The sequence below is a fragment of the Blautia coccoides genome, from assembly GCF_034355335.1.
Lineage (GTDB): Bacteria > Bacillota > Clostridia > Lachnospirales > Lachnospiraceae > Blautia > Blautia producta.
This window is the reverse complement of record NZ_CP136422.1, coordinates 2452501-2509579: the sequence shown is the minus strand read 5'-3', so window position 1 is coordinate 2509579 and position 57079 is coordinate 2452501. Positions and strand designations below refer to the sequence as shown.

The 57079-nt window shown below is 46.4% G+C and carries 59 protein-coding genes, 1 tRNA gene, 1 rRNA gene, 2 pseudogenes and 1 CRISPR repeat array (2 of these 64 running past the window's edge); of the genes and pseudogenes, 21 read left to right on the top strand and 42 right to left on the bottom strand.

Annotated features, from left to right (window positions below; genetic code table 11):
* From BLCOC_RS11155 to BLCOC_RS11140, 4 genes are all read right to left on the bottom strand, one after another.
* Positions 1-509, bottom strand: partial view of an ABC transporter permease gene (locus BLCOC_RS11155; protein WP_115625314.1) — the beginning only. Its footprint begins 1750 nt before the window's first position; the window shows 509 of its 2259 coding nt (coding positions 1-509); it begins with the start codon at positions 507-509; its stop codon lies off the left edge, out of view.
* Positions 503-1204 carry an ABC transporter ATP-binding protein gene (locus BLCOC_RS11150; protein WP_115625313.1) on the bottom strand — a complete coding sequence of 234 codons (702 nt, stop codon included), beginning with the start codon at positions 1202-1204 and terminating at the stop codon, positions 503-505. Before BLCOC_RS11150 ends, BLCOC_RS11155 begins: the two co-directional genes overlap by 7 nt.
* A complete protein-coding gene (locus tag BLCOC_RS11145; protein ID WP_018596050.1) occupies positions 1201-1794 on the bottom strand; it encodes a TetR/AcrR family transcriptional regulator in 594 nt (197 codons plus the stop codon). Before BLCOC_RS11145 ends, BLCOC_RS11150 begins: the two co-directional genes overlap by 4 nt.
* Positions 1795-2107: 313 nt before the next feature.
* Positions 2108-3097 carry a uroporphyrinogen decarboxylase family protein gene (locus BLCOC_RS11140; RefSeq protein ID WP_115625312.1) on the bottom strand — a complete coding sequence of 330 codons (990 nt, stop codon included), beginning with the start codon at positions 3095-3097 and terminating at the stop codon, positions 2108-2110.
* A gap of 226 nt (positions 3098-3323) precedes the next feature.
* Between BLCOC_RS11140 and BLCOC_RS11135 the strand changes: the two genes are divergently transcribed.
* Positions 3324-4883, top strand: a complete 1560-nt coding sequence (locus BLCOC_RS11135) for a PucR family transcriptional regulator (RefSeq protein WP_165907332.1) — start codon at positions 3324-3326, stop codon at positions 4881-4883.
* Here BLCOC_RS11135 and BLCOC_RS11130 read toward each other — a convergent pair.
* Positions 4838-5434 carry a GNAT family N-acetyltransferase gene (locus tag BLCOC_RS11130; protein WP_115625310.1) on the bottom strand — a complete coding sequence of 199 codons (597 nt, stop codon included), beginning with the start codon at positions 5432-5434 and terminating at the stop codon, positions 4838-4840. The genes BLCOC_RS11135 and BLCOC_RS11130 overlap by 46 nt on opposite strands.
* Positions 5435-5535: 101 nt before the next feature.
* Positions 5536-6093: a CRISPR direct-repeat array (repeat unit 32 nt; unit sequence ATTTCAATTCACTCCGGCACAAAGCCAGAGAC).
* Between the two features lie 376 nt (positions 6094-6469).
* On the opposite strand from BLCOC_RS11130, the gene BLCOC_RS11125 reads away from it, so the two are divergent.
* Positions 6470-8245, top strand: coding sequence for an IS1634 family transposase (locus tag BLCOC_RS11125; RefSeq protein ID WP_115623156.1), 1776 nt, complete (start codon positions 6470-6472; stop codon positions 8243-8245).
* Positions 8246-8461: 216 nt separating this feature from the next.
* Positions 8462-8554, top strand: a pseudogene (locus tag BLCOC_RS27570) (DUF6783 domain-containing protein); the annotation flags it as partial.
* On the opposite strand, the pseudogene BLCOC_RS27565 reads toward BLCOC_RS27570, so the two are convergent.
* The 8 genes and pseudogenes from BLCOC_RS27565 to BLCOC_RS11080 all read right to left on the bottom strand — a co-directional run.
* Positions 8531-8614, bottom strand: a pseudogene (locus BLCOC_RS27565) (DUF6783 domain-containing protein); the annotation flags it as partial. The pseudogenes BLCOC_RS27570 and BLCOC_RS27565 overlap by 24 nt on opposite strands.
* Before the next feature lie 29 nt (positions 8615-8643).
* Positions 8644-9054 carry a hypothetical protein gene (locus BLCOC_RS11110; protein ID WP_322255276.1) on the bottom strand — a complete coding sequence of 137 codons (411 nt, stop codon included), beginning with the start codon at positions 9052-9054 and terminating at the stop codon, positions 8644-8646.
* Positions 9055-9067: 13 nt separating this feature from the next.
* Positions 9068-9820 carry a GNAT family N-acetyltransferase gene (locus BLCOC_RS11105; RefSeq protein WP_018596046.1) on the bottom strand — a complete coding sequence of 251 codons (753 nt, stop codon included), beginning with the start codon at positions 9818-9820 and terminating at the stop codon, positions 9068-9070.
* A 15-nt stretch (positions 9821-9835) separates the two neighbouring features.
* Positions 9836-10387 carry a GNAT family N-acetyltransferase gene (locus BLCOC_RS11100; protein ID WP_115625309.1) on the bottom strand — a complete coding sequence of 184 codons (552 nt, stop codon included), beginning with the start codon at positions 10385-10387 and terminating at the stop codon, positions 9836-9838.
* Position 10388: 1 nt separating this feature from the next.
* Complete coding sequence (locus tag BLCOC_RS11095) at positions 10389-10787, bottom strand: SRPBCC family protein (protein WP_018596044.1); 399 nt, start codon at positions 10785-10787, stop codon at positions 10389-10391.
* Between the two features lie 136 nt (positions 10788-10923).
* The gene (locus BLCOC_RS11090) at positions 10924-12354 is read right to left on the bottom strand and encodes a Na+/H+ antiporter NhaC family protein (RefSeq protein ID WP_018596043.1); all 1431 of its coding nucleotides are present in this window, start codon (positions 12352-12354) and stop codon (positions 10924-10926) included.
* A gap of 21 nt (positions 12355-12375) precedes the next feature.
* Positions 12376-13341 (bottom strand): 1-aminocyclopropane-1-carboxylate deaminase/D-cysteine desulfhydrase, encoded by a 966-nt coding sequence (locus BLCOC_RS11085; protein WP_162149839.1) that lies wholly within the window; start codon positions 13339-13341, stop codon positions 12376-12378.
* 37 nt (positions 13342-13378) lie between these two features.
* On the bottom strand, positions 13379-13750 hold the full coding sequence (locus BLCOC_RS11080; protein ID WP_018596041.1) for a RidA family protein: 372 nt from the start codon (positions 13748-13750) through the stop codon (positions 13379-13381).
* 174 nt (positions 13751-13924) lie between these two features.
* On the opposite strand from BLCOC_RS11080, the gene BLCOC_RS11075 reads away from it, so the two are divergent.
* Positions 13925-14587, top strand: a complete 663-nt coding sequence (locus BLCOC_RS11075; RefSeq protein WP_018596040.1) for a helix-turn-helix transcriptional regulator — start codon at positions 13925-13927, stop codon at positions 14585-14587.
* Positions 14588-14699: 112 nt separating this feature from the next.
* On the opposite strand, the gene BLCOC_RS11070 is transcribed toward BLCOC_RS11075, so the two are convergent.
* The 10 genes from BLCOC_RS11070 to BLCOC_RS11025 all read right to left on the bottom strand — a co-directional run bounded on the left by BLCOC_RS11070 (position 14700) and on the right by BLCOC_RS11025 (position 25647).
* Positions 14700-15410 carry a hypothetical protein gene (locus tag BLCOC_RS11070; protein ID WP_018596039.1) on the bottom strand — a complete coding sequence of 237 codons (711 nt, stop codon included), beginning with the start codon at positions 15408-15410 and terminating at the stop codon, positions 14700-14702.
* A gap of 13 nt (positions 15411-15423) precedes the next feature.
* Complete coding sequence (locus tag BLCOC_RS11065; RefSeq protein ID WP_018596038.1) at positions 15424-16140, bottom strand: DUF5058 family protein; 717 nt, start codon at positions 16138-16140, stop codon at positions 15424-15426.
* A gap of 16 nt (positions 16141-16156) precedes the next feature.
* Complete coding sequence (locus BLCOC_RS11060; protein ID WP_115625308.1) at positions 16157-17569, bottom strand: M20 family metallopeptidase; 1413 nt, start codon at positions 17567-17569, stop codon at positions 16157-16159.
* Entirely contained in the window at positions 17559-18935 is a 1377-nt protein-coding gene (locus BLCOC_RS11055) for a CapA family protein (RefSeq protein ID WP_115625307.1), read from the bottom strand. Before BLCOC_RS11055 ends, BLCOC_RS11060 begins: the two co-directional genes overlap by 11 nt.
* A 161-nt stretch (positions 18936-19096) precedes the next feature.
* Complete coding sequence (locus tag BLCOC_RS11050) at positions 19097-21382, bottom strand: helix-turn-helix domain-containing protein (RefSeq protein ID WP_115625306.1); 2286 nt, start codon at positions 21380-21382, stop codon at positions 19097-19099.
* A gap of 37 nt (positions 21383-21419) precedes the next feature.
* Positions 21420-22319: a DUF445 domain-containing protein gene (locus tag BLCOC_RS11045; protein ID WP_115625305.1), complete on the bottom strand. Its 900-nt coding sequence runs from the start codon at positions 22317-22319 to the stop codon at positions 21420-21422.
* An 11-nt stretch (positions 22320-22330) separates the two neighbouring features.
* Positions 22331-23611 carry an L-cysteine desulfidase family protein gene (locus tag BLCOC_RS11040; protein WP_115625304.1) on the bottom strand — a complete coding sequence of 427 codons (1281 nt, stop codon included), beginning with the start codon at positions 23609-23611 and terminating at the stop codon, positions 22331-22333.
* 2 nt (positions 23612-23613) lie between these two features.
* The gene (locus tag BLCOC_RS11035; RefSeq protein WP_115625303.1) at positions 23614-24153 is read right to left on the bottom strand and encodes a hypothetical protein; all 540 of its coding nucleotides are present in this window, start codon (positions 24151-24153) and stop codon (positions 23614-23616) included.
* Positions 24144-24797 (bottom strand): J domain-containing protein, encoded by a 654-nt coding sequence (locus tag BLCOC_RS11030; protein ID WP_115625302.1) that lies wholly within the window; start codon positions 24795-24797, stop codon positions 24144-24146. The genes BLCOC_RS11035 and BLCOC_RS11030 overlap by 10 nt, the downstream gene beginning before the upstream one ends.
* Positions 24778-25647 carry a DUF5685 family protein gene (locus BLCOC_RS11025; RefSeq protein WP_115625301.1) on the bottom strand — a complete coding sequence of 290 codons (870 nt, stop codon included), beginning with the start codon at positions 25645-25647 and terminating at the stop codon, positions 24778-24780. The genes BLCOC_RS11030 and BLCOC_RS11025 overlap by 20 nt, the downstream gene beginning before the upstream one ends.
* Positions 25648-25902: 255 nt before the next feature.
* Here BLCOC_RS11025 and BLCOC_RS11020 point away from each other — a divergent pair, with 255 nt between their 5' ends.
* Complete coding sequence (locus BLCOC_RS11020) at positions 25903-26583, top strand: GTP pyrophosphokinase (protein WP_029469564.1); 681 nt, start codon at positions 25903-25905, stop codon at positions 26581-26583.
* Positions 26584-26642: 59 nt separating this feature from the next.
* Here the strand turns inward: BLCOC_RS11020 and BLCOC_RS11015 are convergent, their stop codons facing one another.
* A complete protein-coding gene (locus tag BLCOC_RS11015; protein ID WP_018596027.1) occupies positions 26643-27266 on the bottom strand; it encodes a hypothetical protein in 624 nt (207 codons plus the stop codon).
* Between the two features lie 205 nt (positions 27267-27471).
* Here BLCOC_RS11015 and BLCOC_RS11010 point away from each other — a divergent pair, with 205 nt between their 5' ends.
* Positions 27472-28809 (top strand): MATE family efflux transporter, encoded by a 1338-nt coding sequence (locus tag BLCOC_RS11010; RefSeq protein ID WP_018596026.1) that lies wholly within the window; start codon positions 27472-27474, stop codon positions 28807-28809.
* A gap of 30 nt (positions 28810-28839) precedes the next feature.
* Positions 28840-29616, top strand: a complete 777-nt coding sequence (locus tag BLCOC_RS11005; protein ID WP_029469566.1) for an N-acetylmuramoyl-L-alanine amidase — start codon at positions 28840-28842, stop codon at positions 29614-29616.
* A 113-nt stretch (positions 29617-29729) separates the two neighbouring features.
* Here the strand turns inward: BLCOC_RS11005 and BLCOC_RS11000 are convergent, their stop codons facing one another.
* Positions 29730-30200 carry a methylglyoxal synthase gene (locus BLCOC_RS11000; RefSeq protein ID WP_029469567.1) on the bottom strand — a complete coding sequence of 157 codons (471 nt, stop codon included), beginning with the start codon at positions 30198-30200 and terminating at the stop codon, positions 29730-29732.
* A 166-nt stretch (positions 30201-30366) separates the two neighbouring features.
* On the opposite strand from BLCOC_RS11000, the gene BLCOC_RS10995 reads away from it, so the two are divergent.
* From BLCOC_RS10995 to BLCOC_RS10985, 3 genes are all read left to right on the top strand, one after another.
* A complete protein-coding gene (locus BLCOC_RS10995) occupies positions 30367-31290 on the top strand; it encodes a diacylglycerol/lipid kinase family protein (protein WP_115625300.1) in 924 nt (307 codons plus the stop codon).
* 19 nt (positions 31291-31309) lie between these two features.
* Positions 31310-32143, top strand: a complete 834-nt coding sequence (locus BLCOC_RS10990) for a glycerophosphodiester phosphodiesterase family protein (protein WP_029469569.1) — start codon at positions 31310-31312, stop codon at positions 32141-32143.
* A gap of 137 nt (positions 32144-32280) precedes the next feature.
* Entirely contained in the window at positions 32281-32928 is a 648-nt protein-coding gene (locus BLCOC_RS10985; RefSeq protein ID WP_018595995.1) for a phosphatase PAP2 family protein, read from the top strand.
* A 113-nt stretch (positions 32929-33041) separates the two neighbouring features.
* Here the strand turns inward: BLCOC_RS10985 and BLCOC_RS10980 are convergent, their stop codons facing one another.
* The 9 genes from BLCOC_RS10980 to BLCOC_RS10940 form a co-directional block, all read right to left on the bottom strand.
* On the bottom strand, positions 33042-34058 hold the full coding sequence (locus BLCOC_RS10980) for a glycosyltransferase family 2 protein (protein ID WP_029469570.1): 1017 nt from the start codon (positions 34056-34058) through the stop codon (positions 33042-33044).
* A 4-nt stretch (positions 34059-34062) separates the two neighbouring features.
* Positions 34063-35115, bottom strand: coding sequence for an A/G-specific adenine glycosylase (gene mutY, locus BLCOC_RS10975; protein WP_029469571.1), 1053 nt, complete (start codon positions 35113-35115; stop codon positions 34063-34065).
* On the bottom strand, positions 35112-35795 hold the full coding sequence (gene sfsA / locus BLCOC_RS10970) for a DNA/RNA nuclease SfsA (RefSeq protein ID WP_115625299.1): 684 nt from the start codon (positions 35793-35795) through the stop codon (positions 35112-35114). The genes mutY and sfsA overlap by 4 nt, the downstream gene beginning before the upstream one ends.
* Positions 35792-36616 carry an HAD-IIA family hydrolase gene (locus BLCOC_RS10965; RefSeq protein ID WP_029469573.1) on the bottom strand — a complete coding sequence of 275 codons (825 nt, stop codon included), beginning with the start codon at positions 36614-36616 and terminating at the stop codon, positions 35792-35794. Before BLCOC_RS10965 ends, sfsA begins: the two co-directional genes overlap by 4 nt.
* Before the next feature lie 29 nt (positions 36617-36645).
* Positions 36646-37011 (bottom strand): DUF1667 domain-containing protein, encoded by a 366-nt coding sequence (locus BLCOC_RS10960; protein ID WP_018595990.1) that lies wholly within the window; start codon positions 37009-37011, stop codon positions 36646-36648.
* Positions 37012-37013: 2 nt separating this feature from the next.
* Complete coding sequence (locus BLCOC_RS10955) at positions 37014-38282, bottom strand: NAD(P)/FAD-dependent oxidoreductase (RefSeq protein WP_330412235.1); 1269 nt, start codon at positions 38280-38282, stop codon at positions 37014-37016.
* A 44-nt stretch (positions 38283-38326) separates the two neighbouring features.
* A complete protein-coding gene (locus tag BLCOC_RS10950) occupies positions 38327-39766 on the bottom strand; it encodes an NAD(P)/FAD-dependent oxidoreductase (protein WP_115625297.1) in 1440 nt (479 codons plus the stop codon).
* Positions 39767-39923: 157 nt separating this feature from the next.
* Positions 39924-40493 carry a glycerol-3-phosphate responsive antiterminator gene (locus tag BLCOC_RS10945; protein WP_115625296.1) on the bottom strand — a complete coding sequence of 190 codons (570 nt, stop codon included), beginning with the start codon at positions 40491-40493 and terminating at the stop codon, positions 39924-39926.
* Positions 40494-40764: 271 nt separating this feature from the next.
* Positions 40765-42441: a L,D-transpeptidase family protein gene (locus BLCOC_RS10940; RefSeq protein WP_115625295.1), complete on the bottom strand. Its 1677-nt coding sequence runs from the start codon at positions 42439-42441 to the stop codon at positions 40765-40767.
* 348 nt (positions 42442-42789) lie between these two features.
* Between BLCOC_RS10940 and BLCOC_RS10935 the strand changes: the two genes are divergently transcribed.
* The 3 genes from BLCOC_RS10935 to BLCOC_RS10925 all read left to right on the top strand — a co-directional run bounded on the left by BLCOC_RS10935 (position 42790) and on the right by BLCOC_RS10925 (position 44273).
* A complete protein-coding gene (locus tag BLCOC_RS10935; RefSeq protein WP_154659385.1) occupies positions 42790-42963 on the top strand; it encodes a hypothetical protein in 174 nt (57 codons plus the stop codon).
* 21 nt (positions 42964-42984) lie between these two features.
* Positions 42985-43164: a hypothetical protein gene (locus BLCOC_RS10930; RefSeq protein ID WP_018595983.1), complete on the top strand. Its 180-nt coding sequence runs from the start codon at positions 42985-42987 to the stop codon at positions 43162-43164.
* A gap of 158 nt (positions 43165-43322) precedes the next feature.
* Complete coding sequence (locus BLCOC_RS10925) at positions 43323-44273, top strand: phospho-N-acetylmuramoyl-pentapeptide-transferase (RefSeq protein ID WP_115625294.1); 951 nt, start codon at positions 43323-43325, stop codon at positions 44271-44273.
* 111 nt (positions 44274-44384) lie between these two features.
* On the opposite strand, the gene BLCOC_RS10920 is transcribed toward BLCOC_RS10925, so the two are convergent.
* Positions 44385-44579: a helix-turn-helix domain-containing protein gene (locus BLCOC_RS10920; protein WP_029469580.1), complete on the bottom strand. Its 195-nt coding sequence runs from the start codon at positions 44577-44579 to the stop codon at positions 44385-44387.
* A gap of 166 nt (positions 44580-44745) precedes the next feature.
* On the opposite strand from BLCOC_RS10920, the gene BLCOC_RS10915 reads away from it, so the two are divergent.
* Positions 44746-44883 (top strand): hypothetical protein, encoded by a 138-nt coding sequence (locus tag BLCOC_RS10915; RefSeq protein ID WP_018595980.1) that lies wholly within the window; start codon positions 44746-44748, stop codon positions 44881-44883.
* Here BLCOC_RS10915 and BLCOC_RS27770 read toward each other — a convergent pair.
* Entirely contained in the window at positions 44846-44947 is a 102-nt protein-coding gene (locus BLCOC_RS27770; RefSeq protein ID WP_369871151.1) for a hypothetical protein, read from the bottom strand. The two genes, BLCOC_RS10915 and BLCOC_RS27770, sit on opposite strands and share 38 nt — an antisense overlap.
* Between BLCOC_RS27770 and BLCOC_RS27765 the strand changes: the two genes are divergently transcribed.
* From BLCOC_RS27765 to BLCOC_RS10895, 4 genes are read left to right on the top strand one after another with little or no spacing between them, the layout of a single operon-like run.
* Positions 44912-45076, top strand: coding sequence for a DUF6783 domain-containing protein (locus BLCOC_RS27765; protein WP_416387589.1), 165 nt, complete (start codon positions 44912-44914; stop codon positions 45074-45076). The two genes, BLCOC_RS27770 and BLCOC_RS27765, sit on opposite strands and share 36 nt — an antisense overlap.
* Positions 45077-45121: 45 nt before the next feature.
* The gene (locus tag BLCOC_RS10905) at positions 45122-46459 is read left to right on the top strand and encodes a MurT ligase domain-containing protein (protein WP_115625293.1); all 1338 of its coding nucleotides are present in this window, start codon (positions 45122-45124) and stop codon (positions 46457-46459) included.
* Positions 46459-47181, top strand: coding sequence for a type 1 glutamine amidotransferase (locus tag BLCOC_RS10900; RefSeq protein ID WP_029469582.1), 723 nt, complete (start codon positions 46459-46461; stop codon positions 47179-47181). The genes BLCOC_RS10905 and BLCOC_RS10900 overlap by 1 nt, the downstream gene beginning before the upstream one ends.
* A 36-nt stretch (positions 47182-47217) precedes the next feature.
* A complete protein-coding gene (locus BLCOC_RS10895; RefSeq protein ID WP_029469583.1) occupies positions 47218-48555 on the top strand; it encodes a helix-turn-helix domain-containing protein in 1338 nt (445 codons plus the stop codon).
* A 105-nt stretch (positions 48556-48660) separates the two neighbouring features.
* Here the strand turns inward: BLCOC_RS10895 and BLCOC_RS10890 are convergent, their stop codons facing one another.
* Together BLCOC_RS10890 and BLCOC_RS10885 are read right to left on the bottom strand one after the other, a co-directional pair.
* Positions 48661-50088 (bottom strand): amidohydrolase, encoded by a 1428-nt coding sequence (locus tag BLCOC_RS10890; RefSeq protein ID WP_115625292.1) that lies wholly within the window; start codon positions 50086-50088, stop codon positions 48661-48663.
* Between the two features lie 13 nt (positions 50089-50101).
* Positions 50102-51499, bottom strand: coding sequence for a YfcC family protein (locus BLCOC_RS10885; RefSeq protein ID WP_018595974.1), 1398 nt, complete (start codon positions 51497-51499; stop codon positions 50102-50104).
* A 443-nt stretch (positions 51500-51942) separates the two neighbouring features.
* On the opposite strand from BLCOC_RS10885, the gene BLCOC_RS10880 reads away from it, so the two are divergent.
* Positions 51943-52164 carry a hypothetical protein gene (locus tag BLCOC_RS10880; protein ID WP_018595973.1) on the top strand — a complete coding sequence of 74 codons (222 nt, stop codon included), beginning with the start codon at positions 51943-51945 and terminating at the stop codon, positions 52162-52164.
* 68 nt (positions 52165-52232) lie between these two features.
* On the opposite strand, the gene BLCOC_RS10875 is transcribed toward BLCOC_RS10880, so the two are convergent.
* Both BLCOC_RS10875 and BLCOC_RS10870 read right to left on the bottom strand, forming a co-directional pair.
* On the bottom strand, positions 52233-52466 hold the full coding sequence (locus BLCOC_RS10875; RefSeq protein ID WP_115625291.1) for a DUF4177 domain-containing protein: 234 nt from the start codon (positions 52464-52466) through the stop codon (positions 52233-52235).
* A complete protein-coding gene (locus BLCOC_RS10870) occupies positions 52463-52777 on the bottom strand; it encodes a hypothetical protein (protein WP_115625290.1) in 315 nt (104 codons plus the stop codon). Before BLCOC_RS10870 ends, BLCOC_RS10875 begins: the two co-directional genes overlap by 4 nt.
* Before the next feature lie 540 nt (positions 52778-53317).
* Between BLCOC_RS10870 and BLCOC_RS10865 the strand changes: the two genes are divergently transcribed.
* Together BLCOC_RS10865 and BLCOC_RS10860 are read left to right on the top strand one after the other, a co-directional pair.
* Positions 53318-53953 carry a TetR/AcrR family transcriptional regulator gene (locus tag BLCOC_RS10865; RefSeq protein WP_115625289.1) on the top strand — a complete coding sequence of 212 codons (636 nt, stop codon included), beginning with the start codon at positions 53318-53320 and terminating at the stop codon, positions 53951-53953.
* A 24-nt stretch (positions 53954-53977) separates the two neighbouring features.
* Positions 53978-54664 carry a M23 family metallopeptidase gene (locus BLCOC_RS10860; RefSeq protein WP_115625288.1) on the top strand — a complete coding sequence of 229 codons (687 nt, stop codon included), beginning with the start codon at positions 53978-53980 and terminating at the stop codon, positions 54662-54664.
* Between the two features lie 80 nt (positions 54665-54744).
* Here BLCOC_RS10860 and BLCOC_RS10855 read toward each other — a convergent pair.
* Together BLCOC_RS10855 and BLCOC_RS10850 are read right to left on the bottom strand one after the other, a co-directional pair.
* Positions 54745-54815: transfer RNA gene (locus BLCOC_RS10855), tRNA-Trp, on the bottom strand.
* 146 nt (positions 54816-54961) lie between these two features.
* Positions 54962-57079 (bottom strand): 23S ribosomal RNA (locus BLCOC_RS10850) (it continues 766 nt past the right edge of the window).

The window sequence follows — 57079 nt, the reverse complement described above, 5'->3', positions numbered from 1 at the left end:
ATGTATTCCGGACTGTCTGCCAGACCTACTATCTCTCCTGTGATCTCCAAACCTTGATAGGTAAGAGTCAGTCTGTCTCCGACCTTTAGATTATTTTCTTCCGCAAATGACGCGTCCAGCCAAATACCTTTTTTACTACTGTCAAAGGGTATCCCCTCTCTTATATACAGCTTTGATATTCTGTTGTCTTTTGCAAAAATACAGTCGAGAGAGGCGTCTTCTTGTCCCTGTATTCCCATGGGAACTGCCATTCTTCCCTCCGCTTCTGTCACTCTGGTATCCTGTTCCAGCTTCTCCAGTTCTTCTTTTGTAAAAGCTGTATCATATGCCCAGACATCCGCCAGATTCTGCGACCGGATATAGTCCTCAAAATGCTTTTTAAGTCCGCCCCACTCTCCCGTAATACCCGAATACAGAAAACATCCGAAGAACATCATGAGAAAGACAGCGGCAAACTGCACTTTATTTTTTCTGATATCTCGCAGCATCTTTCTAACAAGTATCACCATTCCACCTCTTCCACACTACACGGATCATCGCAGCATTCTATGCTTTTTATCTCTCCGCTCCTGATATGTATCACTCTGTCAGCCGCCCTTGCAATATTTGCATTATGAGTGACCACAAGCACAGTTTTCCCCTCTGACCTGCACAATTTCTGCAGCTCTGAAAGAACCATGCAGCCAGTCTCTGAATCCAGTGCCCCGGTGGGTTCGTCGCAGAGAAGGATATCCGGGTTTTTTGCGATAGCTCTTGCGATAGATACCCTCTGCTGCTCTCCTCCGGAAAGCTGTTCCGGAAACTTTTTTTCATGCCCGCTAAGTCCAATTTTCCGAAGTGCCTCACCGGCTTCAAGCGCATCTTTTTTCAGTTCACGCATAAGCTCCACATTTTCCTTTACTGTCAGGGTTGGGATCAAATTATAAAACTGAAAGACAAATCCAACCCTCTTAGCCCGGTATTTTGAAAGTTCTTTTTCAGACAGCTTTGCGATATCCTCCCCGGCAACCAGTATCTCCCCCTCATCTGCCCGGTCAATCCCCCCAAGCAGGTTGAGCATGGTGGATTTTCCCGCGCCGCTGGCGCCCAGTATGACTACAAATTCTCCCTCCTCAATGTCAAAAGAAACTTTTTTCAGTGCATAATTCTTTTGCTGTCCTGCCTTATAATATCTGCTCACATGCTTCAGCTCTACTATTTTCATTTTTCCTCTTTTCCGTTACTCAAAACGCCAGCACACAATACTTTAAATACCTTGACAAATTCTTTTTTAGACTCCTCTGTCCCTTTGTGCTCTGATAATACGTGGCGCACGCAGGCGATAAATGTATTCATAATGATATCCACATAAGCGGAATCATCGTCATCCATCCCCAGATGCCATGCCAAATGCTGTTTAAATTTATGTATGGCATCATCCCTGATCTTCACAAAGCGTGTTGTCCTTAAGTCAAATAATATCACAAGCCTCTCGTCCATGAGACACTGCATCTCATGATAATCCATCAGATTATCCAAATCATCCAGAAATTCCTGCATCTCTGACATTGTGAACAGCTCATCCTGCAATTTCATATGGTCGTCTATCATTTTCTTCACCTTTTCGACAGGCTCCCGCATAAGTTCTTCCAGAATGGCTTCTTTGTTTTCATAATAGTGATATATATTTCCCAGGGTTGTGTTGGCTTTTTTTGCAATTGTGCGCATAGAAGCCCCCTCATACCCGTGAATGAGAAATTCCTTCTGTGCTGCCTCTAATATGGTCTTCCTGATTTCGTCTTTTTTCGTCTGCACGCCCTGTCACCTCCTGCAAATATGATATCTGCTTTTTCATGCGGTTACAAGAACCTGATGCCTATAAAAATCAAAACTTAACGGCTGTTCATTTTTCTTATAGAAACCAGATATATTTTAACTGATAAATATACGAACCACATCCCATTTTTGTCCAAAAAATAAGACGGCAGCTTTGAATTATCCTCAAAACTGCCGCCTTATTAGAATGTTATTGGTAACTATTCAGTAGGTCTGCGCATTTACTGCGCTGACCGTAAATAAACGTTCTGCATACTTTTACTGTGCCGGGATCTTTATATGCACAGTGCTGTCATTTCACAACAGGATGTTCCTGGGCATATTTTCTTCCATAGGAATGCAGTTCGTCCATAACTATGCTGTTATTCCACTCCCGGAAACAGATTCCGTTTGGTATGGACGGATAAAATCTTCCTCCAGGACAATAGGTATCAATGGCTCTTCTGACTTCTGCCCGGATTTCTTCCTCCGTGATATTCTCAATATCCACTTTCGGGCCGTCAATACCTCCAACCATGGCAAGCTTTCCCTCTGTCACTCTCTGGATCTCCACGATATCGTTCTGTGCGATTGCCCCCTGCCAGATATCCACTCCGATTTCCACCATATCCGTTACGATCGGCTGACAGATACAGTCTGCATGATGCATATATATCATACCACAGGCATGAATGGTATCCGCAATCTCTTTTTGCAGAGGCTTGATAATTTCCCGCCATACCCTTGGCGGAAGAAAAACGTTTTGTTTGGAACCCCAGTCATCGTGATAAAAAATGATATCCGGATGTATCTGCTCCGCAACCATTTTGATATATTTCATTTTATAGTCTGCGATCACCCGGAGCAGCCCTGCCATTTCATCCGGATATTCCAGATAATTCACCAGCGCCTCTTCCATCCCCATCAGATGATGGGAGCGCTCAAACAGACCGCCGGCACACATAAATCCCACAAATTTTTCTTTTCTGTCTACTTTTGCCGCTTCCTCTTTCACAAGAGTCCAGTCCAAATGTTCCAAATCCGGCACCGTGAGCTGCTCTTCCCACTTTTCAATATCTTTGATAACTGCATTTTCCTTATTTACCCTTGGATGGGGGCCGGGCGCGCCTGGTTTAAAGATATAGACTGTTCCCCAGGAATCCTTATGCTCCAACCCATCCTGAGGACACATGTCCCCCATAAGCACAGGATCCGGAACAAGCACGATGGCGTCCATCAGATCACCATAAAAATCCGGCTGCTCCCTGTTATAAATTGCCATTGCATTTTCCCGCAGATTCATATTATTATTTCCTCCTTCATCTCTTTCTTTACGGTAACTATTCCGCGCTTCGGCTAAATCGTTACGTGTTACGGACATTTTCATAGTTCTATTGTATAACAATCCATGTTTTCAGAAAATGTTCAGACTGTATCTATTTTTCCAGTCCTTATATGCACTCTGCCCATTCTTTTTCTTGACAAATATCCTCATAAATAATAAGATTTTGACAAAGGAGTGCATTCATATGAAAATAAATCTGGATATCATCGCAGAAGAATTATCTGCTCTTTCCCCCAGGCGGGCAGGCAGACAAAAATCAGATACGGTCAAACACAACTTGCAGGGTGCCGGCCTGTATGAACCGCAAACAACCCTGTCACCGGAGATCTGTTATGCCGTCAGTGCTGACACCATAACAGAAACCTTTTTTTGTCCTTCCGGCATCACACTGGCTGTGATTGGAAACGCTGATGAAGATATGCTGAATGCATTCGATGCAGATATCCTTGTGCTGAACGCAGAGAATGCACACTGCACATTCAGCGATATGTTTAATGCGCTCAATTCGGTTTTCCTAAAATACCAGGCGATCCATGCGCGGCTCACTTCTGCGGTCATGAAAAACGCCCCGCTCCAGGAAATACTAAAAATCGGGGAAGAACTTTTCGGCAATCCTCTCATTCTTTTCGATAAGAATTACTGTATTTTAGGGGAAGCTGATTCACGCCTCAAGAAGCTGGAACTGGTCTGTGACAAATGGTCTGATTCAAAAATGCTCTCCATTGATATGGTCAATGCCATAAAGACTTCACCGGAATACCGCCGATCTTCCGCCTCCTCTGATATCTGTTTTGTTTCAGACGAATATTTTGCCTATAATACACTTTTTGTCCCTGTGGAGGGAAATACTTCTCCTTTGACAGCAGCCGTCATGGAGACAGACCGCCCTCTTACCCTGGTGCATCGGCAGCTTGCTCTATATTTTGCGGGAATCCTGCGTCTTGCTCTGGGGAGAAATCATTTAAGCTCGGGACATTCTCTGAGATTTGAAGATTTTTTAAAGGAACTTCTGTACGACACGCAGATCGAACAGGCTGTGATAGACCGCTATCTTTTGGCTATGAATTGGAAAAACGGGGATAACTATCTTCTGGTAACTTTTCAGACAAACCGTTTTGACAAAATCAATTCCATATACAACAATATCTGCGTCAATATTGAAAAACAGGTTGCGGAGAGCTTTGCCTTTTATTTTGAGGACAACCTGCTCACTGTCATCAATCTGGACCATGCACGTCTATCAAAGGCGGATGCGGTCCATAAGCTCTCTATTTTCCTCCGGGAAGGGCTGTTTCACGCCGGCATCAGTTACGTCTTCTTTGATTTCAGCACTTTTTCCAGCTATTATAAGCAGACATTGGGGGCTTTGGAGATGGGTGAAAAATATAGCCCCCATGAGTGGTGCTATGATTTTGAGGACTATGTGCTGCATTATTTTATGCATTACGGTACAAGCCGGATCGACGGAAGGCATCTGTGCCATCCCGGTGTAGTCCAGCTTTATATCCATGACTTAAAGAATAAAACAAACCTTCTGGAGACTTTAAGGACTTATCTGGAGCTGGGAGGCAATGCGGTTCTCACTGCACAGAAACTTTATATCCACAGAAATACCCTGTATCAGAGACTGAAAAAAATAAATGGCATCATCCATACCAATCTGGATGACGCCAATACAAGGCTGTTCATTATGATGTCCTATACTTTTGTGGATTTGCTTGGATTAAGTCCAGTGGAATCCTGACGCATTTTCTCCCAATCACTCTTCAACATGCGATATTCCATGCGTGTTTTCATTTTGCCGTCATGCCACTCATAGTCCACATGTTCTGCCTCTCTTATCATTCCGCATTTCTGCATAACACGCTCGGAGCCTCGGTTTTCTCTGAGGCATCCGGTGGTGATGCGGTATACACCATCCTGGGAAAAAGCAAATTCCATTACCTTTTCAAGCGCCTCAGTCACATAACCGCAACCCCAGTATTTCGGATATGTAAAATATCCCAGATGCACCAGTTTTCCTGCCGGAGTTGTATCCGTGACCGTATAACCAATGCTTCCAATCTGTTCTCCTGTATCTTTTTTCTGTATATGAAGAAAATATCTTTGCCTGTCCTTCTCCCGCATATCCAGAAGGATATTTCTAAAATTCTCTTCCGATTCCTCTCTGGAATGGTGTTGAATATCCCGAAGATAATACATCACCTGATCATCAGCCATAAGTCTGCTGTACTCTTCTGCATCGTTCTCTGTGTAATCCCGTAAGATGAGACGTTCTGTTTCCAGGTATATCATATGGGTATCTCCTGTGTTTTGTGCTTGTAGTGATTTTTGTGCTTATACTCCAGTGCGAAGCTGGAGACCTGGCTGAAAATGTTTTTCCCCAGCTTCAGCAGATTTCAATCCACCCCAGCGCAAAGCTAGAGACAAGGCCCCTGAGAACTTTGTGAAATCCGTCAAAATTTCAATCCACTCCGGCACAAAGCCAGAGACTAGTATCTTTGCATCTGCTATATTGATAATAATATTTCAATTCACTCCGGCACAAAGCCAGAGACCGGAGTCTGATACCTCTGCGCCTCCTGCTTTTGCTATTTCAATTCACTCCGGCACAAAGCCAGAGACGAATCTCTGTGCAGAATGCTATAACTGCATCAGAATTTCAATTCACTCCGGCACAAAGCCAGAGACGTGATGTCGCAAATAATATTGTGAAAGCAAGGCAATTTCAATTCACTCCGGCACAAAGCCAGAGACAGCCGGCCTCGCGCGAAAAGCCTGGGAATTTTATATTTCAATTCACTCCGGCACAAAGCCAGAGACGTATTGATTTATTATCTGTGTATACTGGATATGATTTCAATTCACTCCGGCACAAAGCCAGAGACCTCAATCTTTTTCCATGTATAAGTAGAAAATACAATTTCAATTCACTCCGGCACAAAGCCAGAGACGGCAATTTTATCCAAACACTCCCATTATTAATCACCATTTTTATACAAAATATCCAATTTTCCACTTACATCCCCTAATCCCATTACCAAAACAAATCACAAACCATTCTTTTATCAGTGCGAATCCCTCCATATATTTATGTTCACTTACCTTTCGCACTACCCTGTATTGTTTTATTATAACACCCTCCCTTCAATTATTCCAGAAACATTTTCTCCTATTCCCACCCCAAAGGATACTCGGAAGTTTGACAGCTGAACAAAAGAAAAACACCTGCAGGCCGCATAAAGCCTGTATTTTTTTGTCAAATTTTATCCATTTAGTTGTAGCTATTTATGGCTATATATGATATAATAAGGGCAGGAGGTGAGCAACATGAAACTTACAGTCAGCAAATCGAAAAATTCTGCATCCTTTTATGTCCAAAAAACGATTCGGAAACCCAACGGCAGCGTGACTACGATAACCGTGGAAAAACTCGGAAACCTAACAGAAGTTACCGCTAAGGCTGGCGGAAAAGATCCCTACGTGTGGGCACAGGAGTACGTCAACGAATTGAACCGCAGGGAGTATGATGAAAACAAAGAGATCATTGTCAGCTATTCCCCTTCCAGGCTTCTCAAAAAGGGGGAGCAAAAACTTTTCAACTGCGGCTACCTCTTTCTACAGAGCATTTACTATAGTCTGGGACTGGATAAGATCTGCAGGGATATCTCATCCCGTCATTCTTTTGAATATGACCTGAATGATGTCCTCTCAAAACTTATTTATACCAGAATACTTTTCCCCTCTTCAAAGCTCTCTTCCAATAAACAGGCTGCCAAATTCGTAGAACAGCCAACCTTTGAACTTCATGATATCTACCGCGCGCTTTCTGTCCTTTCAGAAGAGAACGATTTTATACAGGCACAGCTTTACAAAAACAGCCAAAAAGCCATAGAACGCAGAAAGGATATCCTTTACTATGACTGCACGAATTACTTCTTTGAACTGGAAGAGGCCGATGACCTGCGCCGGTACGGAAAAAGTAAACAACACCAGCCTCTTCCTATCGTGGGCATGGGGTTATTTATGGATTATGACGGGATTCCACTGGCCTTCGATATTTATCCCGGAAACCAGAATGAGCAGCCCACCCTGAAGCCCTTGGAGAAGAAGGTGCTCCAGGATTATGGCCTTGGACAGGTTGTTGTCTGCACGGATGCCGGGCTTTCTTCAAAAACAAACAGGAAGTTCAATGACAGGACACTTGGCGGGGTACAGATCCGCAGCTTTATTACCACACAGTCCGTCAAACAGCTTCCCGGATACCTCAAAGATTTCGCACTTGATCCGGCCGGATGGCATCTTGCAGGTTCTGACAAGTCTTTCAGTCTTGATGAGATTGATGAAACCAGAGATTACAATAAGATTTTTTACAAAGACCGCTGGATCAAAGAAGACCTTTCCCAAAGGAAAATCAAAAGCGGTACAAAACCTTTAGAACAGCACCTGATCATTTCATTTTCATTGAAATATAAAAACTACCAGAGGAAAATCAGGAACGGGCAGGTGGAACGGGCCCTGCAGCTTATTGACAGCGGGAACTACAAGCAACGGCCCAAAAACCAGAATGATCCCCACCGGTTTATATCCAGAGATAAAGCAACGAAAGACGGGGAAATCTGCTCCGAAGAGAGGGTTTACCTGAATACAGATGCCATTCAGGAAGAGGAACGCTATGATGGTTTCTATGCCGTATGTACGAACCTTAACGACATGGGAGTAGATGAGATTGTAAGAATCAATAAGAAACGCTGGGAGATTGAGGAATGTTTCCGGATTATGAAGACCGGCTTCAGGGCCCGTCCTGTATATCTTCAGACAGAAGACCACATCCGTGCCCATTTCATCACATGCTTTATCGCCCTTGTAGTATACCGGACACTTGAAAAGAAGCTGGATGAAAAATATACCTGCGAGGAAATCCTGAGCACACTGAAAAGTATGGTTATGGCCCGTCCCGGCGAAAAGATGGGTTACACTCCTGTATATACAAGAACAGATCTCACGGATGCCCTGCATGAATCAGCAGGTTTCCGTACGGATTATCAGATCATAACCGATGTAAATATGCGTAAAGTAATACGTACATCCAAGAAGAAAAAGTAATAATATATAGCTACATTTTTAACTACTAAAAAATCCGTAGGAAGCCTTGTTTAAGGCATTCTACGGATTTTAGCTGTCAAAGATGGGATTATAACACCCTCCCTTCAATTATTCCAGAAACATTTTCTCCTATTCCCACCCCAAAGGATACTCTTCTCAAAAATATTTTTGATATTCCCCGTCCGGGAATTCTCCTTCTAGTCCCAGGGCTCTAGAGTGTGTTTAAAAATTGCTTTCGGCAAGCTGTGCGTCTTTGACCCTGATGAGGGAGGCGTAGCGGGCTACGTTGACCGAATTGGGGGCAAATATACCGCAAAGTGGGGCATGCAGATTGTCGGAATGAATTTTCAAACACACTCTGGGCCACATGCCTGTCTCCGCTGTTATAAATCCCATTATCATCCCCATATGGGTGTGCAAATGCCTGTGTTAAATCGCGTATACTTACACCCTTCCGGTCTCAGTAACAGTTCTTCATCCTCCAGTCTCCCGGTATAATCCTTAATTTTCTTCTCCACATCCCCGAAATAGACGCTTACTTCTTTACGAGAAAGTGTTTTTTTAGTAACCACATCCAGATTATTTAAATCTTTCACATGAATTTCCGGTTCTTTGTACTCCGTATCATCTGGATTTATAAACCATAAATCCAGAGAATGCAGCATATGATACACATGTTTCCACAAAGGCATTCCGCAATATTCCTTTTCCCAAATCGCGTCCGGAATACACGCCATCACATTTCCAACTTCCCACAAGGCCCTGTCTGTCTGCTCTCTGATGACCTCCGAATATTTCCCGTACTCCATAACTGAATCCCTTCTATTCTGCATACAGTCTCCGCACCAGCTCATCATACCCGGAACTGCCGTCCAATATATTCTTATAGGTACTTATCCAGCACGGCTGAAACCCTGCCCGAAATGCAGCAGCCTGGGACGCTGCGTTTGAGGAGGCCGCGCAGTAGATAGGAAGGATATCTCTTTCCAGAATATCATGCATCAGATGATTTACAAGCACAGATGCCAGTCCACCCTTACGATACTTTTCCATCACATCCACACCAATTTCCCAAACTCTGTCAGATTCTATGGACGCTCCGGCAAGCCCTGCGATCTCCCCGTTCCTCTCCGCGTAAAATACTATATGTGTACCTGTTCTGCCCCTCTCATCAAACATCAGGGAATTGTCAAATCCTTTTATCCCCAGAAGCTGTCCCAGTGCGTCCCCTTCCAGCTCCCTGTATGTATATCCCGGCAAAAGCTCTGTTCTCCGGTTCCCTTTTGCGTCCGGTATGTAATAGATCGACTGCCCATAAAGAAGAGGACATTCAAAAATCTCCTCCCGGCTTTTCCCGGTCAGCAGCTTTTTGGCAATTGGCCGGACAGACGGTGACACCGCCGCAACAATGGTCTCCCCAAGACTGATGACTTGGAAAAATGGATTCTGATACCCCTCTGCCCTTTTCCCTGCATTATGGAATACAAGACCTCTCTGTTCAAAAATCTCTGTTTCGCATTCTAAAAAATCCGCCAGATGCCCTTTGACAACTGCCATCATTTCTATCTTATCCATCTATACCTCCCTATCCTATCCGATCCTATACCTCATATCAGTGTAGATTGCCTCTCCATCCTCAAATCCCAATTTCTTATAAAGCCCATACCCCTCTTTTGTTGCTTTCAGATCCACATAGCTTAGGTCCATTTTCTCTGCTTTTTTCAGCAGCATCTCCATAAGCTGCCCGGCGATTCCCTGTCTTCTGTAAGCAGGCTCTGTATAAACATTGAGCACCGTTCCATTTTTACCGCTGATACAGTCAGGCTTTGCCGGACGCTCTGTCACCAGCAAAAAAGCGGACGACGCCATTTCCCCCTGCGCATCCACAGCCACGAACACATGAAGGTCACGCCCCAGATGCCGCGCAAAATATCCCGGCAGTTGTCTGCGTATGACCTCCGCAGTTCCGTGTTCCAATTCTCCATGCTCATCCTTCAGATATGCCATTCTTATCTCCGTAAGAGCTTGCGTCTCCTCCCGGTCTGCCATCCGCAAAACAACTTTCCCCATAACTGTGGGGCACACATATTTTTCTCCCGGAATCTCTATTCTGTCCCTGATAGATATCTGCTCCTCTGTCATTCTATACTCCCAGCTCTTTTTTCAGATCTTCCGCGTACTTTTTCTGCTGCTTTTTCAGATACATATTTGCAGCAAATTTCATAAATGGTTTCTTCATCTCCACTTCTTCTGTAAAATCTATCTCCGTTCCGTTTCCGCTCTCCCGAAGCAGACCAGTCCAATGGCCCCTCATATTTTCATTTTCCATATCAAATTCATACCGGCTAAACGGCACCTTCCTGGTGATGGTAAAGGTGGTTGGATATCCGTTTTTTGTATACTCCACAAAAGTCTTTCCGTCACCCATCTCTTCGATCCTGCTCAGATCACTGCGCCAGTTGTAATTCTTATTATCCGTGATCACCTTCCAAACCTGTTCCGCGCTGGCGGACAGGTGGATCTTCATATTTGCTTTTGCCATATCTGCCTCCGTTTACACTTTTTTACCAGTCTACCGCCTGCCGTCCTCCTTGTCAAATCAGAACTGGTTTTCCCACAAAAAAAAGCGTCTGCCTCCGTTTTCCGGATGGCAGACGCCGAAATATTTTAGTACAAGATCACATCACCAGACCGCACACAATATACAGCACTGTGGCAATCGACGCTGTCACCAGCGCATAGGGAAGCTGTGTCTTCACATGGGAGAACAGGTCTGTGCCCACGGACATGGAGGACAGGATCGTTGTATCTGAAATAGGAGAACAGTGATCTCCAAAAATACCGCCTGAGACAACCGCTCCGATAGCCAGCAGAATATTGGAATCCATAGCAACTGCCATAGGAATGGCAATTGGCATCATGATGGAGAAAGTTCCCCAGCTTGTACCTGTGCTGAATGCCATAACTGCGCCCAGAAGGAATATGATAGCAGGTCCGAAAGCACCGCTGATCCTTCCTCCGATCAGGCTTGCAAGGAAGGTACCTGTACCCAATGTCTTGATCACACCGCCGATTGCGAATGCCAGTACCAGCAGGATAACAAGCGTGAGCATATTGCTGACACCTCTCAGCACATAATCCCCAAACTGTTTTCCGGTCATGATCTTCTGCCTTGTATAGAGCACACCCATAACAAGCAGTGTAATGGTAACTGCATAGAGGATGGAAGTAGTTCCGTCACCCTGTGTGATGTTTCCTTTTCCTGTGATAAGCAGGCCGGTGAAGGTTCCGCCGATCAGTACGATAAGAGGAAGCATCATGTTCCATTTATTCTCTTTTCCCTGCTCTACCAGCTCATCAAATCCTTCACTGTCGTTTAGCAGAGGAACAACGCCGTCGTCATACAGCTTACCTGTAGTACGCACACGTTCCTCAGCCTTTTTCATGGGTCCCCAGTCTTTTCCGCTTAGTATATAGAACAATACCATAACCAGAGATACAATACTGTAGAACTGGAACGGAAGGCTGCGGATCAGAAGATTCATGGGGTCTCCGGTGATCACGCCTGCAGTGATCTCTGCCCCGATGAGTCCCATGAGCATAGCGCCCCAGGAGTTCAGCGGAATAATGGCATTGATGGGAGCTGATGTGGAGTCACAGATATAAGCCAGTTTTTCTCTGGAAACTTTATATTTGTCGATCAGTGGTCTTGTCACAACGCCGGTGAACATGATACTTAAAAGACCGTCAATGAAAATAATGATACCGATGATATAGGCGATCATCATAGCCATTTTTTTACTTTTTACCTTATTGCCCTGCTCTGTCAGATACGTCACAAAGCCATTGACGCCGCCTGACACACGCACCAGAATAACAAATGCGCCCATCAATGTGGTGAACAGAAATGTTTTCAGGTTACCGGTATCTGCGCATACGCTCAAAATCTGGTTCACCATCTCATTTACAGCGGTGATGGGATTCCATCCGCACAGGATCAGTTCTCCTGAAAAGATACCAATCAGCAGAGCAAGCGCCACCTTCCGAAACGCGATGGCAAATGCAATGGCAATGATTGGCGGAATTAATGTCAAAAAACCGTAATCCATAATAGTCCCTCCTCTTTCATGTCAATACTGGGCAAACAAAGAGCCAAAACCTCCTGTATGCAGATAGCAGACAGGCCCTTTTGTCTTTCCCTTTTCCAGCCAGTCCCTCATGCCGACCAGAACTTTACTGTTATAGATATTTTCAATAAAAATACCCTCTGCCCTGGCAAATTCAAAGATTTCCCGGGCACTCTCGCTGGTATTCACACCCCAGCCCTGTCCCCGGAAACCATCCTCAATACTGCAGAGCTCTTCCACAGGTTTCCCTGCGGGTATTCCCGTTATGGCCTCCACTTCCCCCACAGTATCCGCAATGTGTTTTCTCAGGTTTTCTCTGTCATCCTCCACACTTACGATAACGATACGGAAGGGATTCCCCATAACTGCATTTCCATACACCAGCCCTGCTGCCACGCCGCCATTTCCGCCCGGTGCAAAAATGGTCATGCCGCTGATGCCCTGCTCCCTGCACTGCTTCATAAGCTCCGGTACTGCTGCCGTATAACCCAGAGCACCTCTTCCTGTGGTCGCGCCATTTCTCACCACATAGGGATTTCTCCCCTCTTTGCGGTATTTTTCAAAAAGCTCTTCCACAAAAGCATTGCGGACATCTGAGTCCACTTCTCCTAGGAAATGGGATTTCACTCCGAGGATCTGGTTCAGCAAAAGATTGCCCTCTTTTTTCTCCGGCTCTGCTCCATTGTGGACCAACTCACAGTCCAGTCCCAGCTTAGCGCAGGCCGCAGCAGTCAGAGTACATAGATTGGATTGGGCGGGTCCTGCAGCCAGGATCACTCTGCTTCCTTCTTTTACTGCCTCTCCCAGTATGTATTCCAGGCTTCTAATCTTATTGCCCCCGGGGCCGATACCTGTCATATCATCACGTTTGATATAAATGTCTCTGCAGCCCCATTGCTCCTCCAGCCTGTGCAGGCGGTGAAGCGGTGTGGGTGCCGGCATCAGCGGTACACGTTCTGTCTTCTCCAAAAAAGTCTCCAGCGGACGCATGCTTCTTTCCCCCTTTCTAACGCTCAGCGATCACCTCAACTTCACAGAGTACCCCCTTTGGCAGCGTCTTCACTGCAACACAGGAACGGGCAGGATTGGTGGTAAAGTATTTTGCATAAACCTCATTAAAAGCGGCAAAATCCTTCATGTCTGCAAGAAAACAGGTGGTCTTGATCACTTTTTCAAAACTGCTTCCCCCTGCTGCAAGCACCTGACCCACATTTTCAATAGACTGCTTTGCCTGAGCGGTGATCTCTGCCTCCACTACCTCTCCGGTAGCCGGGTCAATGGGAATCTGTCCTGAAGTAAACAAAAGTCCACTTATCCTCATTCCCTGTGAATATGGGCCGATTGCAGCCGGTGCCTTTTCTGTACTGATAATTTCCATAATTTCAGTCCCCCATTTCTCTGTCGTTTTATCATATTAAAGAGTATATCACTAAACTATTTTTTAGTCAATAGATATTTTTTCATTCTTTTACGATTTTGAATGAAATATTTTTCAGTCCAGGTTGCGTTTCCCCTGCAAAAAAGTTATAATAGGAAAAAGGAGGATCTTACCATGAATTACCTTATCCTTACAGAAACAGACAAAGCGATTTTAGAATCATATAAGACAGTCCTGGACGGACTTGCAGAATATTTAGGAGACGGATACGAACTGATTCTTCACAGCCTGGAGAATCTGGAACACTCTGTCATAAAGATCATTAACGGCCACTACACCGGACGTGTGGAGGGCGCCCCTATCACAGATCTGGCTTTAAAAATGCTGGATAATATCCGTCAGAAAAAAGAGCCGGCTGCTCTTTGCTATTTTAACAAAAAGAACGGCAACACCTTAAAATCCGCCACTATCCCAATCCTTGGGGAAAAGAAACGGATCATCGGCCTTCTCTGCATCAATTTTCACACAGAGGTCTCCTTTGCCAGCATTCTGGCAAGCTTTACCCCGGCAAGCAGCATCGTCCCCGGTGTGACAGAGACCTTCAGTGACAACGTAGATGACCTGATCACCTCCGCTCTGGACGAGGCCAAGAACAAGGTATACGCCAACCCCATGATCTCCACCACCAATAAAAATAAGGAGATCATCCATCTCCTGTACGAAAAAGGCATCTTCAATATGAAAGACGCTGTTATTAAAGTATCGGAAAGCCTCGGCATTTCAAAAAATACTGTTTATCTCCACCTGCGGAATCTGGAAAAGGAAAATAATACATAAAGAACCTTTCCATATCTGCCTGCTGTCATGTAATCAAAAAGTGCCGGACAGAAACTTTTGCTTTTCTGCCCGGCACTTCTATTATACCCTCTATTCTATTATGCTCTCTGTTCTATTCCAGAACCTCTGTCTTCTTTTTCTCATTCCTTTTGTAAACAGTACCAAATATCCCCAGAGATACCAGGATCACCGCTGCCATAAGAATACTCTGAATGGTGGAGTAAAAAGCCCCGCAGACCACAGCAAGACACATAGCCAGCGCAAAGGGAACCACAGCTACTTTCAAATTCTTCATAAGTACCGGAATCACAAGCGGTCCCACAAGTGCGGGAAAGATATTGTCAAAGGCCGGACTTACCACCGGATTTGTAAGAAGCGGCGTCATGATGGGCGCTAAAAACAGCATTCCGCAAAATACAATGACGGTAGTGACAAAGGAGGATGTGGCAACAGCCAGAATGGATACCACACGTCCCTTCTCGCTCCCTTCTTCACAATCCATAATGCGCATGGCATTTAACGCTGCCGGGAGCTTCATATTCTGGATATTTCCCGTGGAAGAAGCCAGATATACGGCTCCCGGCCCGATGATAGGCGCCATGGACAATTTCTCGCAGATACCTGTGATCATGAAGATAAGCGCAATGGGCGCTGCCACCACGAGCATTTCCTTCACATTGATATTCAGTTTGAATACGGCGCAGACCGATATGGGCACCAGCAGAAAAAACGCCCACACGATCAGTGTTGTGGTGATTCCCAGGTTATGTATGCGATTGTTAAAGGAATTCCCCTCCTGCGGGGAGGATTTCATTTTTTTCATATCTGTGTTCCTCCTATTTGATCAGACTTGTCACCAGACAGGCCATTGCCATACCGGATATCATACTGATTGAAAACGCAAATTCCTTTAGCTGCTTCCATCGCTTTGACATCCTGTCCATTAGTACCATGACCACAGCAGACACCGCTATGGTGGAGAGAGAGACCACATTTTTCACATCCACAAGATAAGGGGCTGCCAGGGTTGCCATCATACCCAAAAACATAATGTTGGGTACCAGCGCTCCAAAAGATTTTTTATTTGTGGTGATACTCTGCATTTTTTTATCATACTTTTTCAGGACCAGCGCAGACATACTGGATAAAAATACTCCTAGTGTCACCACCCACATTATAGACCCGAACACATCTGGGGAAAAATCAGCGCTTCCAAGGCTGCTGAACCCATAAGAGGTGACTGCCATATTAGCCGCCATAGTCTCATAGGTGGCGGAACCGATAACGCTTAACCGAAGCCAGGGAAAGTATTTCCCGAGGGCCGGCAGTAAGATCATATAGCTGATGATGATCGGAAGTGACGGCACAATGGAAAATACGGTGCTGCTCTTTACCACCTTCAGAAGATCCGCTTTTGTGAATCCAATGCGGATGGCCTCCTTCCATGCTGCCCTGAAAAAGATAGCTGCCTGGACAAGAACCACAAGAATAGCCAGTCCGCATATAAAAAACATGACACTGCTGTTTGCCACAAAAGAATACTGTTTGTTCAAAATATTTCCCCCTCTCTCAAAATGCCCCTGCCTGTACTTCAGCCGGGATCACGCTGTGATACTCAAATCCGTTCTTAGCCTTTTCCATATCTTCCCTGGCTTTTTTGGCTATTTGGGGATTTTCCATTATATCCAGTGTTGTTCTGGCAATGACCGAAGCCGCAGCCTCCATACCTCTTTTTGCGATCCCCGATTTTCCCTGGGCCACTGCCAGCCAGGAATGGGCAGGGGTTCCCAGGGCGTAACAGGCACTTCCAAACCAGGCAGTCGGCACTGTCCAGCTCACGTCACCCACATCGGTAGAGCCCATCTTGACAGGAACCGGAGGAAATATGGTATCCGCCATGGCTCCCCGGAAAAACGCATTTCCCTTTTCCCCATAAAACTGTTTCGCAAGCCCCTGGTATGTCTTCCAGTCACCGGGGTCTCCCACCTTATGGAATTTCTCTGCGCAGACCATCTCCTCCTCCGTATATTTCAACGGATAGATTTCCCGGATATGGCTGAACACCAACTGGTCCAGTGTCTTATTCTGCAGGACATCCGAATAGGCACTCACCACTCGGATCTCCACCTTTGTCTCTGTCATCATGGCAGCACCCTCTGCCACCTTGCTGACCCTTTTGATCAGCTTATGCAGCTCCTCAGTTCCCGGCGCACGGACGGAATAAAGTACCTGGGCATAAGCCGGAACCACATTGGGAGCCTCCCCGCCTGAATTGGTCACTGCATAGTGTACCCGCGCCTCGGGTATCATGTGCTCTCTCAGATAATTGACCCCCACATTCATCAGCTCCACCGCATCCAGAGCGCTTCTGCCCAAATGCGGTGCCGCCGCCGCATGTGCGCTCACACCATGGAAGTCAAAGAAGATCCGGGCATTTGCCAGCGTGGAGATGGAGCTGAAATTGGCAGAATAGGGATGCCAGGCCAGGCAGATGTCACATGCATCAAAACAGCCCTCCCTCACCATAAAAGCTTTGCCGGCTCCGCCTTCCTCACCGGGACAGCCATAGTAGATCACAGTGCCGTCCATTGGGTTTTTCATGAGATAATCTTTTACCGCCACGGCAGCTTCCATACCTCCGGTGCCCAGAAGATGATGCCCGCAGCCATGCCCGGGTGCCCCTTCTTTTTCAGGCATTTTTTCGGTCACATCCGCTTTCTGGGACATTCCGGGAAGGGCATCATATTCTCCCAATATGCCGATCACAGGGTGTCCGGAACCAAACTTTGCACAAAATGCGGTCTCTATTCTCCCGATTCCCTCCTCAATGTCAAAGCCCTCTGTGCGCAAAGTCTCCATTTGCAGCCCGGCGGACTGCTTTTCCTGAAAACGTGTCTCCGCAAACTCCCAGATCCTGTCACTGATATTTTCAAATACTGCCCTTTTTTCCTCCAGCAGTTTGTCAAGCATTTCATATTTCATAAGATATCCTCTCGTTTCCGGCACCGGGCCTTTTCTCTTTTTCTTTTTTTACAAGCAAATCCTCTCCATTGGCGGGAAGAAGTATTTTCATCAAAACTTTGTTCCAAAGCCTTGGCAGATCCCTGCGCTCTTTCGGGTCAAGGCCATACTGAAAAGCTCCGTTTGTTTTTTCATCAAATAATACCCGTTCAAAGGGTACCAGTCTGCAGTCATAGCTTTCATCCTGTTTCTCCTCAGCAAGTATATAGACAGGAAGAAGCCGGAAGTCATGTATACGGCAGGTGCAGTCTGTACTGCCTTTTTCATATCCCTTGGCGATCCTGAACTTTACCACATAGGTAAGCTTGGAGTCTTTTGTAAGGGGATGATAGCTCACAAAATCACCCATGGAGTACAGGATAAGACTTCCCTTATAGTTTTCCATCTGCTGACACACATGGGGATGTCCCCCGATTATCACATCAATCCCCATGTCTGCCAGTTTGTGACCGGCCTCTATGATGTTTTTATGAGGATACAGTTCAAATTCCCAACCCCAGTGAACAGAGGCCACGATCACATCCGCGCCTTTTTCTTCTGCCCTCTTTATATGGCGTTTTACCAGTGAAAAATCAGGTTCTCTGTCATTAAATCTGACCTCATTGATCAGCGCTTTGTTATCATAGTGATTCCCATTCATATCAAAAGTGTAAGACAGCATAGCAATGCGTATGCCGTTCTTCTCTATGATCAGCACATCCTCCTGTTCCCTGCTGTTGCGGTTGGTACCGGAATGAAAGCATCCTCTCCTTTTTAAATTGTCCAGGGTTGTGTACAGACCTTCCTCGCCGTAATCAAAGCAATGGTTATTGGCAGTGGAAAAATAATTAATGCCTGCTCCTCCCTGCCAGAAACGGTCCAGCATGGACTCAGAAGTATTCATTTTCGCAGGCATTCCCATCACCTGATTCCTGCCCAGAGGTGCTTTGTCATAGACTGTGGATTCCAGATTGGCACAGGTAATGTCAGCGCCAAAATAAAAATCTGCAATTTCATCAAACAGATGGGGCGTATTTTCATAGGTCAGGCAGTCCACAGCCATCAGATCCCCTGCTGCTGACAGGGAGATTTCTGTCTGAACCTGAAAATCCTCCGGCAGGGAGAATTCCATTCTATGTTCAGAAAAATACGCCTCGATCCCCGAATGCTTTTCTGCCGTCTCAAGCTGGTGCACCCAGCAGCGGTATGCCCATTTCAGTTTCTCAAATGTGTTGTCTGCCACATCATACACATCCTTTACCGGCTGCGGGTACCTGAACTGATCCCACATCACTACACTGGCTGCCCTGGCAAGCCACTGAATGGGTTTTGATGTTTTATATTTCATTTTCCCTCCTGCTTTCTCTGTCTTTCGGCCTCTGCCGCTTTTCTGATCACAGTATAACTTTACAAAGAGAGAGAAAACAGGGCAGATAAAATAACAATAGGGATGTTTTTGGGTCACTTTTCAGAAAAGAAAAAAACAGATTAAAAAAAGACGTCCTTTTTTTAATCTGTTTCCCGCCTGATAAGAAAAACGGCAATGGCGTTGAGTGTCAGGGACTGATGGATCTCATATCTGCCGTCTATGGACTCCTCCATAAGAGAGATTGAGGGATTGCAGAAATTTTCCAGGTATTCTACAATGTCATCCTCCTCCAGAGGATTGGAAAAATTCATTTTGAGCCAGTTATTATAGAGACTGCCGTTGTCACGGTCCAGCCGTATGCTTTTGATCCGGTAGCGGCCCGCAGGGATATTCTGCAGAACCAGATTTACATTTTTTATGTTTCCGCTTCCCCTTACATTATCCAGAGACCGAAAGGGGTCTATATAACAGGGATGATACATGAGAACAGCCAGAGTTCCTCTTTTGTCCATGGTCACTAAAATATGGTTTTGGAACATGAGCACCTGCTGTTTCAAAAGCATCAGGGAGCGGAGCGTAAAAAACAGCGGCCTCCTGATATTATTATACAAAAACAGACTCAGCGGATAAGACAAAAGCGCCGGCATAGGGTTCTCCCTGCTGGAAAGATTCAGGGCAAAGGCAATTCCCGCTGTCATCTGAGCCAAGGAAAACACCATATCCGCGATCAGAGCGGTCCTGTGAAACTCACCTGCCTCCACCTGGGATTTTCCCGTGAGTGTGTTAAAGTGAGTTAAAAATATAGGCAGTCTGGCCCCTGCTTCCTCCATCCAGCCCTTCACAGCCTCCAGTCTTCTGTGATGGCAGGTTCTGTGAAACTCCTGGTATTTTACCGCGTCTGCAGGGGCCACAGACTGATTGGGGTCTGAGGTGAAGCTCAGAAAATCCACAAGCAGCAAAAACTGGTTATGCAGAACAAATTCCATTTTCTCCACAGGGTAGGGGTGTTCTCCCACAAGTATACCCGTCCTGAACTGGGAACAGATCTGCTTTATCATGGCAGCCGCCTCCAGTACAAAAGACAGTTCCCTGTCCGGCGCACAGAGTTCAAAATGCCACTGTTCCAGATATTCCTCCTCGAATCTGCCGCATACAATCTCCAACTGGCGCTTCATACGCCCTAAAATGTACTGCTGTCTTTCCCTTTTCATACCGGCAGCCTCTGCCAGCTCGATTCTCACAAAGGGAACCAGCCCCATCTGTCTCAGATTGTTTATGATCTCCGTACATTGAAAGTAATGGATCAGCTCTCTGTCCGGTACGTCATCCTTTTCAAAGAAAAAGCCATGGAACATGACATATTCAAATCCGATAGCCTTCTGTGCCTCCCGGATCTGCATCTGCACCGTGCTCTGCAGTGCCGACAAAATATGTCCTATATCCAGAATCTTCTTAGGAAAATCCACCTGGAACCTCTTGGCTGTTCTCACATTCAAAACAGCGCGTTCCGGTTCTCCCATGTCTGCCTCCGGTTCAAAGCGGCTTACATAGCGCACCAGCGCCTCCAGGGATTCCGGGGATTTTGCCCGGCCCCCTTTGTCCTGTCCGCCGGATGTCCTGGCACCTGTCTTTTGTGCCAGCGCATATTTCTTCCTGTATTCACCCGGGGAACAGCCATACTTTTTCCTAAACTGGCTGTTAAAGGTCTTGACTCCTGAAAACCCGCAGTTCATGGCAATTCGGGTAACAGGCTCCCCGGTATAGATAAGGTCGTGCACCGCAGCCTTTAAGCGGATACCCGTCAGATATTCCAGATAAGAGACTCCTGTTTCTTTTCTGAATAATTTGGACAGATACGGAACCGACAGATAAGCCTCCCCTGCAAGCTGTTCTAAAGTGATAGGGTTCCTGTAATTCTGGCTGATATAAGAGAGTATGGGATAGAGCTTTCCATCCCGGGATATATCGGTCATCTCATATGTTTCCCCGGAAATAAAATGGTGCAGCAGAGTATGCAACACCAGCAATAATTCCGATTGGAAAAGGAGCCTGTCCTCCTCACCCTGTTTTAAATAGATAAAAGCCATACGCGCCACTCTCTGCTTCAGGGATTCGTACAGGGACTCTGTCCCGGACTGCGCCCTGGCCGTACTGCAGGTATAGCGGTTTTTCAGTATTTCCGGGCAGCGGGTGCTCAGATATTCTCCGGACACACGAAGAAACAGCACGATATTCTGTCCCCGGCTCTCCACCGAGTACAATTCTCTGTGGTTAATGACCGCCAGACTGTTGCTCTCTAAAATGCCGGCTTCCCCAAAGGTCTCCAGCACCACCTGTCCCCGCAGGACAAGAAGAAAGGAAAGCCCGTCATTCAACTGATGGCTCAGGCTCTCCATATGGTCTAAATATACCTGAAAGTTATCCATTCCGGCTCTCCTTTTTCATATCCGATACTATCCTGCATTACAGAAGCAGATTCAGCAGCCCGATGATAAACCCGATCAATGCTCCCAGATTGATGACAGCATTCAGCTCTTTTTTCATGATGGACATGAGGATATTTTCCACTTCCAGCACATCCATACCGTTTACCTTCTCTTCCACTACTTTGGCGATGTGGAACTGTTCTGCCAGTTCTCCCGCCTTGTCACCCACAAATTTCACGTAGATGCTCTCCACCAGGGCGCGGATCTTCTCTTCACCCAGAGGGATGGATTCTATGAGTTCTCCGACTTTGCGGCTCTCCACAGACGCGATCTCTCCCACTACCACCGGATGGATCTTGTCATGCCCGTTCTCTCTGATATAATCCCCCACTTTTCTTCCAATGGGTTCCGCAATGGAATTGATCAGATCATCTGTGAGAAACATGGATACCATGGAGCCTTGGAATTTCTGCTTTACTTCTTTGGCGCCTTCCTCTGCAATGATGGAGCCTACATCCAGCTTGTCCAGGCCTTCTGTGATGCGGTCCGTGATAAAATCCTCCAGCTTTTCCCGCATCGCTTCATAGTCGCCCTGCTCCACATAGTGCTGCAGGAAACCTTCAACGGTATCATCGCTTTTCTGCACCTTCTGGACACCCTCGCTGATACGGCTGACAATGGTATTTTTCACACCCTCGGACAGCAGCATATCCTCCAGATCCGTCTTCGTGATCAGATGATCCCCCACAGCACTTCCCAGCGCCTTTGCCAGTCTGCTTTTTCCTCTCGGGATAATGCCCGGTGTAAAGGGCAGTGTCCAGTTCCCGATCTTCACCGGGTACAGGGGGCGAAACAACATCTTCACTGCAATATAATTCGTACAGTAGCCAATGACCGCTCCAATGAGCGGCCCGGCCAGTAAACGTAAAAAATTCATCTATATCCCTTCTATTCGTTGTGTTCAATCATGATCTTCAGTATCTCTTTGTCTGTCTGCTTCATGCCTTCCTTGCCTATGTATCCCACACAGCTAATGGTCTCAGGGGTATCCTCCTGCAGGATCCCTGTGTAAGGGGCATAGACTTTGTTCTTCATAGCCAGGTTATGAGCCATGATGGCAGCGTCCAGACTGGTGGCGATCTTGGCCGCACAGGAGATTTTCGCTCCATCGCAGATAATACCCGGTATATTGGCCAGTGTATTCTCCACTGTCATCTTGATCTGATCCAGTGTTCCACCCACCATATAGGTGAGAGCCGCACCACTGGCACAGGACGCAGACACCGCACCACAGAAGGCTGAGAGCTTGCCGATATAAGTTTTCTGGTAAATGGTCAGTAGATTGGAAAATACTAAAGAGCGGTAAAGTGTTTCCTGATCCACCTGCTTGATCCTGGCATAAACCACCACAGGTACAGAGGATGCAATTCCCTGGTTGCCGGAACCGGAATTGATGATGACCGGAAGGTCACATCCCCCCATTCTGGCCTCAGAGCCTGCCGCGGCATAGGCCTTCATCTGATTCAGCGTGGTGTCAGGATAAGACTCCACCAGAAGCTTTCCAAGCCCCAGTCCGTATCCGCCTTTCATTCCCTCATTGGCTATGGCCATATTACAGGTGATCTGTCTCTCTATTAAATGCTGTACCTTGGAAAGCTCCACCGTATCAGCAAATTCTTTGATATTTTCCATATTCAGGATGACTTTTCTCTCATCCGTGTCGTCATGCTCAAACTTTGCGGCGCCTTCCAGCAGTTCTTTTCCGTCTTTTCGGATACTGGTGATGTTGGTATGTCCGTCACGGATTTCCACCACTGCGCTGTGTTCCTCTGTATACAGCTCCAGAATAATATGGAGCACACTGGGACTGTCCAAAAATTCCACCTTACAGACACCTTTTTTCAGCATTTCTTTTGCCTTCTCAATATCCGCGTCTGTGACATCCTCCAGGACCTCCATCTGCTTCCCGGCATTTCCGCCGGCAATGCCCAGAAGTACGCCGGCCTCTATGCCAACCAGTCCTTTGGAATTGGGTATGGTGACACAGCGCACATTTTTAATGATATTGCCGCTGCACTTGGCGATGACTTTTTCAGGCATCCCGCCCAATATCTCTCTTGCCCTGGCACCGCCGTACGCAAGCGCAATAGGCTCTGTGCATCCCATGGCAGGAACCAGTTCAGATTCCAGGATTTTTATATAATCTTCTATCATTTCATTTGTCATCATTATTACCCTCTCCCAAAAAATTTTCCGCGCCAGTTCCCCCACATGCGGATCAAAAAGTATTCATAGGCCTTGTCAAACAAAAACAGGGCGATCTGGCCTCCCAACAGGAAAAACAGCAGCACTTTATCTGAAATCACACCTGCAAAAAGCAGTTTTGGAAACAGGAAAAGTGCAGGCACATACATGATATTAAAGATCACGAATTTTCCTGCTGTAAAAACCAGCTTTGGTTTTTTCATATTCTGGTGCTTTCCCAGAAAACGCCACAAGCCTTCCACAAAAAGTACATAGGCGCCCATCATGGCAAACGTAATGCAATAGAGCTTCTGAGGCGCCAGAAGAAATCCCAGAAGCAGAGTTCCCCCGAAAAATATGACCCCTGTCTTGAGGTCGTATTCTCTCACGATAATGCCCACACAGAAAGCGGCTGCTGCCAGAAAAAACAAAGTATTAAAATCCAGAACACCGCTGAGTATGATCATAACCACCGACAAGGCCATCAAAAGGCCGGATACGGCCATTTTCTTTCCGCTTACATGCATGGACAAAGATCTCCTCCCATACACTCACACAAACTGTCAGCGCACCACAGATCACAGCAGAAGTTTCCCGTACCGCAGGAAGAGCCGCCGTTGTTTGCGTAAGGACTGCCGCCGCCCTGGTATCTCTGGCTGTTCCACTGCAAGCGGTTCACCAGGTTGGAATACTCCGGATTGCCCGGTTCCATGGAAGATGCCTGTCTTGCCAGATTCAGGGCATTTACATTGTTACCCATTCCCATATTGGCCACTGCGCTCAGATAATACCACTGGGCGTTCCTGTTCTGTATACGGGAAAGCACATTGAGCGCCTGCTGGTACTGGCGGGCGTTCAGATAGTTGGCTGCTGCCTGAAGCTGCATATTGTCTTCCGAGGACGCATAATTCTGCTGGCTGTATCCTCCGGAGCTGTAGCTGCTGCCTGCGCTGCTGCCGTAACCGCTTTGGTAGCCTCCGTCCCTCTCACGCATGATCTGGTCATAGGCCTCCTGTACTTCTTTGAACTTTTCCTCTGCCAGCCCTGCCAGCGGATTATCCACATAGGAATCGGGATGGTATTTTCTGCTCAAATCCCGGTATGCTCTTTTAATTTCGTCATTGCTGGCGTTTTGTGATACACCCAGCACTTCATAAGGATTGTTGATCATGGTTCTCTTTTATCTCCTGTCTTTCTTTTTTTAATTTATTATATTTTGACCAGACTCCTGAATAGATAATATTCCGGAGCAGTTCAGACTCCTTAATACAGGGAAGCTTCTCAAAGGCACCGCTGGCTTCAGCCATCATCATGAGAAGAATGTCATACACTTCCCTCTCATACCCTTCCTTATCCTCTTCATACGATTCATAGAGAGTTTTCAGCGGGTTATAGCTGCCCTTTTTTATATCTTTTTCCAGGTCATCATAGGCATCCATAATATATATGAACTTCCCAAGATAGAAACCGAATTTTCTCAAATATTCTTCCCAGACATCCTCCCGGATAACAAAAATTTCTGCCATCAGCTCTCCGAAACAGCCGGCCACCAGATCCAGGTCCGTCTCTTGCTGCTTTTCATACTCTGAGAGTCTGCCAAGCTGCTTTCTGATCACTTTACTCTGTCTTTGGTACTCCTGACAGATCTTTTTAGCTTTTTTCTTAAATAAATGAACGCCAGTCAGCCCTTTCATGCTCTTATCATCCTGCCAGTCGTCTGCAAAATGGTAAAAGGAAAGCAGAATATTCATCTTGGCTCCGTACTGTGTGATCTCATTCTGGAGCATGGGGATCTTCTTCACAGGGTGCACCGGGCACCGGGAACTGATCTCCCTGGTCTCACTCTCATAAAGAGATGTAAGAAGCACCACCAGAAATGTCATATCATACGTAAGGGTCATTCTTCCCCGAAATCCGTATTCCTCTTTGAGTGTCCTGCAAAGACCGCAGTAATATGCCTTGTACTGATAAAATTCTTTCACTTTCAGCTCCGGTTTGTCCACCGTCACATATCCAAACATATGATTTAGCTGCCTTTCTCCTGCCTGCTGCTGCAGGTACTTACTTCTTGACATAATCTATATTATTATACTATAAGTTTCTGAAAAATACTATCCCCACATTGACGTAACTTCATTTTTTCGATATACTAATATACTGAAGTAACGGTTCAAACAGGCCTGCGCACTTACTGCGCCAGCCATATGAACCTATATTATCGGCAGATATAGGGCTGTCACGAACTGAAAAAACACGAAAGAAGGCATTTTTTACAGATGAAACCGGAAGATATGAACATTCCTCCCCAGGAATTTGATGTGCGTTTTCCTGAGCGGTTTATAAAAAATACAGATTACTACAATTCTCTCATGATGATGTACCGCTGTGCCATTCGGGAGATACAGACCAAACTGGAGGTACTGGATGATGAATTCTCTGTAAAGTACAACCGCAATCCCATCTCCTCCATCAAGACCAGGATCAAAAAGCCCATGAGTATCTACAGCAAGCTTCAGAAGCTGGGCTATGAATTCACGGAGACCAATATCCGGGAACAGTTAAACGATGTGGCAGGGATCCGTGTCATCTGCTCCTTCATAGATGACATCTATACGGTTGCCAATCTTCTGGCTGAACAGGACGATATTAAGATCATCCGCATCAAGGATTATATCCTGAACCCTAAGCCCAATGGCTACCGAAGCTATCACATGATCGTAGAGATTCCTGTATTCTTCGCAGAGGGGAAAACTCCCATGCGTGCCGAAGTGCAGATACGGACCATAGGCATGGATTTCTGGGCCAGCCTGGAACACCAGCTCCGCTACAAAAAAGAGCTGGGCAGCAACAAAGACCATGAGCTTATCAGCATGGAACTTCTGGAATGTGCCCACACCATCACAGCGGTGGACAACCAGATGCAGAATATTAAAAAGATGATCGGGGAACTGAACTGACGAGTTCCCCGATCATCTTTTATTTATGATAATAGGAAGCCCCCAGTGTGTGCTCTCTATTATTCAGCGCCGGAAACAAACTTGTCAAGAAGCGTTTCACAGGCGTCATAGTAGGCTGTCTTCTCTTCATTCTTCTCCATCTTGGTTCCTTCCAGGCTGCGCATTGCCACATATAGATCCTTCACGGACGCAGGTTCTCCCATCTCCGCATAGGCAGCACAGTCCTCCACCTTGGCAAAGTCCTCCAGTTTTTCCGGAAAAACACCGGCGTCCTTGAACTTTTCAAAATTCTGCTGGCTGATAAAGAAGATCATGCTTGTCCCTTCCTGCAGATCCACTGTCATCTTCGTCTGTCCTGCTGCCAGCATCTGGGGATCATATCCCTGGGCATCGTCCGGGGGCAGTACATAGTTCTGGATCTGTACATGGACTTCCCCGTCCCCGTTCAAATCCTCTGCATTGGCCTCAAAATAACTCTGCAGAGCCTGGCTGTCCTCGTCAGCTATCATATAATCTGTGACAAAGGCAATGTCATAATCATAGTCTACTTTGCTCAGCATATCCTTGACAAATACGACCACCATAAAAAGCAGGAAGGCCCCGATCAGTACATGGAACTTATAATAGTACCAAAAATTGTCAACTTTTTTTCTTGTTTCGTCTTTCATCTGTGGTTTCTTCATTTATTCACTCATCCGTCCTTTTTTTGTGCTGATTTAGATTTTATCACTTCTAAATTGAGAAAGGAAGAGGTTTTATAAGACTTTATGGAGATTTTAGAATTACGGCTGTTCACAGCAAAGACTGTAACTTATGGCTTGCTATTTTCCTGACTTGTGATATTATGGTAAAGGATTTTCAGAAATACAATTAATTGGAGATTAAAATATGAAGAATCTGACTCAGGGAAACCCAACCAAACTTATGCTCTCCTTTGCCCTGCCTGTGTGTCTCGGCAATCTGTTCCAGCTCTTTTACAGCCTGGCTGACACAAGGATCGTGGGAAGCACACTGGGGGAATCCTCTCTCGCCGCAGTCGGCGCCACCACAGCCATCAGCACTCTGCTCATCGGCTTTCTGCAGGGTCTGACCAACGGCTTTTCCATCATTGTTTCCCAGAGCTTCGGCGCTGACAAAAAAGAACGGCTGAAAAAAGCGGCTGCCGGAACCTTTCTTCTGGGCTTTCTCACCACAATAGTCCTCACCGCAGTCTCCCTTTTAGGGCTGAACGGATTTTTATCCCTGCTGCAGGTTCCCAGCCATCTTCTCTCGGAAGCATCAGGGTACATAAGGATCATACTTATGGGTATGCTCATCACCATGCTCTACAACGCGCTGGCGGGGATCATGCGGGCCGTAGGCGACACAGTGGCACCTCTTCTATTTCTGGTCTGCGCTGCCCTTCTGAACGTGGGGCTTGATCTGCTGTTCATCCTGCAGTTCCATATGGGGGTAAGAGGTGCTGCCCTGGCCACGGTTCTGGCCCAGAGTGTCTCGGTTGTACTGAGCTTTGTCTATATGTGGAAACGCTATCCGGTCTTTCGCTTAAAGCCTGCGGACTTCAGACTGAGCAGGACCATGATAAAGGTCCTTTACTCCTCCGGGCTGTCCATGGCTCTGATGATGTCCCTGGTATTTTTCGGTACCCTGGCTCTTCAGTGCGCTATCAATACCTTCGGCACGGAAATCATTGTGGCACATACAGCCGCCAGAAAAATCTGTGAATTTTATTTCCTGCCCATCTCCGTCATGGGTGTGACCATGGCTACCTTCTGCGGACAAAATTTCGGTGCCGGAAAATTCGACCGGGTAAAAATCGGTATCCGCCAGGCTCTTTTCATCACATGGGCATGGACCTTTGTTGTCATCTTCTTAAGCTACACAGCAGCCCCCTTCCTGATCCATCTGGTCACAGGAAGCAGCAGCCCGGTGGTCATAGAAAACGCCTCCAAATACCTGCGGATAAATTCCCTTCTGTATTTTGTCGCCTGCGGGATCAATATCCTCAGAAATGCCCTGCAGGCCATTGGGGATCACATCACTCCTGTCATATCCAGCTTCATAGAACTGGCGGGAAAAGTGCTGATCGCGCTGTTTTTAACACCTATCCTGCAGTACATGGGGATCATCATTGCGGAGCCCATCATCTGGTGTCTTATGATACTGCCCCTGATTTTTAAATTCCGCCGTCTGTGCAGGACACAAAATCAAAGACAGCGCATATAATAATCATAAAGCGATTCAAGGAGTCACCATTTGGCATATAAAATTGTAATAGACGCCGGGCACGGCGGAACGGATCCCGGCGCTGTCTATAAGGGCAGACAGGAGAAAGATGACAATCTCCGGCTGGCCCTGGCAGTAGGCCGGATTCTCTCCCAGAACGGGGTGGATGTGGTGTACACCCGCACCACCGATGTATATCAGACACCATTTGAGAAAGCCCGCATCGGAAACGACGCCGGAGCGGACTGGTTCATCTCCTTCCACCGCAACTCAAGCCCCCAGCCCAACCAGTATTCCGGTGTGGAATCCCTGGTCTATGACCTGTCGGGACAAAAGGTTGACATGGCGGAAAACATCAACGGAGCACTGGGAGAACTGGGCTTTAACAACCTGGGCGTGAGAGCAAGACCGGGCCTGGTAGTCCTTCGGCGCACACGGATGCCGGCGGTATTGGTTGAGGTTGGTTTTATCAACAACGACAAGGACAATGCCCTGTTTGACGAGAGATTCGATGAGATTGCCCAGGGCATTGCCTACGCGATCCTGGGAACACTGGAGGAGGAAGAGGTGGAGAAACCGCCTGCCGGGGAACCGGTGCTCTACCGGGTGCAGGTTGGCATGTTCCGTGAAAAACAGTATGCCGATAATCTGCTCTATGAACTGCAGGACCAGGGATTTCCGGCTTACATTTTAAACGAAGACGGCTTTTACAAAGTACAGGTAGGCGCTTATCAGTACCTGGCAAATGCCGTCAGGATGGAACAGACCCTGCGCCGGGCAGGATACAGTACCTGGATCACCACCTGATAAAAAGGGGGATGCCTCACCGGCACAGAATAAAAAGCCGGTATGAAAAAAGATGTCTTCTGCTGTATGGCAAGGAGACATCTTTTATTTATATCACTGATACGAGCATTTTCTCACATGGAATCTGCCCGCTCTTCCACATTCTTTTTAAAATTGATCACTTCATGGTCATATTCCCCGCTCATAAACTGGGAGTGGATCATGAAATCCGCAGTGGCCTTATTGATGGCCATGGGGATATCATAGACCTGCGCAATACGCATAAGAGCCTTCACATCCGGATCGTGAGGCTGCGCGGTCAGAGGATCTGAGAAGAACACTACAAAGTCAATGACACCTTCCACGATCTTGGCTCCGATCTGCTGGTCACCGCCCAGAGGACCGCTGTTGTATCCCTTGATGCGAAGGCCTGCTTTGTCCGCGATCAGCCTGGCTGTTGTGCCGGTTCCGTAAAGACTGTGATTCTTCAGTATATCATAATTCTCTTTGCACCATTCTATCAGTTTCGGCTTTTCATTGTCATGTGCGATCAGCGCGATATGTTTCTTTTTCCCTATTGTAAATGTTATAAATTCATTGTCCATGTATCTTAACTCCTTTCAGCTATCTGTATGGTTTCCGGTTCCGGCTGCTGTTTACAGGCCTGCCCGCGGACAGTGACCGGTTCCTCTGCTGTTTTTTTATCATAACATATTTTACTTGTCCTCACAACGGGAAACTGCTACAATAATTGCAAAGAAGGAGAAGCCTATGTACTATTTTATCATCAATCCCCGCTCCCGTTCCGGCAAAGGACAGGAGATCTGGGACAATGTCAAAAAACGTCTGGATGAAGAACATCTGGAATATGAAGCCTATTTTACCCAGCGGCACGGACATGCTGCTGAACTGGCTCATCAGATTGCAGCCCTCTCCATTCCCTGCACATTGGTTGTTGTAGGCGGAGACGGCACAGTGAATGAGGTGGTCAACGGACTTGTGAAAACCGTGTACACCCATATTACCCTGGGATATATCCCCACAGGTTCCGGCAATGACTTTGCCAGAGGCCTTGGGCTTACCAAAGATACAGACAAAGCAGTGGAACAGATCCTGTCCCCCGCATGTATTGAGAAAATGGATATCGGAATTGCGCGGTCGGATGGGGAAAAGCGCTGTTTTCTCATCAGCGCCGGCATTGGCTTTGATGCCTCCATCTGTCACGAGGCTCTCAATTCCGGCCTCAAGGATTTTCTGAACCGATACCATCTGGGCAAGCTTACCTATGCGGCGATCGCTCTGAAACAATTGTTTCTCTACCGCCCCTGCCGCGTGGATATCCGCCTGGATCAAAAAAAGATATTGCGCTTCCCCCGCTGCTTTTTTGTAGCCGGCATGAATCTGAAGTATGAAGGAGGAGGCTGTAAATTTTGTCCGGACGCAGATCACACGGATGGAAAGATCCACATCTGTGTTGCCGGAAAGCTCTCCAAGCTGAAGATCATTACCATGCTGCCCACTGCTTTTATTGGGAAACACACGTGGTTCAGAGGCATACAGATAGAACAGGGGCATGTGGTGGAGATCATCAGCCAGCGTCCTCTCCCTGTACACTGCGACGGAGAGTCTTTTGGGTTTAGGAATTCCCTTTCCCTCAGAACCGCCCGGGAACAGATTTCTGTCATTACCAGATAGCTGAAAGAAGGTTTAACTTATGAAATTACTGCTGATAACTGCTGCCATTATACTTCTCGTTTTTTTACTCTACTTCTATTGCATCATGCCGCGTTTTACAAGGAAATCCCAGACCCGCGCCTTTATGCACAGGCTTTTTGCGCACAGGGGGCTGTTTGACCCCAAAGAAGGCATACCGGAGAATTCCCTGCCGGCATTTGAGAGGGCCGTTCTCTGCGGATATCCCATTGAGCTGGATGTTCAGATCACCAAAGACGAGAAAATCGTAGTTTTCCACGACTATACCCTCGGCCGCATGTGCGGCATTGACCTCCCTCTGGAAACAAAAACCTATGAGGAGCTTCAGAGACTTTCCCTCCAGAATACAGGCGAGAAGATTCCTCTCTTTTCTGATGTACTGAAGCTTGTGGACGGACGTGTTCCTCTGCTGATCGAGATAAAACTTCACTCTCACCACACATATCCTTGCCTTCTTGTGGATAAACTGTTACAGGGGTATAAGGGCAGCTACTGCATAGAATCCTTTAATTCCCTGGCCCTTTTCTGGTACCGCCGCAATCGGCCGGATGTTGTGAGAGGACAGCTCTCCTCCAATCTCACAAGCCCTGTGGCTGAGGGTGGATATGTACTGAGCTTTCTGGTCAAACACCTGCTCACCAACTGTATCGGCCGTCCTGACTTCATTGCCTACTGCTATAAGGACAGCCGGAACCTGAGCTTCTGCCTGAACCGCCATCTGTACAAAACACCTGTGTTTGCCTGGACACTGCGCACACCGGAAGCCTACGAAAAATACAAAAAACGTTTTGACTCCGTTATTTTTGACAGTTTTCTTCCCCGCAGACAGGCATGACCAGATGTTTTTTCCAGAGTGTGAATTGGATGTGAAGCTTTTCTGAATTTACTGTAAATCCCATTGTTATCCTGATTTTCCTGTGCTATAATTGGCAGGACAAAGAAAGGCTTTGGCATCGAAAAGAAGGTGATTAAGTGAATCTGGTTAAAAAATACAAACATACCTGGATCATCCCAGTATACGGCATCTTTTATCTTGCGGCATTCCAATACCTGGAGCAGCGTGATATCCGGCCCCATATCATCCATATGAAGATTGATGACTATATCCCCTTCTGTGAATATTTCATCGTCCCGTATCTGTTGTGGTTCGCCTACATCGCAGTGACTGTTTTATACTTCTCATTTTTTAATGACAGCAAACGGGAATTTTACCAACTGATATTTACCCTGGGAGTGGGCATGACACTGTTCCTGGTGATCTCTTATATTTATCCTAACGGGCAGGACCTGCGTCCCAAGCTTTCGGGTGACAGTATCTTCATTGAACTGGTGAGGCATTTATACAAGATCGATACTCCAACTAATATACTGCCCAGTATCCATGTATTTAACTCCGTGGCCTGCTGCACAGCTGTTTTCAAAAACGCAAGAGCAAAAAGGCATCCCCTGCTGCTTGGCAGTACCCTGCTTCTGACCATTCTTATCGTGATGGCAACCGTATTCCTGAAGCAGCATACACTTGTGGATGTAGTTGCGGCATTTGCGCTGAATGTTTTCTGTTACCAGATGTTCTACAAGGCACATCCTGCACGGCAGAAACAGCCGGCTTTTGTAAAATAGCTTTTAAAATTTTCACAAAAAAAGGACACTCCGCTTTTGGAATGTCCTTTTTTTCATACTAACAGCGCCTCCGTATGGCGACTTCTTTCATTCTTTTGACTCTTGATTTTTCTTTAATTGAAACCATAGAATTTCTGCACTACTTTATAGATCGCCACAGAAATATTTCTTCCGCTCCATCCCGGCAGATTCACGCTTCTACCTAGGATACCCAGGCGGAGCTTCCTGTAAATATGGATATCTTCATTTCTCAGATATTTCCACAAATCCTTTTTCTTTTCCAAATTTTCCTCCGTGCCGGAGCGTATCAGCATAATAGAGGAAACCGCGGTGATAATGTCCAGGTAACGGAGGAGATACTGCCGCAGATGCTTGTCACTGACCCTCTTTCCCGCCACAGAATCGATCATGAGACGGTTCACCAAAAGCTGCTGGTCAATTCTGCGTATCATCACGTCCTCATGCACTGACTGGTCCTCCCTGCCGATAAAATATCGGTAAAAATTCACGTCCATATAGTACATGGTCTTCACCGAAGGCAGCGGCTGATAGACAAACAGGTTGTCCACGTAAAAGGTGTGTTTCGGCAGCTCCAGACCGCACTCTCTGAGCAGTCCGGTGCGGTAGATCACCGAATGCATCAGAATATATTTTCCCACCGGCATCTTGCTGATCTCCTCCCAGGTGAAAATTTTTCCCTGCGGAAGGTATTTCTTATAGCGCATGACTTTCTTCCGTCTGGCGCCCTGCTTTTCATAGACAAAATTGCTGATCATCATATCCAGGGTCTGAGGCCCTCCCACTATCTCTGAGAGCTTTGTCAGGATCGCCTCATAAGCCTCTTTGTTCACCCAGTCATCGCTGTCCACCACTTTAAAAAAAATTCCGGTGGCGTTTTTAAGGCCTGTGTTCACAGCCTCCCCATGGCCGCCGTTCTCCTGATGTATAGCCTTTACAATGCCCGGATATCTGGCGGCATAATCGTCTGCGATCTTTGCCGTGTCATCCGAGGAACCGTCATCCACGATCAGTATTTCTACCTGATCCCCGCCTTCCAGCAGGGAATCCACGCATTTTTCCATGTATGCCTGTGAATTATAGCAGGGAACTGCTACGGACAATAATTTCATTTAATTAGTCCTCCTCAATATATTTTCTGTATGCGGAAAAAGCGGAGGGAATCGCGTATTTTCCCTTCGACTCTTTTTTATTGATAAAAAGCAGGTTTCCTGCCTCCTTCTCTTCTGTGGAGGCCACCTTTACCACATATCCCTTCATATGCCACTCTACATGTGAAAAAATATGTTTTGCCTCGCCTGCAGTTCTTATGTGCAGGGGTATGAGTTTCCATTCCTCCACTGCCCTGATCACTTCCTCCTCGGTCAGCCATCCTTCCACATTGGGAAATTCATACAGGCCGGCCAAAAGTCCTTGATCGGGACGCCTGCATATGGCATATTCCTGCCCGTTCTGTATGAGAAGGACTGTCTTCTCCTCAATTCTGCGTTTCTTTTTGGAGGCTTTTTTCGGATATTCCAAGACAGTGCCATTGGCCCGGGCCTTACACAGATGGCTTACCGGACAGTCGCTGCACTTAGCCATACCGTTCGGTATACAGACGGTAGCACCCAACTCCATGAGACTCTGGTTAAACGCCCCAGGCCTGTCCTCTGGCATGACTGCTTCCAATTCCTGTTCCACCCGCTTCTTTACCGACTGCTTTAAGATATCGTCCCCATTTTCAGTAATACGGGATATCACCCGCAGAACATTGCCGTCCACTGCCGGCTTTTTCAGGCCAAATGCAATGGAGGAGACAGCGCCTGCCGTATAGCTTCCGATACCGGGCAGTGCCAGGATTTTCTCATAATCTGCCGGAATCTCTTTATTATATTTCAAAACGATCTCTTTTGCCGCCTTCTGCATATTTTTCACACGATTATAATAGCCCAAACCTTCCCACAATTTCAACAGTTTATTTTCCGGGCAGGCGGCCAGATCTTCAATACCGGGAAGCGCCGAAAGGAATCTCTCGTAATATCCCTTTACAGCCTCCACTCTTGTCTGCTGCAGCATGATTTCAGAAACCCACACGTGGTAGGGAGACGGGTCTCTGCGCCAGGGCAGGTCCCGCTTATTTTCCTCATACCAGGAAAGCAGAGGTTCTGTTATCTCTTCCAGTTTCATATCAGCTTTACCTCCACCGGTTCCCTGAGTAAGATGGCATCCGGCTTTACAAAGCAGTCATAGGCCAATACATGTACTCCGGCTTCTTCTGCCTCCAAAAGCACCTTTGCGAACTCCTCATGTGTCTTTTTATTCGGTTCAAAATGTTTCACGTCCTTCATCTGGATAACAAACATAATATACGCCTCATAGCCCTCTTTTATACATTGGCAAAGCTCCTTTATATGCTTGATTCCCCGTTCAGTGGGCGCGTCCGGAAAGCGGGCGATTCCGTCTTCTTCCAGTGTCACGCCTTTTACTTCCATGAATATTTTCCGTTCTCCCTGTTCCAGATACAGATCAAAACGGGAATTTCCGTATTTTGTCTCAGGACGGATGTAGGCGCCCTCTCCGAACAGGCTGCCTTTACGCAGCCACTCCTCCACCACCCGGTTGGGTATCTGGGAATCCATATTGATCAGACGGTTTCCCTTTTTTACAGCGATCAGGTCATACGCTGTTTTTCGTTCTTTTTTGTCACTTTTCTCCAAAAAAACAGAGGCGCCGGGAACTAACAATTCCCGGCACCTTCCAGTGTTTTTTACGTGACAGATTTCTTCCTGCCCGTCAATCTCCACACGGGCAATAAAACGGTTAGGGCGGCTTAAAAAGCGCCCTTCCCTGATATTCTTATATCTCATGCTTCTGTCAGTCCCTCATAAATCTCTTTTACGCTGTCAAAGACATAGGTTGGCTTTACATCTCCTTCTTCTATGTCCTGTGTAGTCGCTTCACCGGAAAGCACACAGATGGTATCCACCCCGGCTTTCACTCCGGTCTTGATATCTGTGTAAAGCCGGTCACCAATGATGACAGCATCCTCTGCCTTCATGCCCAGCTTCTTTAATACACAGTTTACCATAATCGGCTCAGGTTTACCAATAAAAAATGGTTCTTTTCCTGTGGCATTTTTCAGCATTATGCTCATAGAGCCGCAGTCAGGGATATATCCAAAGCTCACCGGACATACAAAGTCAGGATTTGTAGCCAGATAAACCACATTTCTGCCCAGCATAATGCAGGTATTTCTGATCTTCTCTGAAGTGTTCTCCGTATCAAATCCAATGAGAACAACAGAGGCCCTGTCATCCACCTCTGTGACCACCGAAATGCCGGCCTCGCGCAGCTCATTTACCAGGGAACGGGTTCCCATGCAGTAGACTACCTGATCCGGATAATTTTCATTGATATACATGGCTGTGGCCTGGCTGGATGTATAGAAATTCTCATATCCGGCCCGAATGCCCATTTTTGTCACCTTCTCCACATAGTCATTCACTGACTTTGAGGAATTGTTGGTGATAAAGATATACTGTCCGCCTCTTCTCTCGATCTCATCCAAAAAATCAAGTGTTCCCTCAAAAATTTCATCCTCGTTGTAAATCGTTCCGTCCATATCCAGAAGATACAGCTTCTTGTCTCTCAGCTTCTCTGCATTTTTCCCGTTCTTATCTGTCAGCATTTTTCTTCTCCTTGTAAATCCTGTTCTTTTTATAACGCCGGAATATTCTTTGTGGCGACCATATCCACACCGGTTCCGCACACGTTTTTCAGCACTACATCACCAATCTGTACCGGCGCTTTCACTGTCACGGATCTTAAAGCCTCCGCACAGTCGTAAATCTTTCCTTTTGGAATATCGGAGGCGGTCTTAACAGAAACCACCGGAAGCGTGCCCCCGCTCACCCGTACAGAGGAAGTGACGATCCTGGTGGGGTTGGTCACCTCTTTCTTTCCGTAGGCTTCCCCTTTTTTACAGGTATTTCCCTCCACCTTTTTCACGGTACCCTCTTCTAATGTCACAGTAAGGCTGCATCCCAGAGGACAATTAATGCAAATCAATTCTCTTGTTTCCATTTCTATGCCTCCTCCACTTTCACAGTAATCTTATCGAAACTTTCATCATCTGTCAAATCTGATTTTTTCAGAACCACCTGTTCCATCTCACCCGGCGCCAGCTTTCTCTTCTTCTTGTGCCAGATCCGCCGGTCTCCCAGGTACACGCTCACATAGCAGTCCCTGTAAACACTGCCCACCCGGAAACGCAGTGTAATGGTATCCTCCATGCACGCAGGGCGGATAACCTGGGGCACAGTGTAGCACACGCCGTCCACAGCAGCGACGGGAATCACTCTTGTATCCCCCTTTTTCTCTCCCTTTATATAGGCTGCGGCGCAGGCACCAGCCCTTGCAGCCTCCTCAGACACATAATCCACCAGATCATGCACATGGAGCACATTGCCGCAGGCAAAGACACCCGGCACATTTGTTTCCAGACTCTCATTCACCACAGGACCTGAGGTGATGCGGGACAATTCCACTCCAATTTTTCCTGACAGCTCGTTCTCTGGAATCAGTCCGCAGGACAAAAGCAGGGTGTCACAGGAATAAAATTCCTCAGTTCCCGGAATCGGCTTTCTGTTCTCATCCACCTGGGCCAATGTAATGCCTGTCACTCTTTCCTTTCCCTGAATGTCAACCACCGTGTGACTTAGTTTTAAAGGGATGTCAAAATCATTGAGGCACTGTACAATATTTCTCTGAAGGCCGCCGGAAAATGGCATCAGCTCTGCCACAACTTTTACTTTTGCCCCCTCCAGAGTCATCCTTCTGGCCATGATCAGGCCAATATCACCGGAACCCAGGATCACCACTTCCCTGCCCGGCATGTATCCCTCCATATTTACCAGACGCTGGGCTGTTCCCGCAGTGTAAATGCCTGCCGGGCGGTATCCCGGAATATTCAAAGCGCCTCTTGGCCTCTCCCTGCAGCCCATAGCCAGGATCACGGCACGGGCTTCCAGCATCATAAGGCCGTCCTCCCTGTTCATAGCCATGACCGTCCTGCAGGTCTCCCCGTCCCGGATATCCAGAACCATGGTGTGAAGCTTATAAGGGATCTGCAGTTCCTCCACCTGTTCAATAAAACGCCATGCGTATTCCGGTCCTGTCAGCTCCTCCTTAAAGGTGTGGAGGCCAAAGCCATTGTGGATACACTGGTTTAAGATTCCTCCCAGTTCCCTGTCACGCTCTAATATCAGGATGTTCTCCACCCCTTCTTTTCTGGCAGATACTGCGGCTGCAAGGCCTGCCGGGCCTCCGCCTATTATAATCAAATCATACCGCATGATTTATCCTCTCTTTCCCGTTTAAAATGTCTCTGTGATCCTTGTCAGCCTTCTTTGATCACGCCTGTGAGCAGCTTTGAGTTCTTTCCTGCCTTAGTCAGCTCCAGGGGATCCATGTGCAGTTCCCTTGCCAGGATCTCCATCGTTCTGGGCGCGCAGAAACCGGACTGGCATCTGCCCATTCCCGCCCTTGTTCTCCGCTTCACACCGTCTAAGGATCTGGCGCCCAAAGGCCGCTTGATGGCGTTTACGATCTCCCCCTCTGTCACAGTCTCACAGCGGCAGATCACATTGCCATAAGCCGGGTCTTTTTTGATCAGTTCCTCTATTTCCTCCGGGGATGCCTGTGCCACATTGGGAATGTCCTCCCTGGTGCTGATGAAATTCTCTTTCTTTTCTGCGTGCAGATACTCTGCCGCCATCTGCGCCAGGTATTCTCCGATGGCCGGAGCACTTGAAAGGCCAGGGGATTCAATGCCCGCCGCATTGAAAAAGCCCTCTGCGTCTACTGCTTCACCCAGAACAAAATCCTCGTCTTTTTCCGTGGCCCGAAGTCCAGCAAAGGAGGTGATGACCATATGCAGGGGAACCTCCGCCGCGCTTACACGTGCCAGAGAGGCCACCTTTCCAAGTCCCCGGGCAGTTGTCTGAATCCCCTCTTTGTCCTCAATGTCATCGGCAGTGGGGCCTACAAGAAGATTGCCGTGAACCGTTGGAGTGATAAGAACCCCCTTTCCCATCTTGGTGGGAAGCTGGAATACGGTATGAGAAACAAAATTTCCGGCCTTTTTATCCAGCAGGCAGTATTCCCCTTTTCTGGGGGTGATGGATATTTTCCGCTCGCTTACCATATTGTTGAAAACATCCGCATACACCCCTGCTGCATTGATCACACACGCTGTTTCATAACATTCCCGGTCCGTCTCGATCTCATATCCGCCTTTTTCAAGCTTTCTGACTGCCTTTACCTCTGTATCCAGAAGGAATTCCACACCGTTTACATTGGCATTCTCCGCCAGGGCGATAGTCAGCTTAAACGGACATACGATTCCTCCCGTCGGAGCGTATAAAAGGGCTTTGACCTCATGGGAGAGGTTCGGTTCCAGTTTATGGATCTCTTCTCCTCTCACGATCCTGAGTCCCTCCACACCGTTTTCCTCCCCACGGGTTTTCAGTGCTTCCAGCTTCGGTATATCTTTCTCATCAAAACACAGTACCAGGGAACCGTTCCTCTTATATGGAAAATCCAGCTCCTCTGACAGCTCTTCCATCATGCGGCTTCCCTTCACATTCATCCTTGCCTTCATGGAACCTGGCTCTGCGTCAAAACCGGCATGCACAATTGCACTGTTTGCTTTGGAGGTTCCGCAGCAGACATCCTCCTCGCGCTCAATAACGGCTGTCTTCAGATTATATCTGGACAACTCTCTGGCCACAGCGCTTCCCACAACACCTGCGCCTATGATCATCACATCATATTTCATCTCTTCATTCCTCCTGTTTTCTATAAAAATAAAAAGAGACAACACGAACACACATGCTTTTACATGTGTCCTCCGCTTTGTCTCTGTTCTCCAGCGTTATCTATTTATTTTTGAGTCAGCCCGGTAAATGTGCAGACCGGCTGAACAGGTACTGCCCCTACATAAACCAGACTTCCTGGTTGGTGGTGGATATACACACGGCTCCGGCGCTGAGCGCTGCCATGATATCCTCCTTGTCTGCGATCAGCCCTCCTGCTATGACAGGTGTTCTGCTGTGCGTGCAGATTCTGGCAATGATCTTCGGCATGACCCCCGGAAGCACTTCGATCATATCCGGGTGAACACTCTCCGTCTGCCTTCTAATGCTTTCAAAAGCTATGGAATCAATGACAAAAAAGCGCATGACCGCAAACAGTCCCAGCTCTTTTGCCTGTTTGATGATCCCGGGCTTGGTGGAGATCACACCGTCCGCCTCTGTGGTGCTTTTCAAAAAATCAACGGCAACCTCCCGGCTGCTCAGACCCCCAATGAGGTCAATATGTACCAGAACAGTCTTGCCCCTCTCTTTCAGGCGCCTCACAATATCACCGATACTGCAGATGTCCCCGTAAAGCACAAAGACGATCTCGATATCCGATCCCAGGCATTTTTTCAGTCCCTGTTCGTCCTTGATGGCCGCCACTACAGGGCAGTCCTCAAATTGTTCTAAAATTTCCTGTTGTTTCATGAGACGCTCCATTTCTGTACTGTAAACTAGTAAACTATTTAATCTTAAAAAGACAAGACAACAAAGCCGTGATACGGCTTTATCCTCTTGTCTCCTGTCTCTTGTTATATCTTAGCACATTCCCCTGTCTCCTGCAAGCCCTAATGTAACTTGTCGGCATCTGCCTGGTAACAGTTCGTTACTGTTCACATATATTATTCCGCGAGGTGCTGCCTGCGTTTGCAAAGCAATCCCGAGGCAGCCACGCGCCAGACTGTAATTTTTGGTAACCCTACCTGTAGAAACATACAACAGGACAGCCTGCCTCTATATTTTCATATATAGTTGTGGCTGAAGCGGTGGGAAGGTTGATACATCCGTGAGAACCATTTGTCTTGTAGATCGAACCTCCAAAGCTGTATCTCCAGTTGGCATCATGCAGGCCGATTCCGCCGTTAAAGGGCATCCAGTATTTGACAGGCTGTTCATACTCATAAGTGCCGTCCTCCAGTTTGCGCCCTCTCAGCACCTGATTTGTCTGTTTATACATAAGAGAATACACACCGCCCGGTGTCCTTCTGTCTCTCATCACGTAAGTACCGGACACAAAATCAGTATCCATAAGCAGCGCCCCATCCTTGTAAAACCACAGATGCTGGCTTGTCAGGTCTATTTCCACATAAGTTTGGCCGATATCATTCTCCCCGTATACCACACCTGTTTTAGAATATACAGGCTCTCGGACAGTCACTGCATGGTTGGCTATGTCCTCCAAAAGCTGTGCCTTTTCCTTTAGCTGATTGATCTGGAAACCGTAATTGCCTCCTGAGACAGTGATGGGTTCCCCTGTGGCTGTACTTGTGATAGTCCTGTCCCTGCCTACTGTGTCATAATTCTCGGCAAGCCAGGCTACAAACTCTGTCACTCTTGCCTCCAGAGTTGCCGGATCATCAACATAATTTCCATTTTCGTCGTATGTCATCCATTCCTTCACCGTCATACCGTCCAGCACTTCTGTCTTGTCTCCGAAGGTATAGGTAATTGTCACCGCAGCGCAGGAATTCCACACATCCCGCTGATGGATCAATGTGGGGTCTTCTTTTGTAACAGCCGGGGCCGCATAGGCACCCGCTTCTTCGGCGGAGACGGATTCCTGGCTGCCCGCCACTGCTGCCTCCAAAGCAGAGAACATAACGTCCTCCTGCACGGTTGTGCCCGCCGTCTCATCTACAATGACAAACTGGTTTTCCTGAAATGCAATGTACGCATCCGTCGGCGCTTCCATACTCTCAGCCTGCATGCAGTCAAAGGACTTAAGCTGTGCATTTAACGCTTCCTTGTCGTACTGTATGTTCTCCTCCGTCTCATGATCCATTCCCTTGAAATATCCCTTGATCCATGTAAATGGATTCTGGTCATCCAAAAGCTTCTGTACACTGCCGTCGCTGACATAGGCATAACGGATATCCTGTCCCTTGATTTCTCTTGTCTGGTCATTCCTGAACTGCACCTGGATGGAATAGTCCTCCACCTTTTCCCGAATCATGTCTTCTGCCTGCTCCACGGTCATATTCCCGCAGGCCATATGGTTGATAGTGGTTCCCTTAAAAAATTTATCTCTATAATAGTAAGCACCTGCGCCGTAGCCGGCAGCTGCCAGTATAACCACAGCTCCTGTAATGCCCAGTGCGATCTTGATTCCGGTCCTTTTACCCTTCTTTTCCTCAACCCTTATTTCTTTTTTGGCCGCTTTTTTCTGCTTTTTCTCAGCTTTTTTATCCGGTTCCTGATATGCAGCCGCTTCTTCCTGGCTCCCTATGGTATCCTGGATAATTTTCTCCATGGCAGAGTCAATTTTGGCCTCCATCTCTGATTTAGGCCGTGTCTGTTCTGTCTCCCCTTGCCGGACAGCAACCTTCGCCTTATTCTCTGCCTGCTGCGTCTTCTTATGCTGTGTCTTTTTCTTCATCTAATTTGCTCCCCGATATTACATTTCTGTCGGAACTGCAGCCGTATTCACTTGATTTCTCAGGCCGCAGCCGCCTATATTCGACATAAACGCGAATACTTGTCTATTATAACACAAAATTCTACAACCGGATAAATATAAATCAATCCTTAAAAAAATTTAAAGCTTTTGTCACACTTTCAACTCCTTTTAGTGTATGTGAAATATTTTCTTCATATTCTATCCTGCCGCAGAATTCTGCTGGGAATGAACCATCCATATATTAGACGCCGAAAATCGTCAAAAGGTGTCACACAGAATAGAAAATTTTTTTCTCCGCATACTAATCATGCAGCGCAGGCAACTGCTGTGACTCAACACAAGAAAAAAAGTGAGGAAACTGCCATGTTAAATGAAAAACCTTACAAAAGCGATTATGATGACGGAAACATTCCTGAAATCGACCTGCCCAGGGAGTCAAACGCCACTGACGTGATCCCCGACGAAGTGCCGCGTAAAGACGGTCCCGGCGGTGAGGGCTGACAGGAAGCGAGGTGATCTCTAATGATTGACAACGAAGAACTTCCCATCGGCTTCACCATGGAACTGGCAATGCATTCAGATGTCCTGAATCATTTTGCCAAGCTTTCCAAGTCTGAACAGAAGCCTCTGGTAGATAAAGCCAGACAGGTAAATTCCCGTCATGAGATGCGGGAGTATGTGGAATCCATGTTCCGCCCCTGAGACGCGCTGCTTCTGAAACCGGCTGTGACACGCAGAGAAATCTGTGCTGCACAGCCGGTTTTTTGTTCAAAATATCGTTTCCCCTCTTTTCTGAATGTGGTATACTAAAAGTGTTTTAAAACAAAGAAGGAGGATTGCTGTAAAGCAAAAGAAATCATATGTACTATTTACTGAATCAATACTTAGACACAAAACAGATCGTGATGCTGGGAATCATCATTACTTTTCTCATCACATTTTTTGCGCTGAAGCACCCGTTTTCGTTTCTGCCCAGTGACCAGGGGCGTGATTTTGCCTTAAACGGCGCGCTTTCAAAAGGCAAAACAAGAGGTGTCGGGCTGACCTTTGTAGTCTGCTTCATCATCGGAACTCTGCTCTTTATGCCTCTTGACAAGGAGTATATTGTCTACGCTATACTGCTTTTCTGTATTATGCTGAGCGGGTACCTGGACGACGCTGCCGAGACACCGTGGAACGAATACAAAAAGGGACTGATCGATTTTATCATATCAGCCGTGGCAGTTATCACTTTCCTGAATTATAACAGCACCACCATTTCCCTTGGCTTTACAGAACTGGAACTCCCAAAGGCAGTCTATGCTATACTGGGCATTATCCTTTTCTGGGTCTCTATCAATGTGACCAACTGTACCGATGGTGTGGACGGGCTGTGCGCCAGCCTCTGCGTGATCGTCATGCTGTCCTTTGGCCTGATCTTTAAAGAGACTCTGGGTACTTATGTGATCGCCAATTTCCTTTTCGCCGCAGTCCTGCTGGCATACCTGTATTTTAATTCCTCTCCCAGCAGTATGCTCATGGGAGATGCCGGCTCCAGGGCTTTGGGCTTTTATATTGCAGTGATCGCCATCAAATCCCAGCATCCCATCATTTACATCCTGCTGGCGGGTGTGCTGATCATTGACGGCGGACTGGGTCTTGTGAAATTATTCCTGAAAAGATTTTTAAAAATCTCTATTTTAAAAAATACAAGAACTCCCATCCATGACCATGTGAGAAAAAAATGCGGCTGGTCAGATACACAGGTCGTTGCCCGTTTTTTGATCATACAAGTGATCCTGGCAGTGGCTGCCTACATGCTGGTAAAATAATAGTAAAAAGAGAAACACGCCTATAAAGCTGTGTTTCTCTTTTTTTATCTCCCCCGTTTTGCTGCTCCTTAACACGCTGTTCTGTTTCATATGAGACCAATCACCCACTCGTCAAATATGAAGGATAATATCCTGAACCTCACAATTTAAGATATCGCACAGTGTATCAATGGTCTTTGTGGTAATCGCTTCGCCCTTTTTAATCCTGTGCAGGGTGTTTGCTGAGATACCATGGTGATGGATCAATTGATACTCTGTGAAATTTCTTCTGAACAGCGTTTCATAAAATGGTTTGTAACTTATCATGTACACTTCTCCTATTCAGTGCTGCTGTTTACAGCCCTGCTAAAGCACAGCTATGTAAACAGTAACTATACAGTGCATTTATTGAATAGTATCATACTCAATCTCTTGACTATACTCAAAATATTGAGTATATTTAAAACAAAAGAACGGAATGGAGGAATATTTTATGACAAATCATGAAGAGCCCAAGTATTCATCAGAATACGACGAGAAAAAATTCATTGAAAACTGTGACAAGTACAAGGATATCGTCCTGGAAAACATTATTAAAAAAGCAAAAGAAATGGGACTTTTAAAAGACTAAAGTTTGTCCGAAAATCCCTTTTGGCAGGCTGTGCGTCACATATTGCGGAAGATTTGACTCCGATGAGGGAGGCGCAGCAAGCTGCGGTGACCGAATTGGAGCCAAATACAGCAGAGGATCTTTTCTATTCAGAATGCCGCTTGTACTCTTTCCTCACTTTATGTATAATAAATGGGGGATCTGGAAATCCTGACTGCGGCTGAAAAAACCGCAAATAAAAACAAAGGAACTTTTGTATATGAATATAAGAAGACTTTTTGCTGTATGGAGCGCCAAATTCATAAAGACAGCCTGTCAGATCACGGGCAGACAGGGTGTGACACTGGCCGGAAAAATAGCGCTGTCCATCTATCCGCCAATCTTAAAAGAACTGGCAGGTGAGGTCAGAAAAGACATTTTTGTTGTCTGCGGCACCAATGGCAAAACTACTACCAACAATCTGCTGGCCTCTGTACTGGAGGCAGACAAATGCAGGGTCGTATGCAACCGCACCGGCTCCAACATGCTGAACGGAGTTGTCTCTGCCTTTGTCCTGAACGCCCGGGCCAACGGACATTTAGATGCGGATTATGCATGTATTGAGATTGATGAAGCATCCACTGTCCGCGTATTTCCTCACTTCAAACCTGACTATATGGTGCTCACCAATCTGTTCCGTGATCAGCTTGACAGGTACGGGGAGATAGATACCACCATGAATCTTCTGTCCCGTGCTATGAAAATGGCACCTGATATGAAGCTCTTAGTCAATGCGGATGACTCCTTGTCTACCTTTCTGGCTATGGATAATGAGAATGCATACACCACCTACGGCATCAGTGAACAGGTATATAAAGAACAGGACTCCAAGGAGATCCGCGAGGGCCGTTTCTGCAAACGCTGCGGGGAAAAGATGGAATACAAGTTCTATCACTACAGCCAGCTGGGAGATTATTACTGTCCCAAATGCGGATTCTCCCGCCCGGCTCCTCAGTTTGACGGCAGCCATATCGATATGTCGGACGGCCTGTCCTTTGATGTGGATGACTTCCATATAAAAGCCAATTACCGTGGTTTTTATAATATCTATAATATACTGGCCGTCTACGGCGCCGCATCCCTGGCCGGTATTCCTCTTGACAGCTTCAACAGGATTCTGGGGGACTATACGCCTCAGTTTGGAAGAAACGAACTTTTTGAGATCAACGGAACCAGGATCATGCTCAACCTGGCTAAAAATCCGGCTGGTTTTAATCAGAATATCGGAGCAGTCATGACAGACACCGCCGCCAAAGATATCATAATTCTGATCAATGACAACAGTCAGGACGGCACAGATGTCTCCTGGCTTTGGGATGTGGATTTTGACAGGCTTAGGGATGCCAATGCTGCTTCCATCACTGTCAGCGGCATCCGCTGTCAGGATATGCGCCTCCGCCTGAAATATGTGGATATCCCCTCCACTCTGGAGCCTGATATCGAAAAAGCCATCCGGTCCAGAATCGAGAGCGGAACAAAAAACCTGTATCTGCTGGTAAACTACACGGGTCTTTATACAACCCATAATATTCTGAAGAAAATGGAGGGCAGAAAATAATGAAAATCACTATCGGACATTTATATCCTGACCTTCTGAACCTATACGGAGACAGGGGAAATATTCAATGCATGATGAAGCGCTGTCAATGGAGAGGCATTGAAGCCGAGACTGTGGAATTCCAGCTTGAGGACAGGATTGATTTTTCTGCCCTGGACATAGTTCTTCTGGGCGGAGGTTCCGACCGGGAGCAGATGCTGGTCTGTGACAAGCTTCGCAGTATCCAAAAAGACTTCAGGGATTATGTGGAGGACAACGGCGTGGTGATTGCCGTCTGCGGCGGCTATCAGCTCCTGGGACATTATTATGACACCGACGACGGCCGTATTGAGGGACTCTCCCTTGTGGATCTGTATACAGAGCAGGGCAGTCCTCGTCTGATCGACAACATTGTACTGGAAAACCATAAATTTGACCTTCCCATTGTGGGCTTTGAAAATCATGGCGGGCGCACCTATATCGGAGACAATGAGCCTTTCGGAAAAGTCCTCTACGGCAACGGCAATAATGGCGAGGACAAGGCAGAGGGTGTCCTATATAAAAATGTAGTCGGCACCTACCTTCACGGCCCCCTTCTCCCCAAAAATCCCCATATCTGTGATCACTTAATCGCAAACGCTCTGGAGCGCAAATATGGGAAAGCCGAATTGTCACCTCTTGACGACAGCCAGGAGATCGAGGCAAACCAGTATATTTATCATCGCTTTGTAACAAAACAATAGTAAACAGCTATTGTCACGAATAAAAGGGGAAAACTTATGGGATACCGAATCGCGCTGCTGCTGAAACAGCACTACTACCAACATTATGGTAATCATCTTCCCGGGATCTGCGAAGATGTCTCCATCGAATATTTTACTTATGATACTTTTGAGGAGCTTAAAAGTATTTTCCTGAAGATCAAAAACGATTTTGAAGGGTTTCTTGTCAGCGGTATTGCCCCCATGAAAGCCATATATTCCCTTGGTGAACAGGCAGCCGGCGCTGTCGTAGATTATTTCCATATCAGCGTGGAGAACACCTATTGTCTTCTTCTCCAACAGATCGTACTGGATGAACATCTGAAGCTTTCCCGAATCGGAATGGATTTTCTCCAGGACGGGCACACCTTGAAAGAGCTTCTGCTCAACAATCAGTTTGCCCAGCGGATCCGTGAATTTGAAGAGGAGTGGATAGACTTCTCTTCCACCGTGAACCTGGATGAAAGGGAAGCTGCTCTCTCCGTAAAATACAGGGAACTGGCAAAACAGAACAAGCTGGATATGATCATCACCTATTTCTACAGCGTTGTGGAAAATATGCGGGACACTTCTATCCCCTGCATTTATGTCTATCCTGATGAGAATATGATCAGTGATATTCTTAAAAGCATGAAAAAAAGCATATCCATTAAAAATATGAAAAGCCATCTGCCTGCTGTCATACACATTAATATGGAAAATATGCCTGTACAGGATGAGATGTCTTATGAAAAGACGCGCCTAGAGATCAATAAGATGATCATGGAACTGAACCAGAAGTATCTGAACCGCCTTGTCATTAAGAATACGTATCGGGATTTTGAACTGTATGGTGATTACAGCATCATAAAAGAGATAACCGGGGATTTTCAGAAGTGCCAGATCCTGGATCAGCTTCACGATCTGCTCTCATTTAAAGGTTCCGTGGGATATGGTATTGGTCATACTTTTTATCAAGCCAGGGTAAATGCCATTGATGCCAGCCATTATTCCAGAAACGGCAGCTTGCAGGAGGACGGCAGTTACCTGATCGATGAGAACGACCAGCTCACTGTGCTGCAGATTGGCCTGGTACCTGCGGGAATGACAGTATCCGGAGATTATATCAGCAACATTGCGGATAAGGTAAGCCTCTCCTCAGAGACCATTGTGCGGATCATCCGGGTCATGAAACAGGAAGGCACCAACAAGCTCACTTCTCAGGAACTGATGCATCACCTGAACATCTCCGCCAGAGCTGCCAACAAATTTTTAGCTGCACTGCAGAAGGACGGTTATGCAGAGATTGTCGGCATGAAGCGTTCCGGAAATAAAGGACGGCCCATTAACGTTTATCAGATCAATCTGAGATACTAAACGCTTTCTTTTGTCAGAACATAATTCCTTTGCCAGAACACAATTCTCTTTGTCAGAACAGAAAAACAGCCATTTCGGTTTTTTCCGAAAAGGCTGTTTTTCTGTTTATATATCTGGTTTAATCTCATCCGGAATCGGGCATTGATAGCCGTCCTTCACCGCTGCGGTAAATTCCTTTTTTGCATCCTTGATAATCTGCGGATCCTGAAAAACATCGACAGCCGCCATTCCCATGACCTTTGCTGCTGTTATCATTCCTTTTCTGCCTATACTGGAGCCTGACTGACTGACCTCCTGCCAGGAATGCCCCGGTGTTCCGAATGCCTTGCAGGCCGTCAGAATCTGTCCTGTGGGCGCCTGATAACTCACGTCCCCCACGTCTGTACTTCCCGGCATAAGGGTTTTCAATGGGTTTATGGGGAAGACCACATCTGCCAGCACTTTCTTCTCCATTGCTGCTGCTGCATTTTCACCATGCTGGCTTTCCACCGCTGCGGCTGCCTCCCGCATGATCTGATCCGAAAATGTATTCTGTATATTTTTTGCCAGCTCATGATCTTCACTGTCAAAATCCGGAGCACCGGCCTCCTGAAAATTCTTCATCAGAACTTCTCCCAAAACCTTATTGGGAATATAATCGCTGAATCCGTCTCCACGCACTATCTCGAAAGACGTCCCTGTCATGATAGACGCTCCACGTGCCACTTCGCTGATCCTTTCAAATATTTCATAAGACTGACAAAGCCGGGGCGCCCTGGCTTCATAGTACACGGCTGCTGTCTCCTGCACAACATTTGCGGCATTTCCTCCTGCGTTGGTGATGGCGTAATGGATCCTCGCCTCCGGGATCACGTGTTCCCTCAGGAAATTACACCCTACATTCATAAGCTCCACTGCGTCCAGGGCACTTCTGCCCAGATGGGGAGACGCAGAGGCATGGGACGCTTTGCCGTGGAAAATGAAGGTGGCGCAGATATCTGCCAGTGAACTGGATGAAAAAAGCCCGTTCACATCCCAGGGGTGCCAGCAGAACACGGCGTCAAGCCCTTCAAAACAGCCCTCCCGTGCCATAAAGGTTTTGCCGGAGCCTTTCTCTTCCCCCGGACATCCAAAGTAGATCACCGTTCCTGTCCCTTCTCTCTCCTTCAGATAATCCTTAACTGCCACTGCGGCTGCAAGAGAACCGGTACCCAGCAGATTATGGCCGCATCCGTGGCCGCAGTCTGTTCCTTCTCTTTTTTCCTGTATGTCAATCCCTGGCTTCTGGCTAAGTCCCGGAAGAGCATCGAATTCCCCCAAAAAGGCAACCACCGGTCTCCCGGCGCCAAAGGTTCCCTTAAAAGCTGTTGGAATTCCCGCCAGTCCTGTCTCCACCTGAAACCCTTCTGCTTCCAGGGTATTCTGCAGCAGTTTTGCTGATTGGTATTCGTGAAATCCCAGTTCTGCATATTCCCATATTTTCCGGCTGATATCAGAGTAAGCTTCTTCCTTCTCCTCTATCCTTTTGCATAATCTTACTTTTTCCTCTATCATTTTACGTCTCTCCTTATATACCTACCATTACTGCTCCCATGATCAGAATGACCTCCAGTGCGATCCACATTAAAAATAATTTCCAGATAAATTTATACCACTTATTCATGCCAATCCCCATGACACCACACATCATGGCACATCCTGTAGGCCAGAACATTTTAGAAAATCCGTCACCAAACTGGTAAGCTATAATGGCGATTTCACGGCTCAGTCCGACTACATCAGCAAGAGGCGCCATAATGGGCACTGTCACTACAGCCTGCCCGGTTCCCGAAGGAATAAAGAAGTTGATCAGGTTCTGTGCCAGCAGCATGGCAAATGCAGAAAGCCCGGAGGGAAATCCTTTTACAATATTGGATAAATATAAAACTGCTGTGTCAATAATATTGCCGGAGCTCATCACCACCTCAATAGAACGTGCAAACCCGATCATAAGAACAGTAAATACCATGGATTTGGAGGATTCCACAAAAGAATCTGCAATTTTACTCGGCCCCATTTTATTGATAAGTCCTGTTACCACCATTCCGATAAAAAATACTGCTGCGAGCTGCTGCAGATAAAACCCAAACTTTGCAACCCCCACTGCAATCGTCATGATAATAATTCCAAATCCCACTAAAGTAAGTTTCTGCCTGCCTGTAAAAGGCATCTGCATAACCTCATCACGGCTGGCAGTGACTGTAGGTTCCGGTACACCGTAGAGATAACTCTTTGTGGGGTCTTTTTTTATTTTTTTTGCATAGTGCATTATGTAGATCACTGTTACAGCCACAAAACAGACAAATGCCACGATTCGGAATGTGGTAATTTTCCCTCCGACACTTGGGATACCTGCAATACTGCTGCCCAGGCCAACCGTAAAGGGATTGAGTACCGCTGCTGCAAAGCCAACGCCTGTTCCCAGAATAACGATAGAAGACCCTACTATCCTGTCATATCCCAGTGTAATCGCAATGGCAACAAATGCCGGGATCAACCCCCAGGCCTCCTCATTCATTCCAAACGTAGTTCCCCCAAGAGCAAAGAGTGTAAAAAATATGGGAATCAGAAAATAATCTTTGTCCTTGATCTTTCTCAGTATAGAGCCTACCAAAGCATTCAGGGTTCCTGTACTCATAAGCAGAGTAACGTAACCACAGGCAAAAAGCAGGAAAAATATAATATCCGCTGCATTTACAAATCCCTGAAAGATACTCATACAAAAAGCCCAGGGGCCTATGGGATTGGCATCCACAGTATGATAACTTCCTGCTACCACCAATTCTCTTCCCAGTGCCGGATCCACCGCCCGGTCAAACTGCCCTGCCGGTAAAACCCAGGTCAGGATGGCGCTGATAAGAACCATTGTCATCATGATCACATAAGCATGGGGCATGGAAAATTTAAATTTCCGCTCTTTTTTCATTGAAAAATCCTCCTTTTACTTTCGTGCTGTAAACCGTTAATTATTTTTAGCACGCTTATAGAACTGTTCTTTTATCTTAGGATACCACTCTGCTTAATTAAAGTCAATTGGCAGTAATTGCAAATAATTTTTCATGATTTTCGGAAATAATACACAAAAAACTCCGGAAAGTAATGAGGGATTATGCAGTAAAAGCCTTAATACGTCCGTACTACAATAAAATCCATTACATTTTTCAATTTTAAAGGACAAAACTTCTTTAAATGACTAAACTGCGTACTGCTGTTGGTTGAGATGTGTTTTTACAGGGCCATAAATAGCAGCGCCATGGCAGAAATATGACCGGATATATGATGTAAATATGATACAAAATAGTGGAAATTCCCAGTTTTAAATGTTATACTGTTTATTGAAATTATTTTATGTATGAGGAGGATCACATCATGGCGAGAGGACGCAAAAAAGAGACGAGGACACTGGATGAACAACTGCAGGCAGTTATCGGGGAAATCGCCACATATGAAGAGAAATTAAAAGAATTACGCCGCAGAAAAAAAGAAATCGAACAAAAAATCACTGAAGACAAAAAAGAGGCTTTATATAGAGCAGTAATGGAATCTGGCAAATCACTGGATGAAGTTCTGGCTGGTTTAAGCAACCAATAAAACATAAGTCAGTCCCCCGGCTGTTTAGATGTGAACAAGCCGGGGGACTGACTTATGTTTAGATAGGATCAACGTGACTCTATTTCTCTCTCAAGGATCACCTGATAGGCATTCGCACCATATACACTCATTCTCGGTTCCAATATCTGCTTTAAACGCCAGCCATTGGCAGCTTCCGCTGTAATTGCCTCCTTACAGGCTTCAAAGGGAACCGGCAGCAGCCCCTTCTTCACTGCCCCCATCCTTTCCGTTTTTTCCGGAACCACTGGTATTTCAATAAACTTATATTCATATTTCTTCATAGGCTGCTCTCCTCTTTTCTCAAAATGTATCCAAAGTATCCATTTTCTGTTTTTATATATCTTATATTAACCTGTTCCCCCACTTGATAGATATCATCCGCGATCCGGCACTGAATCTTGGCGACATCTCCCTGCAGGGTCTTAAATTTTACAGTTATCGCAGGGGGCTTCTTTTCCCATTGTTCTCCAAATTGTGCAAAAAAGAACTGATCAGCAGGTGTATCACCAATATGGGTGACCTCACCTACTGTATTTATCCCATTTTTATCTAAATTCTTTCTGAGCTTTTCTGCTCTGGTTAAACCAAACATATGTGAACTCCTTTTTATGATACCGGTTTATAAGCTTAAGCATATTATACATTTTTTATCTGTAGCAAACAACTAAAAAGATAGCGGATACTTGAGTAATTGGCTATAATGAACGGTTTCATAATAAATATAAACATTAAATGGTATAAGTATATTATTCTTTTTCATGCTATATTGCAGCCTATATATTCACCATTTTATATACTAATTTTTTATATTTTTTATTTTTAAATATTAATCTTTTTAGATACTGGTCCTTATAGGTATTCTCCTTATAGATATTTTCTTTATAGATATTCTCCTTTTAGATATTACTCTTTTAGATATCACTCTTTTAGATATCACTCTTTTAGATATCACTCTTTTAGATATCACTCTTTTAGATATCACTCTTTTTAATATTGGTCTTTTAGATATTACTCTTTTAAACATTGTTCTTTTCAGCTATTAACCCTTTTATGCATTGACCTTATAGGTAAATCAGGTTATAATATGAATTAACCTAATAGGTAAATATCTGTCAATATAAAGGAGATAGCAATGTCCGTAAAACTATTAGATCTGGATCCTCAAAAAAGGGACGTCATTCTAAATGCAGCATTAAAAGAATTCTCCTCACAGGGGTATGACAAAGCTTCGACGAACATTATCGCCAAAGAAGCCGGAATTTCAAAACCACTCATGTTTCACTATGTCAGCAGTAAACAGGAACTCTTTTTCATGGTATATGATTATTTTTCCGATTTGATAAAAAGGGAATATTTTGAGCAAATGAATTTTGATGAGAGTGATATTTTCACCAAACTGCAGTGTTCATATCTTCTACAACTGAAATTAACAGAAGAATATCCCTGGATATTAGAGTTTCACAAGCTCTCACGCAATACTAATTCTGAAGAGGTAAATAAGAAGCTGGATGACAGAGGAAAACAGGCACATGCAAACTGCTATCCCAAGTTATTTGACAATATAGATGAGCACAGATTCAGAAAAGGTTTAGATATAAATACATGCAAGCAATTTATTTACTGGTCCAATGTTGGTTTCGCAGATGAACTTTTAGAAGAGGTAAGAAATAATGAGATTTCTCATATTGACTATGGCGCTGTCACACTTAAATTGAATAATTACTTTGCAGAATTGCGCAAGATATTCTATAGATCAGATGATGCGTAACCCCTTAATTTGCGGAGGTGCAAAATGTATGAAGAAAATAAACCTATAATCATCGACTTCCCTCTAAAGGGTGAATGGTTCTCTCCCAATACCCCTGGAACCAGGATTCCCAGCCATGGCACAAACCGTTTTGGAACACGATATGCCTATGATTTCTTACAGGTAGATTGGAAACGTAAGGGTCATCCAAATTATCAAACCCATTGGCTTATATATTTAATCTTCGGAGTTCCCCTGCAAAAATGTTATTGTTGGGGAAAAAATGTCTACGCTCCCTGTGATGGAACAGTTGTTGAAGCAAAGGACAATTATAAAGAGAGAACCAGGGCACATTTTATTTCAGATATGTTTGTTGCTGTCAGAAGTACACATTTTTATAATTCTCAGAAGGATGACATACAGTCCATAGCCGGTAACTATATTATCATAAAATATAATGAACATGTCTATGCCTCCTTTGCCCATCTTCAATGCGGTTCCATCAAGGTTAAGGCAGGTCAAATGGTTAAAAAGGGAGATGTTGTGGGTAATATTGGACATTCCGGAAATTCTTTCTTTCCTCATTTGCACTTTCAGCTGATGGATCGCAGAGATATGCATTCAGCACAGGGAATTCCCTGCGCGTTTAAGCAGTATGATGTGTTTAGAAATGGCAGGTGGGAAACTGTAACGAATGGGATTCCGACAGATATGGATAGAATTAGGTATTGAACCCTTTTGTCTACTATCCTATTTGTTCCGATAGCTTTTTCTCTTATACACAAAAAAGCCCTATTTATAAGGCTTTTTAACAGGGGATGAGGGATTCGAACCCCCATCGACGGTTTTGGAGACCGGTGCTCTACCATTGAACTAATCCCCTATATTCTATTTACTATTATACATAAAACTGATTTTCTTTCAAGAGTTTTTTTCAAAAAAATCAATTTTCTGAAATGTACCTTCAAAACCGCATATACAAAACACAAAAACCTTTTTTTTCAAACCCGCCGTTTGCACTTTCGTGCTCAGGTCAAGCCCTCGACCGATTAGTAGCAGTCAGCTCCATACATTGCTGCACTTCCACCTCTGCCCTATCCACCTCGTCGTCTTCAAGGGGTCTTACTTCTTTATGAATGGGATATCTCATCTTGAGGGGGGCTTCACGCTTAGATGCCTTCAGCGTTTATCCCTTCCAGGCTTGGCTACCCTGCCATGCAGTTGGCACTGCAACAGGTACACCAGCGGCCCGTCCATCCCGGTCCTCTCGTACTAAGGACAGCTCCTCTCAAATATCCTACGCCCACGCCGGATAGGGACCGAACTGTCTCACGACGTTCTGAACCCAGCTCGCGTACCGCTTTAATGGGCGAACAGCCCAACCCTTGGGACCTACTACAGCCCCAGGATGCGATGAGCCGACATCGAGGTGCCAAACCACTCCGTCGATGTGAACTCTTGGGAGTGATAAGCCTGTTATCCCCAGGGTAGCTTTTATCCGTTGAGCGATGGCATTCCCACTTAATACCACCGGATCACTAAGCCCTACTTTCGTACCTGCTCCACCCGTCGGTGTCGCAGTCAAGCTCCCTTCTGCCTTTGCACTCTGCGAATGGTTTCCAACCATTCTGAGGGAACCTTTGGGCGCCTCCGATACTCTTTCGGAGGCGACCGCCCCAGTCAAACTCCCCGCCTGGCATTGTCCCACCGCCGGTTAACGGCGGCTGGTTAGAAGCCCAATACTGCAAGGGTGGTATCCCAACAGTGGCTCCATGGCAACTGGCGTCACCACTTCTTAGCCTCCCACCTATCCTGTACATGCAATACCGGACCCCAGTACCAAACTGGAGTAAAGCTCCATGGGGTCTTTCCGTCCTGGCGCAGGTAACCAGCATCTTCACTGGTACTTCAATTTCACCGGATGCATTGCCGAGACAGCGCTCAAATCATTACGCCTTTCGTGCGGGTCGGAACTTACCCGACAAGGAATTTCGCTACCTTAGGACCGTTATAGTTACGGCCGCCGTTTACTGGGGCTTAAATTCAATGCTTCGTCTCCTGACATCTCCTCTTAACCTTCCAGCACCGGGCAGGCGTCAGCCCATATACCTCACCTTTCGGTTTCGCATAGACCTGTGTTTTTGCTAAACAGTTGCTTGAGCCTATTCTCTGCGGCCAGGTCTCCCTGGCACCCCTTCTCCCGAAGTTACGGGGTCATTTTGCCGAGTTCCTTGGCAATGCTTCTTCCGTCGGCCTTAGGATTCTCTCCTCATCCACCTGTGTCGGTTTACGGTACGGGTACGATATGAACAATAGCGGCTTTTCTTGACGCATGGCTCACACACTTCCCTACTTTAGTTCGGTCCGCATCACGTCTTCGGATTGCCACACGGTTTTTCCTATGTGACTCCTACCTCGCTTGCCCCGGGATACCATTCCCGGGTTGTGCTCTCCACACGTGTCCCCACAGTTCTGTCATATCGCAGTACAGGAATCTCAACCTGTTGTCCATCGGCTACGGCTCTCGCCCTCGCCTTAGGCCCCGACTTACCCAGGGCAGATCAGCTTTACCCTGGAAACCTTAGATATTCGGCCACAAGGATTCTCACCTTGTTCTCGCTACTCATTCCGGCATTCTCTCTTCCATGCAGTCCACAGCTCCTTACGGTACTGCTTCTTCCCACATGCAATGCTCCTCTACCAATGACTATGTCATTCCTCAGCTTCGGTGTCGTGTTTCAGCCCCGGACATTTTCGGCGCAGGACCTCTCGACCAGTGAGCTATTACGCACTCTTTGAATGTGTGGCTGCTTCTGAGCCAACATCCTGGTTGTCTTTGAAATCCCACATCCTTTTCCACTTAACACGCACTTTGGGACCTTAGCTGGAGGTCTGGGCTTTTTCCCTTTTGACTATCCAACTTATCTCGTATAGTCTGACTCCCGGCAATCAATTCTATGGCATTCGGAGTTTGATATTCTTCGGTAGGCTTTGACGCCCCCTAGGAAATTCAGTGCTCTACCTCCATGAATCTGTGCCGAGGCTAGCCCTAAAGCTATTTCGAGGAGAACCAGCTATCTCCGGGTTCGATTGGAATTTCTCCCCTATCCACACCTCATCGCCACCCTTTTCAACGGATGTGCGTTC

Coding starts and splice junctions, on each gene's coding strand:
- BLCOC_RS11030 (WP_115625302.1), bottom strand. CDS start 24,797: ATGATCAACAATCCTTATGAAGTGCTGGGTGTATCACAAAACGCCAGC.
- sfsA (WP_115625299.1), bottom strand. CDS start 35,795: ATGAGATATAAGAATATCAGGGAAGGGCGCTTTTTAAGCCGCCCTAAC.
- BLCOC_RS11035 (WP_115625303.1), bottom strand. CDS start 24,153: ATGCATGTAAGCGGAAAGAAAATGGCCGTATCCGGCCTTTTGATGGCC.
- BLCOC_RS11105 (WP_018596046.1), bottom strand. CDS start 9,820: ATGGATAAGATAGAAATGATGGCAGTTGTCAAAGGGCATCTGGCGGAT.
- BLCOC_RS11070 (WP_018596039.1), bottom strand. CDS start 15,410: ATGAAAAAAATGAAATCCTCCCCGCAGGAGGGGAATTCCTTTAACAAT.
- BLCOC_RS11080 (WP_018596041.1), bottom strand. CDS start 13,750: ATGGAAATTATCAGTACAGAAAAGGCACCGGCTGCAATCGGCCCATAT.
- BLCOC_RS10885 (WP_018595974.1), bottom strand. CDS start 51,499: ATGAAAAAAGAGCGGAAATTTAAATTTTCCATGCCCCATGCTTATGTG.
- BLCOC_RS11140 (WP_115625312.1), bottom strand. CDS start 3,097: ATGAATCTGCGGGAAAATGCAATGGCAATTTATAACAGGGAGCAGCCG.
- BLCOC_RS11010 (WP_018596026.1), top strand. CDS start 27,472: ATGAAGAATCTGACTCAGGGAAACCCAACCAAACTTATGCTCTCCTTT.
- BLCOC_RS10950 (WP_115625297.1), bottom strand. CDS start 39,766: ATGAAATATGATGTGATGATCATAGGCGCAGGTGTTGTGGGAAGCGCT.
- BLCOC_RS10905 (WP_115625293.1), top strand. CDS start 45,122: ATGAATATAAGAAGACTTTTTGCTGTATGGAGCGCCAAATTCATAAAG.
- BLCOC_RS10920 (WP_029469580.1), bottom strand. CDS start 44,579: ATGATAAGTTACAAACCATTTTATGAAACGCTGTTCAGAAGAAATTTC.
- BLCOC_RS11060 (WP_115625308.1), bottom strand. CDS start 17,569: ATGAAATATGAAATGCTTGACAAACTGCTGGAGGAAAAAAGGGCAGTA.
- BLCOC_RS10930 (WP_018595983.1), top strand. CDS start 42,985: ATGATTGACAACGAAGAACTTCCCATCGGCTTCACCATGGAACTGGCA.
- mutY (WP_029469571.1), bottom strand. CDS start 35,115: ATGAAACTGGAAGAGATAACAGAACCTCTGCTTTCCTGGTATGAGGAA.
- BLCOC_RS10895 (WP_029469583.1), top strand. CDS start 47,218: ATGGGATACCGAATCGCGCTGCTGCTGAAACAGCACTACTACCAACAT.
- BLCOC_RS10960 (WP_018595990.1), bottom strand. CDS start 37,011: ATGGAAACAAGAGAATTGATTTGCATTAATTGTCCTCTGGGATGCAGC.
- BLCOC_RS10940 (WP_115625295.1), bottom strand. CDS start 42,441: ATGAAGAAAAAGACACAGCATAAGAAGACGCAGCAGGCAGAGAATAAG.
- BLCOC_RS11110 (WP_322255276.1), bottom strand. CDS start 9,054: ATGGAGTACGGGAAATATTCGGAGGTCATCAGAGAGCAGACAGACAGG.
- BLCOC_RS10860 (WP_115625288.1), top strand. CDS start 53,978: ATGTATGAAGAAAATAAACCTATAATCATCGACTTCCCTCTAAAGGGT.
- BLCOC_RS10880 (WP_018595973.1), top strand. CDS start 51,943: ATGGCGAGAGGACGCAAAAAAGAGACGAGGACACTGGATGAACAACTG.
- BLCOC_RS11020 (WP_029469564.1), top strand. CDS start 25,903: ATGAAACCGGAAGATATGAACATTCCTCCCCAGGAATTTGATGTGCGT.
- BLCOC_RS11095 (WP_018596044.1), bottom strand. CDS start 10,787: ATGGCAAAAGCAAATATGAAGATCCACCTGTCCGCCAGCGCGGAACAG.
- BLCOC_RS10925 (WP_115625294.1), top strand. CDS start 43,323: ATGTACTATTTACTGAATCAATACTTAGACACAAAACAGATCGTGATG.
- BLCOC_RS11135 (WP_165907332.1), top strand. CDS start 3,324: ATGAAAATAAATCTGGATATCATCGCAGAAGAATTATCTGCTCTTTCC.
- BLCOC_RS10900 (WP_029469582.1), top strand. CDS start 46,459: ATGAAAATCACTATCGGACATTTATATCCTGACCTTCTGAACCTATAC.
- BLCOC_RS11150 (WP_115625313.1), bottom strand. CDS start 1,204: ATGAAAATAGTAGAGCTGAAGCATGTGAGCAGATATTATAAGGCAGGA.
- BLCOC_RS10955 (WP_330412235.1), bottom strand. CDS start 38,282: ATGCGGTATGATTTGATTATAATAGGCGGAGGCCCGGCAGGCCTTGCA.
- BLCOC_RS11075 (WP_018596040.1), top strand. CDS start 13,925: ATGAATTACCTTATCCTTACAGAAACAGACAAAGCGATTTTAGAATCA.
- BLCOC_RS11055 (WP_115625307.1), bottom strand. CDS start 18,935: ATGAAATATAAAACATCAAAACCCATTCAGTGGCTTGCCAGGGCAGCC.
- BLCOC_RS11000 (WP_029469567.1), bottom strand. CDS start 30,200: ATGGACAATGAATTTATAACATTTACAATAGGGAAAAAGAAACATATC.
- BLCOC_RS11045 (WP_115625305.1), bottom strand. CDS start 22,319: ATGAATTTTTTACGTTTACTGGCCGGGCCGCTCATTGGAGCGGTCATT.
- BLCOC_RS10865 (WP_115625289.1), top strand. CDS start 53,318: ATGTCCGTAAAACTATTAGATCTGGATCCTCAAAAAAGGGACGTCATT.
- BLCOC_RS11025 (WP_115625301.1), bottom strand. CDS start 25,647: ATGTTTGGATATGTGACGGTGGACAAACCGGAGCTGAAAGTGAAAGAA.
- BLCOC_RS11090 (WP_018596043.1), bottom strand. CDS start 12,354: ATGGATTACGGTTTTTTGACATTAATTCCGCCAATCATTGCCATTGCA.
- BLCOC_RS11130 (WP_115625310.1), bottom strand. CDS start 5,434: ATGATATACCTGGAAACAGAACGTCTCATCTTACGGGATTACACAGAG.
- BLCOC_RS11015 (WP_018596027.1), bottom strand. CDS start 27,266: ATGAAGAAACCACAGATGAAAGACGAAACAAGAAAAAAAGTTGACAAT.
- BLCOC_RS10965 (WP_029469573.1), bottom strand. CDS start 36,616: ATGCTGACAGATAAGAACGGGAAAAATGCAGAGAAGCTGAGAGACAAG.
- BLCOC_RS10995 (WP_115625300.1), top strand. CDS start 30,367: ATGTACTATTTTATCATCAATCCCCGCTCCCGTTCCGGCAAAGGACAG.
- BLCOC_RS11050 (WP_115625306.1), bottom strand. CDS start 21,382: ATGGATAACTTTCAGGTATATTTAGACCATATGGAGAGCCTGAGCCAT.
- BLCOC_RS10990 (WP_029469569.1), top strand. CDS start 31,310: ATGAAATTACTGCTGATAACTGCTGCCATTATACTTCTCGTTTTTTTA.
- BLCOC_RS10890 (WP_115625292.1), bottom strand. CDS start 50,088: ATGATAGAGGAAAAAGTAAGATTATGCAAAAGGATAGAGGAGAAGGAA.
- BLCOC_RS10980 (WP_029469570.1), bottom strand. CDS start 34,058: ATGAAATTATTGTCCGTAGCAGTTCCCTGCTATAATTCACAGGCATAC.
- BLCOC_RS10915 (WP_018595980.1), top strand. CDS start 44,746: ATGACAAATCATGAAGAGCCCAAGTATTCATCAGAATACGACGAGAAA.
- BLCOC_RS10870 (WP_115625290.1), bottom strand. CDS start 52,777: ATGTTTGGTTTAACCAGAGCAGAAAAGCTCAGAAAGAATTTAGATAAA.
- BLCOC_RS10945 (WP_115625296.1), bottom strand. CDS start 40,493: ATGAAACAACAGGAAATTTTAGAACAATTTGAGGACTGCCCTGTAGTG.
- BLCOC_RS11040 (WP_115625304.1), bottom strand. CDS start 23,611: ATGATGACAAATGAAATGATAGAAGATTATATAAAAATCCTGGAATCT.
- BLCOC_RS11125 (WP_115623156.1), top strand. CDS start 6,470: ATGAAACTTACAGTCAGCAAATCGAAAAATTCTGCATCCTTTTATGTC.
- BLCOC_RS10875 (WP_115625291.1), bottom strand. CDS start 52,466: ATGAAGAAATATGAATATAAGTTTATTGAAATACCAGTGGTTCCGGAA.
- BLCOC_RS11100 (WP_115625309.1), bottom strand. CDS start 10,387: ATGACAGAGGAGCAGATATCTATCAGGGACAGAATAGAGATTCCGGGA.